51 protein-coding genes and 1 pseudogene (2 of these 52 running past the window's edge) are annotated in these 55,966 nt (G+C 66.9%); 32 read left to right on the top strand and 20 right to left on the bottom strand.

Annotated elements, in window-relative coordinates; all coding sequences use genetic code 11:
- Positions 1–632 carry the 5' portion of a response regulator transcription factor gene (locus tag WJ16_RS13615; RefSeq protein ID WP_069257501.1) on the bottom strand. 97 nt of this gene lie to the left of the window's left edge, so only the first 632 of its 729 coding nucleotides appear in the window; the start codon lies at positions 630–632; its stop codon lies beyond the left edge, outside the window.
- Between the two features lie 189 nt (positions 633–821).
- On the opposite strand from WJ16_RS13615, the gene recA reads away from it, so the two are divergent.
- The 9 genes from recA (at position 822) to WJ16_RS13570 (ending at position 10,010) form a co-directional block, all read left to right on the top strand.
- Positions 822–1,895: a recombinase RecA gene (gene recA, locus WJ16_RS13610; protein ID WP_069257500.1), complete on the top strand. Its 1,074-nt coding sequence runs from the start codon at positions 822–824 to the stop codon at positions 1,893–1,895.
- Complete coding sequence (recX, locus tag WJ16_RS13605; protein WP_069257499.1) at positions 1,895–2,764, top strand: recombination regulator RecX; 870 nt, start codon at positions 1,895–1,897, stop codon at positions 2,762–2,764. Before recA ends, recX begins: the two co-directional genes overlap by 1 nt.
- A gap of 146 nt (positions 2,765–2,910) precedes the next feature.
- Positions 2,911–3,519, top strand: coding sequence for a DUF2889 domain-containing protein (locus WJ16_RS13600; RefSeq protein ID WP_069257498.1), 609 nt, complete (start codon positions 2,911–2,913; stop codon positions 3,517–3,519).
- A gap of 68 nt (positions 3,520–3,587) precedes the next feature.
- A complete protein-coding gene (gene sucC / locus WJ16_RS13595) occupies positions 3,588–4,754 on the top strand; it encodes an ADP-forming succinate--CoA ligase subunit beta (protein ID WP_069257497.1) in 1,167 nt (388 codons plus the stop codon).
- Between the two features lie 64 nt (positions 4,755–4,818).
- Positions 4,819–5,700: a succinate--CoA ligase subunit alpha gene (sucD, locus tag WJ16_RS13590; RefSeq protein WP_006477916.1), complete on the top strand. Its 882-nt coding sequence runs from the start codon at positions 4,819–4,821 to the stop codon at positions 5,698–5,700.
- A 155-nt stretch (positions 5,701–5,855) separates the two neighbouring features.
- Positions 5,856–6,560, top strand: coding sequence for a TerC family protein (locus tag WJ16_RS13585; RefSeq protein ID WP_069257496.1), 705 nt, complete (start codon positions 5,856–5,858; stop codon positions 6,558–6,560).
- 97 nt (positions 6,561–6,657) lie between these two features.
- A complete protein-coding gene (locus WJ16_RS13580; RefSeq protein WP_069257495.1) occupies positions 6,658–7,254 on the top strand; it encodes a pilin in 597 nt (198 codons plus the stop codon).
- Positions 7,255–7,416: 162 nt separating this feature from the next.
- Positions 7,417–9,195, top strand: coding sequence for a PglL family O-oligosaccharyltransferase (locus tag WJ16_RS13575; RefSeq protein ID WP_069257494.1), 1,779 nt, complete (start codon positions 7,417–7,419; stop codon positions 9,193–9,195).
- 464 nt (positions 9,196–9,659) lie between these two features.
- Positions 9,660–10,010, top strand: coding sequence for a TonB family protein (locus WJ16_RS13570; RefSeq protein ID WP_069257493.1), 351 nt, complete (start codon positions 9,660–9,662; stop codon positions 10,008–10,010).
- A gap of 123 nt (positions 10,011–10,133) precedes the next feature.
- Here WJ16_RS13570 and WJ16_RS13565 read toward each other — a convergent pair whose 3' ends face one another.
- The 5 genes and pseudogenes from WJ16_RS13565 to WJ16_RS35930 all read right to left on the bottom strand — a co-directional run bounded on the left by WJ16_RS13565 (position 10,134) and on the right by WJ16_RS35930 (position 14,325).
- The gene (locus WJ16_RS13565) at positions 10,134–11,342 is read right to left on the bottom strand and encodes a hypothetical protein (RefSeq protein WP_069257492.1); all 1,209 of its coding nucleotides are present in this window, start codon (positions 11,340–11,342) and stop codon (positions 10,134–10,136) included.
- A gap of 491 nt (positions 11,343–11,833) precedes the next feature.
- Positions 11,834–12,556, bottom strand: coding sequence for a DUF8168 domain-containing protein (locus WJ16_RS34810; RefSeq protein WP_076605921.1), 723 nt, complete (start codon positions 12,554–12,556; stop codon positions 11,834–11,836).
- 18 nt (positions 12,557–12,574) lie between these two features.
- Positions 12,575–12,910, bottom strand: coding sequence for a hypothetical protein (locus WJ16_RS13555; protein ID WP_069257490.1), 336 nt, complete (start codon positions 12,908–12,910; stop codon positions 12,575–12,577).
- A 497-nt stretch (positions 12,911–13,407) separates the two neighbouring features.
- The gene (locus WJ16_RS13550) at positions 13,408–14,061 is read right to left on the bottom strand and encodes a hypothetical protein (protein ID WP_157126763.1); all 654 of its coding nucleotides are present in this window, start codon (positions 14,059–14,061) and stop codon (positions 13,408–13,410) included.
- Positions 14,003–14,325 (bottom strand): annotated as a pseudogene (locus WJ16_RS35930) (DUF6988 family protein). The gene WJ16_RS13550 and the pseudogene WJ16_RS35930 overlap by 59 nt, the downstream one beginning before the upstream one ends.
- A 487-nt stretch (positions 14,326–14,812) precedes the next feature.
- Here WJ16_RS35930 and WJ16_RS13545 point away from each other — a divergent pair.
- Positions 14,813–15,346 carry a hypothetical protein gene (locus WJ16_RS13545; protein WP_236858156.1) on the top strand — a complete coding sequence of 178 codons (534 nt, stop codon included), beginning with the start codon at positions 14,813–14,815 and terminating at the stop codon, positions 15,344–15,346.
- 361 nt (positions 15,347–15,707) lie between these two features.
- Here WJ16_RS13545 and moaC read toward each other — a convergent pair whose 3' ends face one another.
- On the bottom strand, positions 15,708–16,187 hold the full coding sequence (gene moaC, locus WJ16_RS13540) for a cyclic pyranopterin monophosphate synthase MoaC (protein ID WP_069257487.1): 480 nt from the start codon (positions 16,185–16,187) through the stop codon (positions 15,708–15,710).
- 271 nt (positions 16,188–16,458) lie between these two features.
- On the opposite strand from moaC, the gene WJ16_RS13535 reads away from it, so the two are divergent.
- A complete protein-coding gene (locus WJ16_RS13535; RefSeq protein WP_069257486.1) occupies positions 16,459–18,153 on the top strand; it encodes a M48 family metalloprotease in 1,695 nt (564 codons plus the stop codon).
- Between the two features lie 39 nt (positions 18,154–18,192).
- On the opposite strand, the gene WJ16_RS13530 is transcribed toward WJ16_RS13535, so the two are convergent.
- The 6 genes from WJ16_RS13530 to WJ16_RS13505 all read right to left on the bottom strand — a co-directional run bounded on the left by WJ16_RS13530 (position 18,193) and on the right by WJ16_RS13505 (position 22,761).
- Positions 18,193–18,780 (bottom strand): DUF2946 family protein, encoded by a 588-nt coding sequence (locus WJ16_RS13530; protein WP_069257485.1) that lies wholly within the window; start codon positions 18,778–18,780, stop codon positions 18,193–18,195.
- Positions 18,773–19,810 carry a hydrolase gene (locus tag WJ16_RS13525; RefSeq protein WP_069258061.1) on the bottom strand — a complete coding sequence of 346 codons (1,038 nt, stop codon included), beginning with the start codon at positions 19,808–19,810 and terminating at the stop codon, positions 18,773–18,775. The genes WJ16_RS13530 and WJ16_RS13525 overlap by 8 nt, the downstream gene beginning before the upstream one ends.
- 34 nt (positions 19,811–19,844) lie before the next feature.
- On the bottom strand, positions 19,845–20,291 hold the full coding sequence (locus tag WJ16_RS13520) for a nuclear transport factor 2 family protein (RefSeq protein ID WP_006749968.1): 447 nt from the start codon (positions 20,289–20,291) through the stop codon (positions 19,845–19,847).
- 115 nt (positions 20,292–20,406) lie between these two features.
- Positions 20,407–21,444: a lipopolysaccharide heptosyltransferase II gene (gene waaF / locus WJ16_RS13515; RefSeq protein ID WP_069257484.1), complete on the bottom strand. Its 1,038-nt coding sequence runs from the start codon at positions 21,442–21,444 to the stop codon at positions 20,407–20,409.
- Positions 21,445–21,592: 148 nt separating this feature from the next.
- On the bottom strand, positions 21,593–21,787 hold the full coding sequence (locus tag WJ16_RS13510; RefSeq protein ID WP_006749970.1) for a zinc-finger domain-containing protein: 195 nt from the start codon (positions 21,785–21,787) through the stop codon (positions 21,593–21,595).
- A gap of 50 nt (positions 21,788–21,837) precedes the next feature.
- On the bottom strand, positions 21,838–22,761 hold the full coding sequence (locus WJ16_RS13505) for a branched-chain amino acid transaminase (RefSeq protein WP_069257483.1): 924 nt from the start codon (positions 22,759–22,761) through the stop codon (positions 21,838–21,840).
- A gap of 206 nt (positions 22,762–22,967) precedes the next feature.
- Between WJ16_RS13505 and WJ16_RS13500 the strand changes: the two genes are divergently transcribed.
- The 3 genes from WJ16_RS13500 (at position 22,968) to WJ16_RS13490 (ending at position 25,519) form a co-directional block, all read left to right on the top strand.
- The gene (locus WJ16_RS13500; RefSeq protein ID WP_069257482.1) at positions 22,968–23,723 is read left to right on the top strand and encodes an AzlC family ABC transporter permease; all 756 of its coding nucleotides are present in this window, start codon (positions 22,968–22,970) and stop codon (positions 23,721–23,723) included.
- Positions 23,720–24,043: an AzlD domain-containing protein gene (locus WJ16_RS13495; protein ID WP_069257481.1), complete on the top strand. Its 324-nt coding sequence runs from the start codon at positions 23,720–23,722 to the stop codon at positions 24,041–24,043. The genes WJ16_RS13500 and WJ16_RS13495 overlap by 4 nt, the downstream gene beginning before the upstream one ends.
- Before the next feature lie 279 nt (positions 24,044–24,322).
- Entirely contained in the window at positions 24,323–25,519 is a 1,197-nt protein-coding gene (locus tag WJ16_RS13490; RefSeq protein WP_069257480.1) for a phosphoglycerate kinase, read from the top strand.
- A gap of 157 nt (positions 25,520–25,676) precedes the next feature.
- Here the strand turns inward: WJ16_RS13490 and WJ16_RS35765 are convergent, their stop codons facing one another.
- The gene (locus tag WJ16_RS35765) at positions 25,677–25,805 is read right to left on the bottom strand and encodes a hypothetical protein (RefSeq protein ID WP_256093618.1); all 129 of its coding nucleotides are present in this window, start codon (positions 25,803–25,805) and stop codon (positions 25,677–25,679) included.
- Between WJ16_RS35765 and pyk the strand changes: the two genes are divergently transcribed.
- From pyk to WJ16_RS13460, 6 genes are all read left to right on the top strand, one after another.
- The gene (gene pyk / locus WJ16_RS13485; RefSeq protein WP_069257479.1) at positions 25,804–27,240 is read left to right on the top strand and encodes a pyruvate kinase; all 1,437 of its coding nucleotides are present in this window, start codon (positions 25,804–25,806) and stop codon (positions 27,238–27,240) included. The genes WJ16_RS35765 and pyk overlap by 2 nt on opposite strands.
- Before the next feature lie 301 nt (positions 27,241–27,541).
- A complete protein-coding gene (gene fba / locus WJ16_RS13480; RefSeq protein ID WP_034189083.1) occupies positions 27,542–28,606 on the top strand; it encodes a class II fructose-bisphosphate aldolase in 1,065 nt (354 codons plus the stop codon).
- Positions 28,607–28,837: 231 nt separating this feature from the next.
- Positions 28,838–29,728, top strand: coding sequence for a phosphoribosylaminoimidazolesuccinocarboxamide synthase (locus WJ16_RS13475; protein ID WP_069257478.1), 891 nt, complete (start codon positions 28,838–28,840; stop codon positions 29,726–29,728).
- A gap of 16 nt (positions 29,729–29,744) precedes the next feature.
- The gene (purE, locus tag WJ16_RS13470; protein WP_069257477.1) at positions 29,745–30,266 is read left to right on the top strand and encodes a 5-(carboxyamino)imidazole ribonucleotide mutase; all 522 of its coding nucleotides are present in this window, start codon (positions 29,745–29,747) and stop codon (positions 30,264–30,266) included.
- Positions 30,267–30,347: 81 nt separating this feature from the next.
- Positions 30,348–31,544, top strand: coding sequence for a 5-(carboxyamino)imidazole ribonucleotide synthase (locus tag WJ16_RS13465; protein ID WP_069257476.1), 1,197 nt, complete (start codon positions 30,348–30,350; stop codon positions 31,542–31,544).
- Positions 31,545–31,555: 11 nt separating this feature from the next.
- The gene (locus WJ16_RS13460; protein ID WP_069257475.1) at positions 31,556–32,584 is read left to right on the top strand and encodes an L-threonylcarbamoyladenylate synthase; all 1,029 of its coding nucleotides are present in this window, start codon (positions 31,556–31,558) and stop codon (positions 32,582–32,584) included.
- Between the two features lie 81 nt (positions 32,585–32,665).
- Here WJ16_RS13460 and WJ16_RS13455 read toward each other — a convergent pair whose 3' ends face one another.
- The 3 genes from WJ16_RS13455 to dacB form a co-directional block, all read right to left on the bottom strand.
- Complete coding sequence (locus WJ16_RS13455) at positions 32,666–33,796, bottom strand: SGNH/GDSL hydrolase family protein (protein ID WP_069257474.1); 1,131 nt, start codon at positions 33,794–33,796, stop codon at positions 32,666–32,668.
- 95 nt (positions 33,797–33,891) lie between these two features.
- Positions 33,892–34,806, bottom strand: coding sequence for a sterol desaturase family protein (locus tag WJ16_RS13450; RefSeq protein ID WP_069257473.1), 915 nt, complete (start codon positions 34,804–34,806; stop codon positions 33,892–33,894).
- A gap of 396 nt (positions 34,807–35,202) precedes the next feature.
- Complete coding sequence (gene dacB / locus WJ16_RS13445) at positions 35,203–36,735, bottom strand: D-alanyl-D-alanine carboxypeptidase/D-alanyl-D-alanine endopeptidase (protein ID WP_069257472.1); 1,533 nt, start codon at positions 36,733–36,735, stop codon at positions 35,203–35,205.
- A gap of 185 nt (positions 36,736–36,920) precedes the next feature.
- On the opposite strand from dacB, the gene WJ16_RS13440 reads away from it, so the two are divergent.
- The 6 genes from WJ16_RS13440 to WJ16_RS13415 all read left to right on the top strand — a co-directional run bounded on the left by WJ16_RS13440 (position 36,921) and on the right by WJ16_RS13415 (position 42,292).
- On the top strand, positions 36,921–37,583 hold the full coding sequence (locus tag WJ16_RS13440; protein WP_021164091.1) for a response regulator: 663 nt from the start codon (positions 36,921–36,923) through the stop codon (positions 37,581–37,583).
- 3 nt (positions 37,584–37,586) lie between these two features.
- Positions 37,587–38,933 carry an ATP-binding protein gene (locus WJ16_RS13435; RefSeq protein ID WP_069257471.1) on the top strand — a complete coding sequence of 449 codons (1,347 nt, stop codon included), beginning with the start codon at positions 37,587–37,589 and terminating at the stop codon, positions 38,931–38,933.
- 108 nt (positions 38,934–39,041) lie between these two features.
- On the top strand, positions 39,042–40,526 hold the full coding sequence (locus WJ16_RS13430; protein WP_069257470.1) for a DegQ family serine endoprotease: 1,485 nt from the start codon (positions 39,042–39,044) through the stop codon (positions 40,524–40,526).
- 103 nt (positions 40,527–40,629) lie between these two features.
- Positions 40,630–41,067: a carboxypeptidase-like regulatory domain-containing protein gene (locus WJ16_RS13425; protein ID WP_069257469.1), complete on the top strand. Its 438-nt coding sequence runs from the start codon at positions 40,630–40,632 to the stop codon at positions 41,065–41,067.
- Positions 41,068–41,196: 129 nt separating this feature from the next.
- Positions 41,197–41,556: a DUF427 domain-containing protein gene (locus WJ16_RS13420; RefSeq protein ID WP_069257468.1), complete on the top strand. Its 360-nt coding sequence runs from the start codon at positions 41,197–41,199 to the stop codon at positions 41,554–41,556.
- Positions 41,557–41,584: 28 nt separating this feature from the next.
- The gene (locus tag WJ16_RS13415) at positions 41,585–42,292 is read left to right on the top strand and encodes a CoxG family protein (protein ID WP_069257467.1); all 708 of its coding nucleotides are present in this window, start codon (positions 41,585–41,587) and stop codon (positions 42,290–42,292) included.
- A gap of 38 nt (positions 42,293–42,330) precedes the next feature.
- Here WJ16_RS13415 and WJ16_RS13410 read toward each other — a convergent pair whose 3' ends face one another.
- Positions 42,331–43,350 (bottom strand): helix-turn-helix domain-containing protein, encoded by a 1,020-nt coding sequence (locus WJ16_RS13410; protein ID WP_069257466.1) that lies wholly within the window; start codon positions 43,348–43,350, stop codon positions 42,331–42,333.
- A gap of 152 nt (positions 43,351–43,502) precedes the next feature.
- Between WJ16_RS13410 and WJ16_RS13405 the strand changes: the two genes are divergently transcribed.
- Positions 43,503–44,180 carry a cysteine hydrolase family protein gene (locus WJ16_RS13405; RefSeq protein WP_069258060.1) on the top strand — a complete coding sequence of 226 codons (678 nt, stop codon included), beginning with the start codon at positions 43,503–43,505 and terminating at the stop codon, positions 44,178–44,180.
- A 94-nt stretch (positions 44,181–44,274) separates the two neighbouring features.
- Here the strand turns inward: WJ16_RS13405 and WJ16_RS13400 are convergent, their stop codons facing one another.
- Complete coding sequence (locus WJ16_RS13400) at positions 44,275–44,916, bottom strand: TetR family transcriptional regulator (protein WP_069257465.1); 642 nt, start codon at positions 44,914–44,916, stop codon at positions 44,275–44,277.
- A 402-nt stretch (positions 44,917–45,318) separates the two neighbouring features.
- Here WJ16_RS13400 and WJ16_RS13395 point away from each other — a divergent pair, with 402 nt between their 5' ends.
- The 3 genes from WJ16_RS13395 to WJ16_RS13385 are packed head-to-tail and all read left to right on the top strand — an operon-like array spanning position 45,319 to position 51,332.
- Positions 45,319–46,593, top strand: coding sequence for an efflux RND transporter periplasmic adaptor subunit (locus WJ16_RS13395; protein ID WP_069257464.1), 1,275 nt, complete (start codon positions 45,319–45,321; stop codon positions 46,591–46,593).
- 15 nt (positions 46,594–46,608) lie between these two features.
- Complete coding sequence (gene bpeB / locus WJ16_RS13390) at positions 46,609–49,809, top strand: efflux RND transporter permease BpeB (RefSeq protein ID WP_069257463.1); 3,201 nt, start codon at positions 46,609–46,611, stop codon at positions 49,807–49,809.
- Positions 49,809–51,332: an efflux transporter outer membrane subunit gene (locus tag WJ16_RS13385; protein ID WP_069257462.1), complete on the top strand. Its 1,524-nt coding sequence runs from the start codon at positions 49,809–49,811 to the stop codon at positions 51,330–51,332. Before bpeB ends, WJ16_RS13385 begins: the two co-directional genes overlap by 1 nt.
- A 377-nt stretch (positions 51,333–51,709) precedes the next feature.
- On the opposite strand, the gene WJ16_RS13380 is transcribed toward WJ16_RS13385, so the two are convergent.
- Complete coding sequence (locus WJ16_RS13380; protein ID WP_069257461.1) at positions 51,710–53,086, bottom strand: nucleobase:cation symporter-2 family protein; 1,377 nt, start codon at positions 53,084–53,086, stop codon at positions 51,710–51,712.
- 439 nt (positions 53,087–53,525) lie between these two features.
- Between WJ16_RS13380 and WJ16_RS13375 the strand changes: the two genes are divergently transcribed.
- Together WJ16_RS13375 and WJ16_RS13370 are read left to right on the top strand one after the other, a co-directional pair.
- Positions 53,526–54,977: a xylulokinase gene (locus tag WJ16_RS13375; RefSeq protein ID WP_069257460.1), complete on the top strand. Its 1,452-nt coding sequence runs from the start codon at positions 53,526–53,528 to the stop codon at positions 54,975–54,977.
- Positions 54,978–55,250: 273 nt separating this feature from the next.
- A protein-coding gene (locus WJ16_RS13370) for an S-(hydroxymethyl)glutathione dehydrogenase/class III alcohol dehydrogenase (RefSeq protein ID WP_006483756.1) crosses the window boundary here: on the top strand, positions 55,251–55,966 show its 5' portion. 391 nt of this gene lie beyond the right edge of the window; the window shows 716 of its 1,107 coding nt (coding positions 1–716); the start codon lies at positions 55,251–55,253; its stop codon lies off the right edge, out of view.

The raw sequence follows: 55,966 nt of genomic DNA, 5'->3' as shown, positions 1-55,966 counted from the left end.
ACGGTCGAGATCCGTACGCCGCTGGGTTCGATCTTCTTGCGCAGCCGGTGCACATAGACTTCGATCGCGTTGTTGCTCACTTCCTCGCCCCATTCGCACAGATGGTCGACGAGCTGCTCCTTCGACACGAGCCGGCCGATCCGCTGCAGCAGCACTTCGAGCAGGCCGAGTTCGCGCGCGGAAAGATCGAGCACGCGATCGTTCGCATACGCGATCCGGCCGACCTGGTCGAACGCGAGCGAGCCGTGGCGCACGACGGTCGGGCCGCCGCCCGCGCCGCGCCGGGTCAGCGCGCGCACGCGCGCCTCGAGCTCGTTGAGCGCGAACGGCTTGGCCATGTAGTCGTCGGCGCCGAGGTCGAGCCCCTTCACGCGCTCGTCGACGCTGTCGGCGGCCGTCAGGATCAGCACGGGAAGGTTTGAATTGCGGGCGCGCAGGCGCTTGAGCACGTCGAGCCCGGACATTTTCGGGAGCCCGAGATCGAGGATCAGCAGGTCGAAGGTCTGCATCGACAGCGCGGTATCGGCGTCGACGCCGGTCTTCACGTGGTCGACCGCATAGCCCGATTGGCGGAGTGACCGGGTGAGGCCGTCCGCGAGTATGCTGTCGTCTTCCGCGATGAGAATTCGCATGGTGCTGACCGATGGCCGGCAGGGCGTTCGCGCCGGCCGGCTGTCTCCGAAGTTATTCGTATACAACGCAGCCTGCATTGCGGGCTTGCACAAAACACTGTTTTTTTATACAGTGTCTGCATTCGTGGGCAGCGCTTGATAGCGGGCGCGCCTCTTACAGACGCTGCTCATCATAGCAAAGGACGATTCATGGAAGATAGCAAGAAGGGCTCCGGGATGACCGCCGAGAAGAGCAAGGCGCTGGCCGCCGCGCTTGCCCAGATCGAAAAGCAGTTCGGCAAGGGCTCGATCATGCGCATGGGCGACGCCGAGGCGGCCGAGAACATCCAGGTCGTGTCCACGGGCTCGCTCGGTCTCGATATCGCGCTTGGCGTCGGCGGCCTGCCGCGCGGCCGGGTGGTCGAGATCTACGGTCCGGAATCGTCCGGTAAAACCACGCTCACGCTGCAGGTCATTGCCGAACTGCAGAAGCTGGGCGGCACGGCCGCGTTCATCGACGCCGAGCACGCGCTCGACGTTCAATATGCAGCGAAGCTCGGCGTGAACGTGCCGGAGCTGCTGATCTCGCAGCCGGACACCGGCGAGCAGGCGCTGGAAATCACCGACGCGCTGGTGCGCTCGGGCTCGATCGACATGATCGTCATCGACTCGGTCGCGGCGCTCGTGCCGAAGGCTGAAATCGAAGGCGAGATGGGCGATTCGCTGCCGGGTTTGCAGGCCCGCCTGATGTCGCAGGCGCTGCGCAAGCTGACCGGCACGATCAAGCGCACGAACTGCCTGGTGATCTTCATCAACCAGATCCGGATGAAGATCGGCGTGATGTTCGGCAACCCGGAAACCACGACGGGCGGCAACGCGCTCAAGTTCTATTCGTCGGTGCGTCTCGACATCCGCCGGATCGGCTCGATCAAGAAGAACGACGAGGTGATCGGCAACGAAACCCGCGTGAAGGTCGTCAAGAACAAGGTGTCGCCGCCGTTCCGCGAAGCGATCTTCGACATCCTGTATGGCGAAGGCATTTCGCGTCAGGGCGAGATCATCGATCTCGGCGTGCAGGCGAAAATCGTCGACAAGGCGGGCGCCTGGTACAGCTACAACGGCGAGAAGATCGGCCAGGGCAAGGACAACGCGCGTGAATTCCTGCGCGAAAATCCGGAAATCGCACGCGAGATCGAGAACCGCATTCGCGAATCGCTTGGCGTGGTCACCATGCCCGATGGTGTGGTCGAGGACGAAGCCGAGGCGATGGACGAAGAAGAGTGATGATCGGGCGCCGAGGTCAGGCTGGCGAGCCGGAGGAGAGCGACGTGCCCGAAACGGCAGGCCGCTCCAGCCGGCGAGCCGGATCCTCGGGCGCCGATCGGCGGGGCGCGGGCAGCGATGCCGCGAACCGCACCGCGACGAGGGCATCCGACGATGCCCTCGTTTCGTTTGAGATTGCCGCACCGGCCGATCCGTTCGACGACGATGAATCGTTCGACGCGCACGACCGCCCCCGCCGTCGTGTTTCCGGTGTCAGCTTCCCGGGCGATCGCGCACCCGATGCGTCGGCGCCGGCCAGGGAAGACGTCTATACACGCAGCAGCCAGCATCCACGCCGCACGCGTCGAGCATCGGGCGCTGCCGCCGGCAGTGCTTCCGGTGAAGCCGCCGGCGCCGGCGAGCGCAAATCATCGAAGCCGCAGCGGTCGTTGAAGGGGCGCGCACTCGGCTATCTGTCCAGGCGCGAATACAGCCGCACCGAACTCGCGCGCAAGCTGGCGCCCTACGTCGGCGAAGACGAATCCGTCGAGCCCGTGCTCGATGCGCTGGAGCAGGAAGGGTGGCTGTCCGATGCACGCTTTGCCGAGAGTCTCGTGCATCGTCGCGCGTCGCGTGTCGGTGTCGCACGCATCGTCAGCGAGCTGAAGCGGCATGCGGTGGGCGACACGCTCGTCGAGGAGGTGAATGCGCAGCTGCGCGAGACCGAATGGGCGCGCGCGCAGGCCGTCTGGCGCAAGAAATTCGGTGCACTGCCGCAAACGCCGGCCGAGCGTGCGAAGCAGGCGCGCTTTCTTGCCGCGCGCGGCTTCTCGAGCGCGACCATCGTGAAGTTGCTGAAGGTCGGCGACGATTTCCCGATCGACGACTGAGCACGCCGATCGCGCGCGTGGCGCGCGATTTTGCTGCAACGCAACCCCTTCCGGACAGGCGGGAATACCCGCCGTCGCGTCCAACTGTCTCAAATACCCAATATGCTAAAATCCGTGGGTTTTCCTCTTCGGCCTCAACCTCCAGCATGCCGCTACCCGAGCCCGTGCCCCGTCAGTTGCGACATCGACGCGCAATCCGAGCGGAAGCTTACGAGCGCGGCGACGGCTTGTGGGATATCGAAGCCTGCCTGACCGACCACAAGCCGCGCGATGTCGCGCTTGCGTCGGGCATCCGGCCCCAGGGCCTGCCGATCCACGAACTCTGGCTGCGCGTGACTATCGATCGTGACCTCAATGTCGTCGACGCCGAAGCGTCTTCGGAATGGGTTCCCTATCCCGGTCACTGTCAATCCGCCTCTCCCGCCTATCGGGCCCTCATCGGGCTCAATCTCTTCCGCAACTTCCGCCGCAATGCGAACCGGCTGCTCGCCGGCGTCGCAGGCTGCTCCCATCTCACCGAACTGTGCGCGGTGCTGCCGACGGCAGCGATCCAGGCGTTCGCCGGGGAGGTGTGGAACGTGCGTGAAGAAGGCGGCGAAGGGCCGGATCACGACGGCGCGCACGACGACGCACCTTTCCAGCTCGGCCGCTGCCGGGCGTTGCGGTTCGACGGCGAGGTCGTGCGGCAGTATTACCCGCGCTGGTATGGCGCGAGCCGGCCGGACGTGCCCGGTGATGGCAGCACGAAGGAATGAACGGAAATCATTCGAAGAAGCGTCTTAAGCGACTTTTCATCCAACTCTCAGACTGAAGGGAATCACGCATGAAGATTCACGAGTACCAGGGTAAGGAAATCCTGCGGAAATTCGGAGTCGCGGTACCGCGCGGCAAGCCGGCGTTCTCGGTGGAGGACGCTGTCAAGGTGGCAGAAGAGCTCGGCGGCCCGGTCTGGGTCGTGAAGGCTCAGATTCACGCAGGCGGCCGCGGTAAAGGCGGCGGCGTGAAGGTGGCGAAGTCGATCGAGCAGGTCCGCGAATACGCGAGCCAGATCCTCGGCATGCAGCTCGTCACGCACCAGACCGGTCCGGAAGGCCAGAAGGTCAACCGCCTGATGATCGAAGAAGGCGCCGACATCAAGCAGGAACTGTATGTCAGCCTCGTCGTCGATCGCATCTCGCAAAAGATCGTTCTGATGGGTTCGAGCGAAGGCGGCATGGACATCGAAGAAGTCGCCGAAAAGCACCCGGAACTGATCCACAAGGTCATCGTGGAGCCGTCGACGGGCCTGCTCGACGCACAAGCCGACGACCTCGCCGCGAAGATCGGCGTGCCGGCCGCTTCGATTCCGCAAGCGCGCGCGATCCTGCAAGGTCTGTACAAGGCATTCTGGGAAACCGACGCATCGCTGGCCGAAATCAACCCGCTGAACGTCTCCGGCGACGGCAAGGTCATCGCACTCGACGCGAAGTTCAACTTCGACTCGAACGCGCTGTTCCGCCACCCGGAAATCGTCGCGTACCGCGATCTGGACGAAGAAGATCCGGCTGAAATCGAAGCGTCGAAGTTCGACCTCGCGTACATCTCGCTCGACGGCAACATCGGCTGTCTCGTGAACGGCGCGGGCCTCGCGATGGCGACGATGGACACCATCAAGCTGTTCGGCGGCGAGCCGGCGAACTTCCTGGACGTCGGCGGTGGCGCCACGACCGAGAAGGTTACGGAAGCGTTCAAGCTGATGCTGAAGAACCCGGATCTGAAGGCGATCCTCGTGAACATCTTCGGCGGCATCATGCGCTGCGACGTGATCGCGGAAGGCGTGATCGCCGGTTCGAAGGCCGTGAACCTGAACGTGCCGCTCGTCGTGCGCATGAAGGGCACGAACGAAGACCTCGGCAAGAAGATGCTGGCCGATTCGGGCCTGCCGATCATCTCGGCGGACAGCATGGAAGAGGCTGCGCAGAAGGTCGTCGCGGCTGCCGCAGGCAAGTAACGCTATCGAATACGCATGGCGGCGCGGCTGGCACGCGACGCCAATCGAACAGAGGTCAAAATACATGTCGATTCTGATCAACAAGGACACGAAGGTCATCACGCAGGGCATTACCGGCAAAACCGGTCAATTCCATACGCGCGCCTGCCGTGAATACGCAAACGGCCGCGAAGCATTCGTCGCGGGCGTGAACCCGAAGAAGGCCGGCGAAGATTTCGAAGGCATTCCGATCTACGCGAGCGTCAAGGAAGCGAAGGCCGAAACCGGCGCGACCGTGTCGGTCATCTACGTTCCGCCGGCAGGCGCAGCGGCTGCGATCTGGGAAGCGGTCGAAGCCGATCTGGATCTCGCGATCTGCATCACGGAAGGCATCCCCGTGCGCGACATGATCGAAGTGAAGGACCGCATGCGCCGCGAAGGCCGCAAGACGCTGCTGCTCGGGCCGAACTGCCCGGGCACGATCACGCCGGACGAGCTGAAGATCGGCATCATGCCGGGTCACATCCACCGCAAGGGCCGCATCGGCGTCGTGTCGCGTTCGGGCACGCTGACGTATGAAGCGGTTGCTCAGCTGACGGCACTCGGCCTCGGCCAGTCGTCGGCAGTCGGCATCGGCGGCGACCCGATCAACGGTCTGAAGCACATCGACGTGATGAAGATGTTCAACGACGATCCGGATACGGATGCGGTCGTGATGATCGGCGAAATCGGCGGTCCGGACGAAGCGAACGCCGCCGAGTGGATCAAGGACAACATGAAGAAGCCGGTGGTCGGCTTCATCGCGGGCGTCACGGCGCCCCCGGGCAAGCGCATGGGCCACGCCGGCGCGCTGATCTCGGGCGGTGCGGATACGGCCGAAGCGAAGCTGGAAATCATGGAAGCGTGCGGCATTACCGTCACGCGCAACCCGTCGGAAATGGGCCGTCTGCTGAAGAAGGCGCTGTAATATTTCCCCCGGGTTCGTCCTGCAGAAAACGCCGGCATTGCCGGCGTTTTTTGTTATGCTCGCGCAATGAATTCGTAAGCACCGGGCATGCGTCGCGCATGTGCCGGCGATGAACCGGGCCGCCTGCGAGCGGCCGCTGTCCTGTCCTCACGGCCATGCTCGAATTCCTGACGTCGCTGCATTGGGGCGCCGTATTCCAGATCGTCATCATCGATATCCTGCTCGGCGGCGACAACGCGGTCGTGATCGCGCTCGCATGCCGCAACCTGCCGGCGAACCAGCGGCTGCGCGGTGTCGTCTGGGGCACCGCGGGGGCGATCCTGCTGCGTGTTGCGCTGATCACGTTCGCGGTCGCGCTGCTCGACGTGCCGTTCCTGAAGTTGGGCGGCGGGCTGCTGCTGCTGTGGATCGGCATCAAGCTGATGGCGCCGGCCGACGACGCGCACGACGACATCAAGCCGGCCAGCCGGCTGTGGGACGCCGTGAAGACGATCGTGATCGCCGACGCGGTGATGAGCCTAGACAACGTGATCGCGATCGCCGGCGCGGCCGAACAGGCCGATCCGTCGCACCGGATCCCGCTCGTGATCTTCGGGCTCGTCGTCAGCGTCCCGATCATCGTGTGGGGCAGCACGCTGGTGCTGAAGCTGCTCGACCGATTCCCGATCGTCGTGGCGCTCGGCGCCGGGCTGCTCGGCTGGATCGCGGGCGGGCTGATCGTGAACGATCCGGTCGGCGATCGCTGGGCGGTGCTCGATACGCAGCCGGTGCTCTACGGCGCGAGCATTGCGGGCGCGCTGTTCGTCGTGGCGATCGGCTACGCGCTCAGGCGCCGCAGCGGTACCCCGCGCGCGCACTGACACTGGCCATCCGGCCGACTGCCGGATTCGGACCCCGCTGGCTACGATCGAGACGCCTGCCTCTACCGGCAGGCGTTTTTCGTTTCCGGAGCCTGCCATGTTCGAAGCCTTTTCCGTTTCCCTGTTCCGTCGCGTTGCCGCCGATCTGCGGCGCGCGAACCGGCCGTCGCCGCGCTGGCGGCCGGCCGGCTTCACGCTGATCGAACTGATGATCGTGCTGGCGATCGTCGGCGTGATCGCGGCCTATGCCATTCCCGCGTATCAGGATTACCTCGCGCGCTCGCGGGTCGGCGAGGGGCTCGCGCTCGCGTCGTCCGCGCGGCTTGCCGTCGCCGACAACGCCGCGAGCGGCGCGAGCCTCGACGGCGGCTACAGCCCGCCGGCCGCGACCCGCAACGTCCAATCCGTCGCGATCGACGGCGAGACCGGCCAGATCACGGTCACTTTCACCGCGCGCGTTACTGCGGCCAACGCCAATACGCTGGTGCTCGTGCCGTCCGCGCCCGACAAGGCCGACACACCCACCGCGCGCGTGGCGCTTAAAAAGGGTGCGATGCAGGCCGGTGCGATCGCGTGGGAGTGCTTCGCCGCCGGCAAGGATGCATCGTCGCTGCCGGCGCCGGGGGCCGGGCCGCTGCCGGCTGACGCCGCGACGCTGCCTGCGAAGTACGCACCGGCCGAGTGCCGTGCGTAATGTGCGTGATCGGAACGGTGGCGCAGCCGTGCGGTGCGGGCAGCCCGCCTGCCGCTTCAGCCGGCCGGGGCGGCTGCGCCGCGTCGGGTCGCGGCGCGACGGCCCCGCACAGAGCGAGGAAAGTTTTGTATAGTGCGCCGGTTGCTGACATCCGGTTCGCTCATGCCTTCTACTTTTTCCCGTTCGTTGCCGCTCGTTGCGCTGGCTGTCGCCCTGATCGTGCCGTATGCGATCACGAATCACACGTATCCGATTCCGACCTTCTATTCCGAGTTTTCCGCGCTGGTGCTGTATCTGCTGGTGGGGGTGTCCGTCGTGCTGCTCGCGCGCACGGGTCGCCCGACCGAGCCGTTCGCCGCGCCGGCCGCGTTCGTCGCGCCGCTCGGGTTCGCGGCGGTGCTCATCGCGCAGGTCGCGCTGATCCCGCTGAAAGTGCCGTCGATGAACTGGCTGGCGGTCGGCTATCTTGCCGCCGCACTGGTCGCGATGCAGGCCGGCTATGCGCTCGCGCGCGACGGGCTGACCGAGGCCGTGTCGCGGATGATGGCCGGCGCGCTGCTCGTCGGCGGCGTGTTCGCGGTCGGCACCCAGATCGTGCAGTTGTTCCACCTCGAATCGGCGCTGTCGCCGTTCGTCGTGATCTACAACGTCGCGGTCGATCGCCGCCCGTACGGCAACATGGCGCAGGCGAACCATCTGGCCAGCTACATCGCGTTCGCGCTCGCGGGTGCGCTGTATCTCGTGCAGACGCGCCGGCTCGCGGTATGGGCGTGGTTCGCGCTGTCGATCGTGCTGTCGGTCGGTCTCGCGCTGACGGTGTCGCGCGGCCCGTGGCTGCAGGTCGCGGTGATGGTCGTCGCGGGCTTCTGGATGGCGTGGCTCGAGTCGCGCCGCGCGCCGGGCAATAAGCGTGCGTGGCTGATTCCGGTCGTGCTGGCGGTGGCGTTCGTCGCGGTGAACGTCGCGGTGCGCTGGGCCAATGTGCACTACCACCTGAATCTCGCGGAATCCGCGGCCGACCGGATGCGCGACGCGGGGCAGATCGCACCGCGCCTCGCGCTGTGGAAGTACGGGCTCGCGATGTTCCGCGAGCATCCGCTGCTCGGCGTCGGCTGGGGCGAGTTCCCGTCGCACCAGTTCGCGCTCGTGCGCACGCTCGGCGGTGTCGAGATCGCGAACAACTCGCACGACATCTTCATCGACCTGCTCGCGAAGTCCGGCCTCGTCGGCCTGGGCGTGCTCGTCGTCGCGCTCGTGACCTGGTTCGTGCGTGCGGTGCGCGCGCCGCAGTCGAGCATGCGCGTGTTCGGTTTCGCGCTGATCGGCATCCTGCTGATGCATGCGCTGGTCGAGTATCCGCAGCAGTACATGTTCTTCCTGTTGCCGGCGATGTTCGTGATCGGGCTGCTCGAAGTGAAGCCGCTGCGCATCCTGCCGGGGCGGGCCGCCTTCGGGCTGTTCGCGGTACTGTCGGTCGGCGGCGTGCTGGCGGCGGTGCCCGTGCTGCGCGACTACCAGCGCGCGGAAGTGCTGTATTACGGCAGCGATCCGGCCGCGCAGTACCGCGATGCGCCGTCGCTGCTGTTCGGCGCGTGGGGCGATTACGGCGCGGCCACGCTGCTCGCGATTTCGGCGGACGACCTTCCGGTCAAGCTCGCCGCGCACGAGCGCGCGATCGCGCTGCTGCCGGGCGAGACGGTGCTGCGCCGCTATGCGGTGCTGCAGGCGCTGGCCGGACGTGAAGCCGATGCGTTCGACACCGTCGCGCGCCTGCACGTGTTTGCAAAGGAGTTGAAGGACTGGCCGCAACAACTGGCGGCGCTGTACAAGCTGTGCGACCAGCAGCCGGCGTTGAAGACGTTCAAGGCGGCGGTCGTCGCGAAATACGGCGAAGTGCCGGCCGATGCAGCCGACGACGAGGACGACGACGATTCGGATTGATGCGCGCAGCGCTTGCCGGAACGGGGAATTCCGGCAGGTGCCGCGACGTGGGGAAGCAGCGGCGCGAGCGGGGCGCAAGCGCGCCGCGCGACTCCGGTGAATCCCGCGAACCCGGCGACCTGTCGATTACCCCGCGGATTACACGCATTCCGCCCCAAGACGCGGCAATTCGCGTCAACCATTGTCAAATTGCCGCCGCCGGGCGGGTCGTGCGTGCACAATGCGCGAAAGCGCCTGCCTGCCGGCCCGCATGGCGACCGGGCGGACGCAAACACGGGCGGCACCCCGTTCATCCGGGAGGTCCGCCACGCAGGATCGCGGCCGAACATCGATCGGCCGTGCGGCCGTAACGGGGCGCCGGTCCGATGGCCGCGGCGCGGCGTGATGCATGCGATGCGGCCGGGCGACGTTGCCCGGTGCGCGGCGCGTGCGTCGGAAACAGTGCTGAAGAACGATATTCGACCATGGCCATTCGCTCGACCTACCTGATCCTGCCCGCTGTCGCGATGCTGTTTTCCGGCTGCGCGATGCTGTCGTCGTCGCAGGAAAGCAAGCTGACCTGCCACATTCCGCGCGCCGTCTATCCGGATACCGCGAAACCGCTCACGCGCCAGGCGACCGTGCTCGTGCGTGCGCTGATGACGACGTCCGGCGAAGCGCAGAACGTCACCGTGACGACGAGCAGCCGCAATGCGGCGGCCGACCGCGCGGCCGTCGACGCGATGACGCACGCGACCTGCGCGCAGACGGGCGCGACCGCGAACCCGTTCCTGCTGACGCAACCGTTCGTGTTCGAGCCGCAGCGCGGCCAGTGATACGCGAGCGGCGCGGCCTGCGCGCGGCCCGCCCGTGCGGGCTTCGTTTGCTGCCGGCCGCTTCGTCGTACATTGCCGGCGACAGTCGATGCGTGCGGCCGTCGGAGCGCACGCGCCCGGCGTTCAGCGCCGCGGCATCAGGTTCGCGCCGCGGCAGGCCGGCTCGGCCGTCGCGCTCAGCCCGAGCAGCGTGAACCCGTTGCGTTCCTGACGAATCAGCGCGTAGTGCCGCGCGACCGTTTCCCCGGTGTTGCCCGTCAGGTCGAGTTCGACCTGAAAGCGGTCCTTGCTGTCCGAGCAGCTCCGCACCGGGCCGTACTCAAACCCGATATCGGTCGCCTTGCTGGCCTTGTCGAACGCCTGCCGGCCTTTGAGCGCGGCCGCGGCGGCGGCGGGCTCGCTCCATTCGCGCGCCAGCGCATCGTCCACCTTCAGCCATTCGTCGACGAAATCGCGGCCGTTGAGCGCAACAGGCTGCACACGCTGCACGGTGGCGCCGTCGACGCGGTAGCGGAAGATGCCCGGCCGCGTCATCACTTCGCTGTCTTTCGAGCCGACCGTCGTGCGTATCTCGAAGCCGTCGGAGCGTACCTTGAACCGGATCGCGTCGTCGTCGAGCACGTAGCCGTGTTCGGTATGAAACAGCGTGCGTTGCGCGGTCGAGCCGTTTGCCGGTGCAAGAACGTCCGCGCCGAACCGGCTCCAGCGCGACGAGCACCACGGCGTGCCGTGGACGACCGCGACCTGCCCGCCGGGCAGCGCCGAGAACCAGAAGCCACCGCCGTAGGCGCCGCCGATGTCCTTGTAATCGTCGGCCTGCCAGCGCAGCACGCGTCGCCAGCCGCCGTTTTCCCATGCGTAAGCGGTCAGCACGTTGTCGTCGCCGCACGCGATGTCGAAACCGGCGCGCACGAAGAGCAACGGGCGCGACGTGCCGCCGCGTTCGACGTCGACGTCCGGATTGCGGCCGAACGCCGATTCGCCGTTTTTCGGCTGGGCAGGGTGGGCCGGCACGCCGAGCGCGGTCGCGAGCGTGCGTTTCAGTGCGGCCGGGTCGACCTGTTCGCCGCTGCACGCGAGCTGCGCATCGATCGCGCCGACGAGCGCCTGCTTGTACGCACGAAGCGCGTCGCGCAGCGGCGGCGAAACGTCGACGTTGCCGCCGCCGTCGCCTTGAGGATTGCGGACCTGCTGGACGTGATGCTGCGCGTCGATGGCCGCGTGCGCCGCGGTGTCGGCGGCGGGGCAGCGGCCGGCAGCGAAGGCGGCGGCCGGCAGCAGCAGGAGCGCGCACAGCAGCGGCGCGCCGTATTTCAGCGTGGGGTTCGTCATGGGTGATGTGCTTTCTGCTTTTTATCGTTCGAACGGGGAATCTTGCCTGCTGATCCGAAGAAATCAGTTCGACGTGACGATCCTCGCGTAGCGAGGGGCGGCAACGTTGTTCGGACGCGTAGCGGGCGAACAGATTTGTTCATCGATGAAGACCTGATGAAATCTGATTACTGCCGGATTTGCCGCTGATTGATCGAACATGTAGGTATCCAATTGCTCCCTATCTCGGCGAAATCCATGAGGTCTGGCCGAATTTCTCGTTCATGAACCAATTTCGCTTGCAATCATCGCGGCCTACGGCCTTGGCACGTGCGACAGTTGATATCGCACCAATCCATGACCTGTCCGCGATTGCGGATCAATGACCCGCACGATCGCCCCTTTCCGTCCATTCAGACATTTTTGTCGCCTGTATCCCCCATGCAGATGAAGTGCGGTGAAGCAGCGCGATACCGGAGAATCGACTAGGCAACGTCGGACAAGTGGGGGAGTCAGCAGTTGCGGATGTAGCCATCCGCAACTGCCCATGCCGTCGTCAGTAGTCCGACTGCATCTGCCTCAGGAACGACTTGGGGTTCTCCGTGGCGGGTCGCTTGTGCTGCTTTTTCCAGTAGCCTTGTTGCCGATTCATCACACCCGGCAATCTCGCGCAGCGTCTTCCACTGAGTTGCCTTGTCTTTCGGGTCCAGCGATCGAGTAGCGATGCAGTGGTGGCGAAGCGATTCGACGGCCCGGTAGCAGTGAAAGGCAACATCGTCCGGCTCCTTCATCGCGATGATAAGGTCGCGTAAGCACCGATGAAGGAAGACTCCCGGTTCGCCTCGCAGCTTAGGACGCATTGCTGCAATTCGGGCATGCAGATCGACTCCACGATGCAGTTCGCCGATGCAAGGAACGTCGATGCCGAAAACGACGTCGAGACCGACTTCCGGACAGATGGCCCGCCGTATTTCCACATCGTAGGTGTGGCCGAGAAGGAAACCCACAATGTCCATTTCCAGCTGGACCATGTATCTGACTGCGTTGCGCAGGTCCAAGGCGTTCCACTCGACATCCGTCTCGACCCATACAGCCACCTGATTCATGAGAATCCGAACGTCAGTTTTCGCATCAACTCCGAATACAACGTGCTTGAATTTAGCGGAGATGTGGTGATCGGGTATCTGCGCTCGTTCGGGATGGACCACGCCATCGAGGAAATATCTGTAGGTCATTTCGTTGCCGGCAAGTGATCAGTATTGGTCGTCCGCTGGCAACGGACATTCAACCTCGATCAGTCGTTTCCTCGCGACCGCAAGCTGTTCCTCCGTGAACAGATCGCGCCACGGCTTCTGAAGGACAAGATATTCGACGCTCAGACAGAGGTTTTCCCGTCCACGGAGAAAGAGTTCGGTGAATCCTTCCGATGGTCTGTTCGTCGCCAGCAGTCGGTTCGCAGTCTCCTTGCCGCCGTGTTCGCCCACCATACGCAGGAAGTAGGTGGCGTGGTATGGCGGCTTCAGTTTTCGTGCGGCGTCGTAGATGCCGCGCATTGCTTGGTCAAACTGTTCGAGTGTCTTGTCGGTCATGGTAACCCCGCTGGTTGTTGTCCGCACAATCTTATCGTGACCGCAGTGCTACGACATGACGAACCAGTTGCTACCAACTTGCCCGCGAAACACGGTAGCGGTGAAGTATTCAGCAGTTGAGGATGTAGCCGTCCGTGATAGTCCAGGCCGTCGTCAACAGCGCTTCTGTATCTGGCCCGTTCGCGGTCTTCAATTCGTCCAGGGCCTTCTTTGCAAATGCCAATTCCTTTCGTGCAGCTATCAGCTTTGTCCCGGTCACCAGAATCTCTCCGATCAGTCGTCGAAATTAAAGAGTACGACAGCGAATACTTCCATTTCGCGGGATCAATAGGGTGTACGTCAGGCGAATCGGCGTTCATGTGGTTCCAGATGCGACCGGAAAGACCTATGTAGAACCGAGGTATCTGAACGAATGTAAAGCGAACCGGACAACAATACCGGCGTCGGCTGCTGCACTGACCGTGACGGCGAGGGGCGATTGACGTAGTCAGTTACCTTTAGCGCCTTGCACCGGCTGGCATAGTCCAATCAGTAAATGCAGCAAGGAAGCGCGGAAGGTCATCGAATGTGTCGAGGCTCACTTGCCGGCCACACGCGGTTTCGGTCGCCCCACGGTTCAGCCGCTTCGGAAACCGCGACATGTTCGAATGGAAACGATGCTCGTGGCTGACCGATGCAACTCCCGGCAATGCCGTCACCGCGTCAGGCATCAGGCCGGGATGCACCATCAGATTGGCGCGATTCATCCTCGATGTGGTCTTGACCAAGTAGATGGTCTGACCGCTAGGGGTCGCGAATTCGGCCACTTTCGATGTTTGTTTCGTCAGCGTGTATCCGGCCTTCTGGACTTCAGCAAGGATGGCGGCGACCTCGTCGTTAGCCGTGCCGCACGTCGCGATGTCGTAGACCTTGGGCGTTGCCGGTTTCAACGGTGCAGACAATGGCACGTTGGGCGTCGGTATTGCTGTCTCTTGATCGCGCCGTGCTGATGGCTTCGGCGTAGTTCGACCAAGCAGTGAAGCCGTTGCGGCATGCATCTGCTCATAGGCACGGTCAAACCAGTCGGTCCGGCGCAAGACCGGATCCTTGGCGTCAAGTTCTCCCTTGGTGACTTCTCGAAGGTGGTAGCGCGTTGTGCTGAAGTCCTCCATGTGCGTAGCTATTCAGGGCTTTCCACGCGACATCATGATAATTCTTCACTTGTTCAAGCAGGGGGCGTGGTGCGTGGCTGGTGTTCAGTTCCTTTAGCATGTTGACCACCATCAACCCTTCATTCGCCCGCTGTGCATTCTCTTCAGTCAGGGGGCACTGAGTTTGGTCACACAATTCTCCGATGCAGCGGACGGCAACCAGATTCCTCGAATCAGAGATTCGTATTGTGGGCGAAGTAGAGAATCCCGACGCGTGAAGCCCACTGGTAATGAGCATCAACGCACCCATCGAATGTTCGATTGATAGGAGTCCGGCTCGGAAGGAGGCGGCGAATCGTTCGCCCTCTACCGGAACAAGGTTGCCAATATGTGCCGCGACCGTGCGGTGGAACTGAACCGTTTGATCGAGCGTGGCGGATAACCGATCTTCGTTCGTGGTAGGCATGGATGGAATGGCGGCGTGTGGCGCTGAGTGGCGACCTTTGTCTCTGCACTGCGTCCCACCACTGATATGTGATTGTCACGCGTTTTGCAAGAGTCAGTGTTCGGCGACAACACCTATAGATTGAGGCTACTGCTGCCGTTAACCTATTCGAGCTGTCTCCTTTAGCGGGATGGTTTATAAAATTAATGAGTTACGGGGAATGCTATGCAATGGATCAAATCGCTAACCGCTCTTTCGGTGGTTAGTCTGTTTTCGGGTTGTGCTTATAACGTGCAAGTGTCGTCCCAATCAGGGGCTGCTGAAGTAATGAGCACCAAGGTCAAGCAGGACAAGGCGTATGTGGTGTTCAGTGACAACCTTGCGACTGCCGGGAAGGAAGTGAAGCCGGGGTTTCAGTGCGGCGCTCACCGATACCCCATGTATATCGGGGAGACCCTCGAAAATTCCTTGTCGAAGACGGTTGAGGCGGCTTTTCCTCATGCGGTCAGGAACGGCGGTGCAATTCCCACATTGGGTGACGGACTGGTTTTCAAGTTCGATCTCGCCGAGTTCGATCCGCGCGTCCGTTTCTCCCCCGGCTTCTTCGTTCCGACAGCAGATGCGAACGTAGACATAGCCATTCGTGCCCGTGTGTCTGACAAGGCTGGCAAGGAACTGATTGCGACGACGTTCCGGGGGCAAGGGCATTCGAGCCAAGATGGGTCTTGCGGCGTAGGTGCCGACGCTTTGGCGGACGCCGGACAGAAGGCAATCGCGAACGCAATGGAGAATTTCGTCGACAAGGTCATCAACACTGGCATTCTCGATGCGTCGACGACGACCACAGCAGCAAGCAAATAGCCATTCGACAGGCTGTCCCTCTTGATCGGGAGGCCGTCGTTGCACCAAATGCAGCGTGGCGCATGAGACTCATGCACCACGCTGCATGCCACTGCCATTATCCGAGCTTATGTGCTAAATCAGTTGCTGACGGATGGTAGTACCGCTTCAACATCGCCAAACTGCGATGGCCCGAGCCCGCACGGCATATCCGTGCTTGCCACTTGTTACCCCTTTTGCGTATCGACGCCATATCCTGTCTCCAACTTGGACAGGATTGGATCGACTTTTCGTATGTCAGAAGTCAGATTTGTAGTGATTTCGTCAGGAAGTGATGATTCGGCAATATTGGGCAGAGCGTCGAATTTTGCGAAACAATGCCTTAACCTTCCGCCTTCCAATCCCCCGACTTCCCGCCGCGCTTCTCCCGCACGCTCACGTCGGTGATCACCATCCCGCGATCGACGGCCTTGCACATGTCGTAGACGGTCAGCAGCCCGACCTGCACGGCGGTCAGCGCTTCCATCTCGACGCCGGTCCGGCCGAACGTCTCGACCTGCACGACGCAGTGGACGCCCGGCAGCGCATCGTCGAGTTCGAAGTCGACGGCCACGCGCGTCAGCGCGAGCGGGTGGCACAGCGGAATGAGGTCGGCCGTGCGCTTGGCGCCCTGGATTGCCGCGATGCGCGCGACGCCGAGCACGTCGCCTTTCTTGGCCTTGCCGTCGCGAATCAGCGCGAACGTGGCCGGCAGCATCCGGATCGTGCCGCGTGCAATCGCGATGCGCTGGGTTTCCTGCTTGCCGCCGACGTCGACCATGTGCGCATGGCCGGCGGCGTCGAAATGGGTGAGTCCTGACATGTGATGCTCCAGTGGAACGGCGTGCTCGCGCGAGCACGTCCGTCGATCCTGCAGGGTGATCGGGCAGGGTGCTGAAATTACCGGTTCCCCGCGCCGATGCCACGCTTGAACGGGCGCTTATCATAGCAGCGGCGTTCACGGCGCCGGCGCGCAGATGGCGCCCATCCCGCACGGAACAGTCGCGATGTCGCCGGTACAATGACCCGAATATTCAGACCAAACGCCGCGATGCGCGCCCCGGCGCGCGGGACGGCGTCGTTTTCATCCTGCCATGCGTGTCAAACAGTTGCTTGCCGTGTCGCTTTCGGCGGCGCTCGCGTTGCCGCCGAGCGGCCATGCGCAGCGCGCATCCGCGCCGCCGCTCGAACCGGCAGCCGACGGCGCCCGGTCGATCTCCACCGTGCCGTCCGGTATCGCAACCGGCGTGTTCGGCACGTACGGCGGCGCGGAGAGCCGCTTCTCGGAAGCGGGCGGAGCGTCGGCGCCGGCCGCGAGCCTGCGCGCGCCGCTTCGCGCGTTCGAGCTGCCCGACCTCGGCGACGGTTCCGGCGGTGCGCTGACGCCGCAGGCCGAGCGCCGGCTCGGCGAGCGCGTGATGCGCGAGGTGCGGCGCGATCCCGACTATCTCGACGACTGGCTCGTGCGCGACTACCTGAACGCGATGGCGGCGCGGCTCGCGGCCGCGGCGGCCGCGCGCTTCATCGGCGGCTATACGCCGGACTTCGACCTGTTCCCGGTGCGCGATCCGCAGATCAACGCGTTCTCGATGCCGGGCGGCTTCATCGGGATCAACAGCGGGCTCGTCGTCACGACGCAGACCGAGTCGGAACTCGCGTCGGTGGTCGGCCACGAGATGGGGCACGTGCTGCAGCGGCACATCGCGCGGATGATCGGTGCGAACGAGAAGACCGGCTATACGGCGCTCGCGACGATGCTGCTCGGCGTGCTGGCCGGCGTCCTCGCGAGAAGCGGCGACCTCGGCAGCGCGATCGCGGTGGGCGGGCAGGCGTATGCGGTGGACAACCAGTTGCGCTTCTCGCGTTCGGCCGAGCGCGAGGCCGATCGCGTCGGCTTCCAGCTGCTCGCGGGCGCGGGCTACGACCCGTACGGGATGCCGGGCTTCTTCGAGCGGCTCGACCGCGCGTCGATGGGCGATGCGGGCGTGCCGGCCTATGCGCGCACGCACCCGCTGACCGGCGAGCGGATCGCCGACATGGAGGATCGCGCGCGCCGCGCGCCGTACCGGCAGCCGCGTCAGTCGCCCGAATACGGCTTCGTGCGCGCGCGGCTGCGTGTGCTGCAGAACCGCGCGCCCACCGACATCGCGGCCGAGGCGCGCCGAATGCAGGTCGAGATCGACGATCGCACGGCGCCGAACGTCGCGGCGAACTGGTACGGCATCGCGCTCGCGAACGCGCTGCTCGGCCAGTACGATGCGGCTAGCAAGGCACTCGCGTCGGCCCGCGCCGCGTTCGAGGCGCGCGAGCGGCGCGACGACGATCCGGCGACGAGTTCGCCGAGCCTCGACGTGCTGGCCGCCGACATCGCGCGCCGCGCGGGGCGTGCGGACGACGCGGTGCGCCTCGCGGCGCTCGCGCAGCGGCGCTGGCCGGCGTCGCACGCCGCGATCGTCGCGCATCTGCAGGCGCTGCTCGCGGCGCGCCGTTTCGCCGACGCGCAGGCGCAGGCACGCGCGCAGACGCAGGCCGACCCCGGGCAGCCGGACTGGTGGGACTATCTCGCGAAGGCGAGCGACGGCAAGGGCGACGTGCTGGCGCGGCGCCGCGCGCTCGCCGAGAAGCTCGCGCTCGACGGCGCGTGGCGGTCGGCGATTCGCCAGCTGAAGGAAGCGCGCGACGCGAAGGACGTGTCGTTCTACGAGCAGTCGATGATCGGCGCGCGGCTGCTGGAATTCGAGGCGCGCTACAAGGAAGAACGCGAAGACGAGAAGAACGGCCGCGGGTAGCGGCCGGCGCACGGCGCACGCCGGTGCGGCCGCTGCGGGTCAGTTGCCGCCGTCGGCCGTGTTGCGGGCCCGCTGCGCGGGGCTCGCGACGTAGCCGAACCGCGCGGGCACGTCCGCGCCGACGATGCTGCCGAGCGGCAGCACGCGGCCGTCGCGCCAGCGCAGCACGGGCGGCACCGCATCGAAATCCGCGTGATCGGCGAACAGCCCGAGGTCGTGATCGTGCAGCGCCGCGATGCGCGGCGGCGTGCCGGCCGCGTGAAACAGTACGCCGCCGGCATCGTCGAGCCATGCTTCATCCGGTTCGAACGGCGCGCCGGTCTGGTCGGTGAGCGCGAGCTGCCCGTCGCGCTCGGCGAGCCGGACGACCCACGGCGTATAGGCCAGCTCGACGTACACGCGCTGCGGCCCGTTCTGGAAGAACCACTGGCCCTGCGCGTCGCATTCGTAATTGCGGCCGATGAACGCGTTCAGCGCCGCATGCCGGATCGGCGAGCCGAGCTCGCCGGCCGCCTGCGCCGCGTCGTCGCGCAGTCGCCATTCGCCGCGCCGGTCGAGCAGCAGCCAGCCGGTACAGTGCGGCACGTTCGGCCATTTGGCGAGGGCCTGCCTGACGATGTCATCCATGGTCGACGAATTTCGAGCAATAGCCGAACACCCGCGCCGACAGCCAGTCGAGGCGGCCGGGGAACGGCCCGGTCATGAATCCCGCATGCCCGCCGGCCTCGGGTTGGTCGAGCTCGACGGCCGGCGACACGTCGGCCGGGCCCGGCAGCGCCGATTCGGGCAGGAACGGGTCGTTGCGGGCGTTGAGGATCAGCGTCGGCACGTCGATCGCGGGCAGCAGCGGCCGGGTCGTCGCCTGGGTCCAGTAGTCGTCCGCGTTGGCGAAACCGTGCAGCGGCGCGGTCACGACCTCGTCGAAGTCGCGCATCGTCACCGCCTGCAGCATCGCTTCGCGGTCGAACAGCCCCGGGTACTGGTCGAGCTTCGCGAGCGCCTTGCGCTTGAGCGTCTTCAGGAAGCTGCGCGTATAGACCATCGCAAAGCCTTGCGACAGCGCGCGCCCGCCGGCATGCACGTCGATCGGTGTCGAGATCGCGGCGGCCGCCTGCAGGATCGACGTGTCGCTGCGATGCTCGCCGAGCCAGCGCAGCAATACGTTGCCGCCGAGCGACACGCCGGCCGCGACGAGCGGCCCGCGATGCTGAGCGGCGAGCCGTTGCAGGATCCAGTCGACTTCGGCGCTGTCGGCGAGATGGTAGAAGCGCGGCTGGCGGTTGATCTCGCCGCTGCAACTGCGGAAGTGCGGCACGACCGCGTGCCAGCCCTTCGCGCGCGCCGCGGCCATCATCGCGAGCGCGTAGTGCGAGCCGGAGCTGCCTTCGAGTCCATGGAACAGCACGAACAGCGGCGCATCGGGCGCCGGCGCCGCGCTGTCGAGATGCGCAACCCAGTCGAGATCGATGAAGTCGTGGTCGGGCGTTTCCCATCGCTCTCGCCGGTAGGCGACGACGGGGCGCCGCGCGAACAGCGCGGGCACGATGGTTTGTGCGTGGCTGTTGGGCAGCCAGCGTGGTGCGCGATAGCGCAGTAGGTCGTCGTCGGGGGCCGGAGCCCCGGTGAGCGGCGAGGTGGGCGGAGAAGCCGTACTCATGATCGCCCCGCGTATGCGTTGCTTCGTCTTTTCGTCAGTGCAGCGGACCCTGCCCATGACGGATCTTCGCGGCGAATTGTCCGGCCGCCTGTTCGGGAATCGGGCTCGCGTGGATATGCGCGATGCGCCACTCGCCGCGCTCGTGAATCATCACGTACGTGGCGAAAACCATGTCGGGTTCGGCCGTCAGGTCGGCCTGCTGATGCGCTTCGGCGATCGTATAGACGACCGTGCCGAGGCTGTCGTACACGCGGATGTCGAGCGGCTCGATCGTCACCGGGCGCGTGGCGAGCCGGTTCGCGAGCCCGCTGCGGATCTGGTCGAGGCCGTGCAGATGCTCGCCGTCCGCCCATACGCAGCTGGCGAAATCCTCGTCGATCCACAATCCCAGCAGCGCGTCGAGATTGGCATCGGCGACGGCCTGGTAGTAGGCGTTCAGCGTATCGGCGGCGGCTTCGAAGAGGCGGGCAAAACGTGGCATCGGGGTTATCTCTCGCGCGCGTCGCGCGCCGTATTCAGCACGGCGGCCCGGATGGAGCCGCCGTACACCGGTGAATCGGATTGCCCGGCGCGCCGTGCGACGCTGCCGGCCAGGGTCAGCGCTGCCCGACGAGCATGCCGCGCAAATCGCCGAATACCTGCTCGGGACCGAGTTCGCGCAGGCAGTTCAGATGGCCGAGCGGACACTCGCGTTGGAAGCAGGGACTGCATTCGAGATGCAGCCATTGTACCTTCGCCAGCTCCGACAGCGGAGGGGTGTGGCGCGGATCGGTCGATCCGTACAGCGCGACGAGCGGCCGGCGCAGCGCGGCCGCCACGTGCATCAGCCCCGAATCGTTGGTGACGACCGCGTTCGCGCGCGCGATCAGCGCGCACGCCTCCGACAGCGACGTCTGCCCGCACAGGTTGCGCACGTTCGGCGCGTGGTCGGCGATCGCCTGCGCGGCCGCGGCATCCTTCTGCGAGCCGAGCGCGACGATCTGCGTGTACGGGAACGACTGGTGGACGATCGTCGCGAGCGACGCGAAGTGTTCGGGCGGCCAGCGCTTGGCCGGGCCGTATTCGGCGCCGGGGCAGAACACCACGAGCGGCTTGCGCGTGTCGAGATTGAAACGTGCGGACACGCGCGCGGTCTCGTTGAGGTCGGCGTCGAGGCGCGGCGCGGGCAGCGTCTTCATCGACTCGGGCAGCTTCGCGCCCGGCGCGTACGCGAGCGCCGCGTAGTGGGTCGTCATCGGCGGGCGTTCGCCCGATTTGTCCGGGTTCGCGTGCCGCACGTTCAGCAGCCCGTAGCGGTGTTCGCCCGTGTAGCCGATCCGCAGCGGGATGTTCGCGAGCCACGGGATCACCGCGGATTTCAGCGAATTCGGCAGCACGTACGCCGCGTCGTAGCCGACGTCGCGCAGGTCGCTCGCGAGCTGCCAGCGGCGCAGCAGCTGCAGCTTGCCGTGCGCGAGATCGGTCGCGTAGACATCGTGGATCTCGGGCATCCGCTCGAGCACGGGCGCGACCCACGAGGGTGCGACCGCATCGATCGCGATGCGGGGATGGAGTTTCTTCAGCAGCGCAAAAAGCGGCTGCGCCATCAATGCGTCACCGATCCAGTTCGGTGCGATAACCAGCGCTCGACGCATCAGGTCGACTTCCGATGTCGTAATGAAGCACGGCGCTCGGGCGCCGCGTTCGGGTTGCCAGAATGGAGAAGGGCGGCGCGCCGGCAATCCGGCGGCGCCGCCTTGCGGGTGGGCGGGCCTGCGAACCTGCGGGCCCGGCCGCCGGGGCTCAGTGGCCCTTGACGACCTCGCCGTCGCGCAGCTTGTAGCGCGTGCCGCAGTACGGGCAGCGTGCCTCGCCGTGCGACACGTCGATGAACACGCGCGGGTGGGCGCTCCAGCGCGCCATGGCCGGGTTCGGGCAGTACGCGGGAAGATCCTTGGCCGTCAGTTCGACCAGCGGCATTTCCTTGATTTCACTCATGAGACTTTCTCTTATCACTCTTTTGTGGGGCAGTCGGTGGCGCGGCGCACTCAGACCTTCGTCAGCCAGTGCGCGTACTTCGCGTTCTTGCCCGACACGATATCGAAAAACGCCGACTGGAGCTTTTCCGTGACGGGGCCGCGCGCGCCGCTGCCGATCGTACGGTTGTCGAGCTCGCGGATCGGCGTGACTTCGGCGGCCGTACCGGTGAAGAACGCTTCGTCGGCCGTATAGACCTCGTCGCGCGTGATGCGCTTCTCGATCACTTCGATGCCGGCGTCCTTCGCGAGCGTGATGACGGTGTCGCGCGTGATGCCGTCGAGGCACGACGACAGGTCGGGCGTGTACAGCTTGCCGTTGTTCACCAGGAAGAAGTTCTCGCCGGAGCCTTCCGACACGTAGCCGTCGACGTCGAGCAGCAGCGCTTCGTCGTAGCCGTCGGCGGTGGCTTCCTGGTTCGCGAGGATCGAGTTCACGTACCAGCCCGATGCCTTCGCGCGCACCATCGACACGTTCACGTGGTGGCGCGTGAACGACGACGTCTTCACGCGGATGCCCTTCGCGAGACCGTCCTCGCCGAGATACGCGCCCCACGGCCATGCGGCGATCGCGACGTGGATCGTGTTGCCCTTCGCGGCCACGCCGAGCTTTTCCGAGCCGACCCAGATGATCGGGCGCAGGTAGCACGACTCGAGCTTGTTCTCGCGCACGACTTCGAGCTGCGCGGCTTCGAGCGTTTCCCGGTCGAACGGCACGTCCATCTGGAAGATCTTCGCCGAATTCAGCAGACGTTTGGTGTGCTCGGGCAGGCGGAAGATCGCGGTGCTGCCGTCGGCCGACTTGTACGCGCGCACGCCCTCGAAGACGCCCATGCCGTAGTGCAGCGTGTGGGTCAGGACGTGGATCTTGGCGTCGCGCCAGTCGATCAGCTTGCCGTCCATCCAGATCTTGCCGTCGCGGTCGGCCATTGACATAGATTTCTCCTGGGAAGCGGTGAGGTGCTGCGGGTTGTATGCAGCGTTGAGCCGGAAAGACGCTTATTTTAGCGTCATTTGGAGGCGATCCGGTCGGTCGGCGCGGGGCCGGCGCTATAATCGCCCGGTACCGATTCCAATAACGACGGGTCGTACCGGCAGGAGGCGCCGGCGGCCCGCGAACCGCCCGCTGCGGCCCGCTTCCCATGTTCGCTCGACTATCCGCCACCGACCGCTTCGCGCTGATCCAGGGCGCGCGCGACTATTCCCCGACGCTGATGGCGATTTTCTCGTGGGGGCTCGTCACCGGCATCGCGATGAGCAAATCGGTGATGACGCTCTGGCAGGCGAGCGCGATGTCGCTGCTGGTCTACGCGGGCTCGTCGCAGCTCGCGGTGCTGCCGCTCCTCGCGGCGAAGCTGCCGATCTGGACCATCCTGCTCACGGCCGCGATGGTCAACACGCGCTTCGTGATCTTCAGCGCCGGGCTGGCGCCCCATTTTTCCTACCTGCCGCTGTGGCGGCGCCTCGCAATCGGCTATTTCAACGGCGACGTGATCTACCTGCTGTTCCAGAAACAGGGCTTCGCCTACGGCCACGTGCCCGGCAAGGAAGCGTATTTCTGGGGGATGGCGCTCGCGAGCTGGCTGTCGTGGCAGGTGTCGTCGCTCGCCGGCATCCTGCTCGCGAGCTTCTTTCCCGCGAGCTGGGGGCTGGAGCTGGCCGGCACGCTCGCGCTGATCCCGATCATGGTGTCGGCCGTCGCGAACCGCTCGACGCTCGCGGCCGTCGCGGTCGCCGGCGTCGTGTCGCTCGTCGCGTTCGACCTGCCGTACCGGCTCGCGTTGCCGCTCGCGGTGCTCGCCGCGCTGGCGGCCGGCTGCACGGCCGATTTCTTCGTCGAGCGGGCCGACTGGCGACGCATCCGCACCGAAACCGTGCACGAGAAGGAGGTCGAATGAGCGCGACGGAAATCTGGATCGTCATCATCGGGATGACGATCGTCACGGCCGTCACGCGCGCGCTGTTCCTGATCGGCGGCGAACGCACGGTGCTGCCCGAACGCGCGCAGCGCGCGCTGCGCTACGCGCCGGCCGCCGCGCTCGTCGCCGTCGTGCTGCCCGACGTGCTCGAAACGCCGGCCGGGCTGTCGTTCGCGTTGTCCAACCATCCGTTCTACGCGGCGCTCGCCGGCCTCGGCTGGTTTCTGTGGCGGCGCAGCATGCTTGGCACGATCGTCGTCGGGATGCTCGTGTTCACAGTGCTGCGCCTGGTGTTCTGATGAGCCGCCGTTCAGGTGCGCCGGGCGCCGGCCGTTCGCGCCGGCGCATTGTTGCGTTGCGGCAATGTGTTCGTCGCCGCGCGCGATCCCAAATAGGCGGAATTCGCCGCCCGCGGGTCAGTCTGCCGGATGGATCGGCTAGAATGCCCGTTCAGGATTTTTTACCCGTGCGCGTCATGCGAACCGCCAGCCACGGCCGCATCCGGCGCCCTTTCGCGGCAGCCCGCGCACGTCCAGCGTGAACCCCCTTTCCCCATCCACCACTTCAATCTGTTCAACATGAGCCAAGTCAAGCGTCTTACCGACCTGATCGCCGCCGGCCAGCTCGCCGGCAAGCGGGTATTCATCCGCGCCGACCTGAACGTCCCGCAGGACGACCAGGGCAACATCACCGAGGACACCCGCGTGCGCGCATCCGTGCCGGCCATCCAGGCCGCGCTCGACGCCGGCGCGGCCGTGATGGTCACGTCGCACCTCGGCCGCCCGACCGAAGGCGAATTCAAGCCGGAAGATTCGCTCGCGCCGGTCGCGAAGCGCCTCGCCGAGCTGCTCGGCCGTGACGTGCCGCTCGTGTCGAACTGGGTCGAGAACGGCGTGAACGTCGCGCCGGGCCAGGTCGTGCTGCTCGAGAACTGCCGCGTGAACAAGGGCGAGAAGAAGAATTCGGACGAGCTCGCCCAGAAGATGGCGAAGCTCTGCGACGTGTACGTGAACGACGCATTCGGCACCGCGCACCGCGCGGAAGCGACCACGCACGGGATCGCGAAGTACGCGCCGGTCGCGTGCGCGGGCCCGCTCCTGGCCGCCGAACTCGACGCGCTCGGCAAGGCGCTCGGCAACCCGGCGCGCCCGCTGGTGGCGATCGTCGCCGGCTCGAAGGTCTCGACCAAGCTCACGATCCTGAAGTCGCTGGCCGGCAAGGTCGACCAGCTGATCGTCGGCGGCGGCATCGCGAACACGTTCATGCTCGCGGCCGGCCTGTCGATCGGCAAGTCGCTCGCGGAAGCCGACCTCGTCAACGAGGCGAAGGCGATCATCGACGAAGCGCGCGAGCGCGGCGCGTCGGTGCCGATCCCGACCGACGTCGTCACCGCGAAGGAATTCTCGCCGACGGCCGCGGCCACGGTGAAGCAGGTCGCCGACATCGAAGCGGACGACATGATCCTCGACATCGGCCCCGATACGGCCAAGGCGCTCGCGAGTCAGCTCGAGAAAGCCGGCACGATTGTCTGGAACGGCCCGGTCGGCGTGTTCGAGTTCGACCAGTTCGGCAACGGCACGAAGACGCTCGCCGAAGCGATCGCCAAATCGTCCGCGTTCTCGATCGCGGGCGGCGGCGACACGCTCGCGGCCATCGCGAAGTACGGCATCCACGACCAGGTCAGCTACATCTCGACGGGCGGCGGCGCCTTCCTCGAGTTCCTCGAAGGGAAGAAGCTGCCGGCGGTGGAAGTGCTCGAAACGCGGGCGGCCTGAGCGTGGCGGCGCGCGCAGGGGTGACGAAGGCCGCGCGCTCCGCGAAAGCGGAGCAGCCGGCCGGCGCGGGCAAGCGCAAACGCGCGCCCGCGCGGGCGAACACCGCCCCGCGCGCACCGGCGGCTGCCGGCGACGCGGCCGCACGGCACCACGAAATTCAGAACAAAGCGATGCCGGGCGCAAGCACCGGCACGCCCCCCGGAGCGGCCGCCGCTGGGCCCGCCGCTTCCGGCTCTCGCAGCGTTTCACCCAGCGCATCCACCTTGATCCAGATGAGGAGTTTCATGCAGCGCGCCACCAAGATAGTCGCCACGATCGGCCCGGCTTCCAGTTCGCCGGAGATTCTGCTGCAGATGATGCAGGCGGGCCTCGACGTCGTGCGGCTCAATTTTTCGCACGGCACGGCCGACGATCACCGCCAGCGCGCCGAGATGGTGCGCGAGGCCGCCCGCAAGGTCGGGCGCGAGATCGCGATCATGGCCGACCTCCAGGGCCCGAAGATTCGCGTCGGCAAGTTCGAGAACGGCAAGACGACGCTCGAGCCGGGCCAGGCCTTCATCCTCGACGCGGGCTGCGAGCTGGGTAACGACGAGCGTGTCGGGCTCGACTACAAGGAATTGCCGCGCGACCTGCGCACGGGCGACCTGCTGCTGCTGAACGACGGCCTGATCGTGCTGACCGTCGAGCGCGTGCTCGGCGACGAGATCCACACGATCGTCAAGGTGGGCGGTGAGCTGTCGAACAACAAGGGCATCAACCGCCAGGGCGGCGGCCTGTCGGCGCCGGCGCTGACCGCGAAGGACATGGAAGACATCCGCACCGCGATGTCGCTCGGCGCGGACCTGGTGGCGGTGTCGTTCCCGAAGAACGCAACCGACATGGAAATGGCGCGCCAGCTCGCGAACATCGCGGGCGCGCCGTACGGCATCAAGCCGAAGATGATCGCGAAGATCGAGCGTGCGGAAGCGATTCCGGCGCTGCAGAGCATTCTCGACGCGTCCGACGGCATCATGGTCGCGCGCGGCGACCTCGCGGTGGAAGTGGGCAACGCGGCCGTGCCGGCGCTGCAGAAGCGGATGATCCGGATGGCGCGCGAGTCGAACAAGCTCGTGATCACCGCGACGCAGATGATGGAATCGATGATCCACGCACCGGTGCCCACGCGTGCGGAAGTGTCGGACGTCGCGAACGCGGTGCTCGACGGCACCGACGCGGTGATGCTGTCGGCCGAGACGGCCGCCGGCAAGTACCCGGTCGTCACGATCGAGACGATGTCGGCCGTGTGCGTCGAGGCGGAAAAGTCCGAAGAAGTCGAGCTGGACAAGGATTTCCTCGACCGCACGTTCACGCGGATCGACCAGTCGATCGCGATGGGCGCGCTGTTTACCGCATATCACCTCGGCGCGAAGGCGATCATCGCGCTGACCGAATCGGGCGCGACCGCGCTGTGGATGTCGCGTCACTACACGCACGTGCCGATCTTCGCGCTGACGCCGCGCGTCGGCAGCGAGCGCACGATGGCGCTGTACCGCAACGTGACGCCGCTGCACGTCGACTTCAACAGCGATCGCGACTCGGCGCTGCAGGCCGCGCTCGAAATCGTCGTCAAGCAGGGCTATGTGCAGCACGGCGACATGGTCGTGCTGACCGTCGGCGAGCCGATGGGGCAGGCGGGCGGCACCAACACGCTGAAGATCGTGCGCGTCGGCGAGCACTATTGAGCACCGGCCGGGCAGTTGCCCGGCCCGAAACGGTCGCCCGAGACGATCTGGCGCCGATTTTCGACGAAAGCCGCGCGGGGTCGCATGCCCCGCGCGGCTTTTTTTCTCTTTTTTGCCCGCATTGTGCCGTGCGAACGTAACAAATTGCGAGCAGGCGCTACCGGCCGGTCGGAATCGGAGGCGCTTCGCGATAAAATGCCGCTATTCGACGCTCAGCCGCGCCGCGCCATCCCGGTCTCGCCGGGAGCGAGCGCCGCGCCGGCGTCAGGGCGCACCGGTTTTCATTCCAAGGAGTTCCACAATGCCTCTCGTATCAATGCGTCAATTGCTGGACCACGCGGCAGAGCACGGTTACGGCCTGCCGGCCTTCAACGTGAACAACCTGGAGCAGGTCCAGGCGATCATGGCGGCGGCGGACCAGGTCGGCGCGCCCGTGATCATGCAGGCATCGGCCGGCGCGCGGAAGTATGCGGGCGAGCCATTCCTGCGCCACCTGATCGAAGCGGCGGTCGAATCGTATCCGCACATCCCGGTCGTGATGCACCAGGATCACGGCCAGTCGCCGGCCGTCTGCATGGCCGCGATCCGCAGCGGCTTCACCAGCGTGATGATGGACGGCTCGCTGGAGGCCGACGGCAAGACGGTCGCGTCGTACGAGTACAACGTCGACGTGTCGCGCAAGGTCGTCGAGATGGCGCACTCGATCGGCGTGACGGTCGAAGCCGAACTCGGCGTGCTCGGCTCGCTCGAGACGATGAAGGGCGACAAGGAAGACGGCCACGGCGCGGAAGGCACGATGACCCGCGAGCAGCTGCTGACCGATCCGGAGCAGGCCGCCGACTTCGTGAAGCTCACGCAGTGCGATGCGCTCGCGATCGCGATCGGCACGTCGCACGGCGCGTACAAATTCTCGAAGAAGCCGACGGGCGACATCCTGTCGATCCAGCGCATCAAGGAAATCCACGCACGCATCCCGAACACGCACCTCGTGATGCACGGTTCGTCGTCGGTGCCGCAGGAGCTGCTGGCCGAGATTCGCGAATTCGGCGGCGACATGAAGGAAACCTACGGCGTGCCGGTCGAGGAAATCCAGGAGGGCATCAAGCACGGCGTGCGCAAGATCAACATCGATACCGACCTGCGTCTCGCGATCACCGGCGCGATCCGCCGCTACCTGTTCGAGAACCCGGGCAAGTTCGATCCGCGCGACTACCTGAAGCCGGCACGTGAAGCGGCGAAGCAGGTCTGCGTCGACCGTTACCTCGCGTTCGGCTGCGAAGGCCAGGCCGGCAAGATCAAGCCGGTGGCGCTCGACAAGATCGCCGAGCAGTACAAGTCCGGCGCGCTCGCGCAGGTCGTGCGCTGAGACTGTAGTACGATTGCCGCGCCCGATGGTGGCATCGGGCGAACGCGCGGCTGCCCGGCCGGGATCTGATCCGGCCCCGCAACCGTTCCGTCCGGCCGAACGAGGGCCGGCCGGCAACCGCCCGGGCGCCGTCGCCCGGGCGGTTGCCGACGTATTGCAAGACCGCCGTTCCCGCCTGCCGCGGGGAACGGCGTTTCCCTTTTGGTTTGGCTCCTTATCTGCGAAAAGACGATGTCTACCCTCTACGAATCCACGCTCCGTTCGCTGCCGCTCCTCGGTCGCGGCAAGGTCCGCGACAACTACGCGGTCGGCAACGACAAGCTCCTGATCGTCACGACCGATCGCCTGTCGGCTTTCGACGTGGTGATGGGCGAGCCGATTCCGAACAAGGGCCGCGTGCTGAACCAGATGGCGAACTTCTGGTTCGGCAAGCTCTCGCACATCGTGCCGAACCACCTGACGGGCGATGCGCCGGAAGCGGTGGTCGCGGCCGACGAGGTCGAGCAGGTGAAGGGGCGTGCCGTGGTCGTCAAGCGCCTCGAGCCGATCATGATCGAAGCGGTCGTGCGCGGCTACCTGGCCGGCAGCGGCTGGAAGGAATACCAGGCGTCGGGCGCCGTGTGCGGCGTGCCGCTGCCGGAAGGCCTGCAGAACGCGCAGAAGCTGCCCGAGCCGATCTTCACGCCGGCCGCGAAGGCCGAGATGGGCGAGCACGACGAGAACATCACGTTCGAGGAAACGGAGCGCCGCATCGGCACCGAGCTGGCCGCGACGATCCGCGACATCTCGATCAAGCTGTACAAGGAAGCGGCCGACTACGCGGCGACGCGCGGCATCATCATCGCCGACACGAAGTTCGAATTCGGCCTCGACAACCACGGCCAGCTGTACCTGATGGATGAAGTGCTGACGGCCGATTCGTCGCGCTTCTGGCCGGCCGACCAGTACGAAGTCGGCACCAACCCGCCGTCGTTCGACAAGCAGTTCGTGCGCGACTGGCTCGAAGCGCAGCCGTGGGGCAAGACGGCGCCGGCACCGGCGCTGCCGGCCGACGTGGTCGAGAAGACGGCCGCGAAGTACCAGGAAGCGCTCGAGCGCATCACGGGCCAGACGCTGGCCTGATCGGGGAACGGAACACATGAGCGAAGTTCAGACTGCCCACACGCACAGCGCGCCGCTCGTCGGCGTACTGATGGGTTCGAGTTCCGACTGGGACGTGATGAAGCACGCGGTCGCCATCCTGCAGGAATTCGGCGTACCGTACGAAGCGAAGGTCGTGTCCGCGCACCGGATGCCCGACGAGATGTTCGACTATGCGGAGAAGGCGCGCGAGCGCGGGCTGCGCGCGATCATCGCGGGCGCCGGCGGCGCCGCGCACCTGCCCGGCATGCTGGCCGCGAAAACCACGGTGCCGGTGCTCGGCGTGCCGGTCGCGAGCAAGTACCTGAAGGGTGTCGATTCGCTGCACTCGATCGTACAGATGCCGAAGGGCGTGCCCGTCGCGACGTTCGCGATCGGCGAGGCCGGCGCCGCGAACGCCGCGCTGTTCGCGGTGTCGATCCTGTCCGGCCACTCGGTCGACTACGCGAACCGGCTCGCCGCGTTCCGCGTGCGCCAGAACGAAGCCGCGCACGCGATGGTGCTGCCGCCGCTGGAATGACGGCGCACCGGCGGCCGCGTGTCGCGGCTGCCTGACCCACCCCACTGCGGCGGGCAGCGCCCGCCGCGACCGACCACTGACATGACCGCAACTCCTGATTCCGTTTCCCCGATCCTGCCCGGCGCGTGGCTGGGCATGGTCGGCGGCGGCCAGCTCGGCCGCATGTTCTGCTTTGCCGCCCAGTCGATGGGCTATCGCGTCGCCGTGCTCGATCCCGATCCGGCGAGCCCCGCCGGCACGGTCGCCGACCGCCACCTGCGCGCGGCCTACGACGACGAAGCCGCGCTCGCCGAACTGGCCGCCCTGTGCGAAGCCGTTTCGACGGAGTTCGAGAACGTGCCGGCCGCGAGCCTCGATTTCCTCGCGCGCACGACGTTCGTCGCGCCGGCCGGCCGCTGCGTCGCGATCGCGCAGGATCGTATCGCGGAGAAGCGCTTCATCGAAGCGTCGGGCGTGCCCGTCGCGCCGCACGTCGTGATCGAATCGTCGGCGGCGCTCGCCGCGCTCGACGACGCAGCACTCGACGCGGTGCTGCCGGGCATCCTGAAAACGGCGCGCCTCGGTTACGACGGCAAGGGCCAGGTGCGCGTGAGCACCGCCCGGGACGTGCGCGACGCGCATGCGGCGCTCGGCGGCGTGGCGTGCGTGCTCGAGAAGCGCCTGCCGCTGAAATACGAAGTGTCGGCGCTGATCGCGCGCGGCGCGGACGGCCGCTCGGCCGCCTTCCCGCTCGCGCAGAACGTGCATCACAACGGCATCCTCGCGCTGACGGTCGTGCCCGCGCCGGCCGCCGATGCCGCGCGTGTCGAGGAGGCGCAGCAGGCGGCTGTGCGGATTGCCGATACGCTCGGCTACGTCGGCGTGCTGTGCGTCGAATTCTTCGTGCTGGAAGACGGGTCGTTCGTCGCGAACGAGATGGCGCCGCGCCCGCACAACTCCGGCCACTACACGGTCGATGCGTGCGCAACGAGCCAGTTCGAGCAGCAGGTGCGCGCGATGACGCGCATGCCGCTCGGCAATCCGCGCCAGCATTCGCCGGCCGCGATGCTGAACATTCTCGGCGACGTGTGGTTCCCGAACGGGGCGGGTGCGGATCCCGTCACGCCGCCGTGGAACACGGTCGCGGCGATGCCCACCGCGCACCTGCACCTGTACGGCAAGGAAGACGCGCGGGTCGGCCGCAAGATGGGCCATGTGAACTTCACGGCCGAAACGCGCGACGAAGCCGTTGCCGCGGCCAACGCGTGCGCGCAGTTGCTGCGCGTGCCGCTCGACTGAGGCGCGGGCCGATGTCCATCGATCTCCCGACCACCGTGACGCGCGCGCAGATCGACGCGGCCGCCGCGCTGCTCGACGCGGGCCAGCTCGTCGCGTTTCCGACCGAGACCGTCTACGGGCTCGGCGGCGACGCGGCGAATCCCGAGGCCGTCGCGCGCATCTACGCGGCGAAGGGGCGGCCCGCGAATCACCCGGTGATCGTGCACCTGCCGCCGGGCGGCGATCCCGGCTACTGGGCGCACGAGTTGCCGGCCGATGCGCAGGCATTGATCGATGCGTTCTGGCCGGGCCCGCTCACACTGATCCTGAAGCGCCATGCGCGCATTCCGGACGCCGTGAGCGGCGGGCAGGATTCGGTCGGGCTGCGCTGTCCGTCGCATCCGGTCGCGCAGGCGCTGCTGGCCGCGTTCAGCGCACGGCGCGGCGGGCATGGCGGCGTGGCCGCGCCGTCGGCGAACCGCTTCGGCCATGTGAGCCCGACCACCGCCCAGCACGTGCGCGACGAATTCGGCGATACGGTTCACGTGCTCGACGGCGGCGCATCGGAAGTCGGGATCGAATCGACGATTCTCGACCTGTCGCGCGGGTTCCCGGCGCTGCTGCGCCCGGGCCACGTGACGCCGCAGCAGATCGCCGACGTGCTCGGCCGCGCGCCGCGGCTGCCGGACGGCAGCGACGCGACCGCACCGCGCGCGTCGGGCACGCTGAAGGCGCACTATGCGCCGCGCACGCCGCTCGCGCTGCTGCCGTTCGACGCGCTCGAGCCGCTGCTTGTGGCTGCGCAAACCGATGGCGAGCGTGTCGCGCTCGTCGCACGCGCATCGCGCGCGGGGCGTTGGGCGCAGGCCGACGGCGTGCATTTCGTCGCGGCGCCGGAAGATCCGCAGGCGTATGCGCGCGATCTATACGGGATGCTGCGTGCGCTCGATCGCGCGCAGGTTGCGCGGATTCTCGTCGAGAAGCTGCCCGAGACCGTCGAATGGATCGCGGTCAACGATCGCCTCGGCCGCGCGGCTGCCGCGTTCGAAGCGCGCGACTGACGAAGCCGACTGCTTCCGGAATGAAAAACGCCCGACCGGCGAACCGGTCGGGCGTTTTCGTTTGAGCGCGTGGCCGGCTGCTTACTTGCCGACGCCGGACTTTGCGATCTGCTGTTCGACGTACTGCGCGAACAGCGCATGCAGGCGCGTCGTCGGATGGACCGTGTCGGCGAACATGTAGGTCTGGTCCGCGTTCGCGACCGTGTACGTCTGCGGCGAGCAGAACAGCGACGAGCCGAATGCGGTCGCGTTCGCGACGCCGTATTGCGTCGCGGCCTGGACCATCGCCTTCAGGTTGCACGCGGTGTCGGTGTTCGACACGCTGAAGCCGTTCGCCTGATAGTTCGCGAGGATGCCGTCCTGCCACGTGAACGTGTCGAGCAGCACGTATTTGGTCGTGTCGACCTTGAGTGCCTGCAGCGTCGCGGCGAGCGTGCCGTTGAACAGCATCGACAGTTGCGTGAGGGTCGTCTGCGTGCCGCCCTGGAGCGCGAGCGGCGTGCCGCCGATATCCGGCACGTTCGAGACGAACACGTGGGTCGCGCCGGCGGCGACGATCTGCTGGACGAGACCCGCGAGCTGTTGCGCTGCGGCGCCGATGTTCTGCTGCAGTTGCGTCGGCGTGATGGCGCCTGCCTGCAGGGCCGCGACCTGATAGAAGATGTCGTTCGCGCCGCCGTTCAGCAGCACGATCTGGTTCGCGTTGAAGCTGCCGTGCTGCTGCAGGTACTGCGCGAGCTGGCTTGCGATCGGCGTCGTGGTCGCCTGCGCGTAGTCGGCGTTCGGCACGCTCGCATCCGCATGGCCGATGCCCGGCTGTTGCGTCACGCGCGAACCGCCCTGTGCGTAGCCAAGACCGCCGGTGGCCTGCAGCGGAATGCCGAAACCGCCCTGGTTGGCGGGCTGCAGCGTGTCGCCGTAATACTGCGCGACGTTCTGCGTCCACACCTGGCCCGGGTTGGTCGTGAAGCGGCCGCCGCCGAAGCCGAGCTTGATCTGCGAGTAGGTGCCGGCGTCGGACAGCGAGTCGCCGAACGACACGACCTGCATTTTCACGCCCGACGGCGGCGTGTTCGATGCGTTGCTGCTGTTGTTGTCGTCGCCGCCGCCGCATGCGGCGAGCAGTGCGAGCGCGGCGCCGGCGATCGCGACCTGCGCGGTGCGCAGCATGCGCCGACGGGTGCGGGCGGGTGCGTGTTGTTGTGTCTGCATCGTTCGATCTCCTCGTAGATATGGCCTGATGTGTTTCTCATCTGCCGCGTGCCTGCTCGGTTCCGGGCTGCGCGGCGGCCGTTGGCTGAAACGGGTTATTGGTGTCGCGCAGCCGCAGGCGGCACGGTGCGCGGATCGGGGTTCGCGGCCTCGGCAATCAGCGCATGATAAGCGCTCGCCCACTCGGGCGGGCCGAAAATCGCGCGCAGCTTGTTGCGCCAGCCGTCGACGCGCAACGCGTCGCCGGCCATCGATACCCACTCGTGAAACGTCGCGACGAGCGGGTTGTTCGAGCCGAGCCGCTCGACGATCCCGTACTGCGGCGGATCGTCGGGCGTTTCCTCCACATAGCTGCCGAACAGGCGATCCCAGATCACCAGGACGCCTGCGTAATTGCGGTCGATGTAGCGCGGGTTGCGCGCGTGGTGCGCGCGATGGATCGACGGCGTGTTCAGCACGTATTCGAGCCAGCCGAGCTTGCCGATCGCCTGCGTGTGCACGAAGAACTGGAACGCGAGATTGATCAGCACGATGCCGACCACCTGTTGCGGCGGAAAGCCGGCGAACGCGAGCGGCAGCCAGAACACCCACATCCCCGCGACCGGATACATGAGGCTCTGGCGGAACGCGGTCGAGAAATTCATTCGCTCGGACGAGTGGTGCACGACGTGCGCGGCCCACAGCCAGCGCACGCGATGGCTCGCGCGATGGAACACGTAGTAGAGGAAATCCTGCGCGACGAACAGCACTGCGAACGACAGCCAGCCGTCTTGCCACGTGAACAGCCGATAGTGCCGGTAGCAGTATGCGTAGACGGGAATCACGAACAGCCACGCGATCTTGTCGGCGCCCTGGTGCATCAGCGCGAGCGCTGCGTTGCACAGCGTGTCGCGCCACGCATAAACGTGGTCCTGCGCACGAGTGCGGGCGAGGTGCCAGGCCTCCCACGCGATGCACAGCAGGAAGACGGGCGCCAGCGCGAGCAGAAGCAATTCGACGTCGAATCGCATGGGCGTGTCTCCTTCTTTCCCCTGCAAGCCGTGAGGCCGGGCGTATGGCCCGTTGTAGATATCAGTCAGGCCAACAGCCTACGCAATCGCCACGCGCTAGGCGAGGGGGCAGCGTAGAGGGTTCCCTCTGAGGACAGGGTTTCTACGGAAGCCGCGCGGCGCGGGGCCGGGCGGTGCGGCCCTGTTTTACGGGCACGGTTGGCGCGCGGTGCGTCGCGCGCCGGCGGCCGGGGGCGTTTCAAACCGGGAGGGCAGAATTCCGTGTGCGGACGCGCCGGCAGGCCGCGCCCGACCGAGCGCCGGTGCGGCACGCTGCGCCGGGCCGCCCGGGGCCGATGCAAAGTCGACGCGAACCTACGGCGCGGCACCACCGCCGTGTCGCGTCGCCCGGAAACGTCAGTGCTCGCCCGCGTAGATCCATTCGAGCAGCGAGTCGTGCGCGGCGCGCGCGCCTTCCGCGTGGTCGTTGTTGATGAAGCTGACGACGATGTAGCTCTGGCCGTCGGCGCCGGCGACGTAGCCGGCGATCGCGCGCACGTCGCGCAGCGTGCCGGTCTTGATGTGCGCGTTGCCGAGCACGCCGGCATTGGTGAGGCGGTTCTTCATCGTGCCGTCGATGCCGGCGATCGGCAGCGAATCGACGAAGGTCTGCGCGACCGGGCTCGCGTTCGCGGCCTGCAGCAGCGCGGCCAGCGACAGCGCGCTCACGTGCTCTTCGCGCGACAGGCCCGAGCCGTTCTCGAGCACGAGGTCGGGCATCGCGATGCCGTTCTTCTGCAGGAACGCCTGGATCACGCGGCTCGACTGCTCGGGCGTCGCGGGCGGCTTGCCGCCGACCGCGCCGATCGTCAGGAACAGGTTGCGCGCCATCACGTTGTTGCTGAACTTGTTGATGTCGTAGACGATGCTGCCGAGCACCGGGCTGTGATGCACGGCGAGCGGCCGCGCGTTGGCGGGCACCTTGCCTTCGCTCACCGGCCCCGCGATCGTGCCGCCGTCCTGCTGCCACAGTGCGAGGAAGCCGCGCGCGAAGAACGTCGTGTGATCGAGGATCGCGAGGTTGGTCGTGTGCGCGCCGCAGCGCAGCGGGTAGTCGCCGGCGAACGAGGCGGTCATGATCCCGCCGCCGGCCGTCAGCGTCGGGCGCGCGGCTGCGGCGGCCGCGCTGCACGAGCCCGAGCCTTCGACCAACTGGTTGTCGATCGACAGGTTCGCGAGCGGCGGCAGCACGTCGACGGCGACCTTGCCGTCGTCGCCCGGGGTGACCGTGAACGACACGGCCTTGAATGCGTACAGCAGCGGATCGGGGCCGACGTTGTACGGTGCGCTCGCGTCGTCGTCGAACGAAGGGAGATCGCGCGTCGACGCCGCGAAGTAGCTCTTGTCGAGTACGAGGCCGCCCGCCACGCGCTTGACGCCGGCCTTGCGCAGCTTGTCGACGAGGTCGATCAGCTCTTCGGGCACGAGCTTCGGATCGCCGGTGCCCTTGATGTACAGGTTGCCCTGCAGCGTGCCGTCGGGGTCGACCGTGCCGTCCGTGTAGGCGGTCGTGCGCCAGCGATAGTCGGGGCCGAGGATCGACAGGCCCGAGAAGGTCGTCACGAGCTTCATCGTCGACGCGGGCAGCATCGGCCGGCTCGCGTTCCACGCGATCAGCGGCTCCGGATCGCCGACGCGCTCGACGACGACGCTCATCGCCGACGCCGGCACCTTCGCGCGCTGCAGCGCGACGAGCACGGACGCCGGCAGGCCGGCCGCGCGCGCGGCCGGCGACACGACGGCCGTCTTGTGCGCTTCCTTGTGGGTTTTCTTGCGGGCCTGCGCGGCGGGCGCGAATGCGAGGGCCGTGCAGGTGGCGACGATGGCGGCGGCCCGCAGGCAGACGCGGGCGCGGGGGGCGAACCGGTTGGACAGATCGGAAATCGGCATGGGCAAATACGGGAGAAGCACGGCGTTCGGGCAGGGCGCGCGCGGCGCCAAAGCGCACATTGTAGAGACAAGTCCGGACAGCTCCCTTGCAATCCGCCTTTCTGTTGCATTGCACGGTGCCGCGTGCGGGGTTCGCGGCGCTACAATGGTCGGCGTGTCCGACTGCCCGATGGAAGCCTGTCCCGATGCGGATTCTGCTTGTCGAAGATGATCGAATGATTGCCGAAGGCGTGCGCAAGGCGCTGCGCTCGGACGGCTTTGCAGTCGACTGGGTGCAGGACGGCGACGCCGCACTGACGGCGCTCGGCGGCGAGACGTACGACCTGCTGCTGCTCGATCTCGGCCTGCCGAAGCGCGACGGCATCGACGTGCTGCGCACGCTGCGCGCACGCGGGCTCGCGCTGCCGGTGCTGATCGTCACCGCGCGCGACGCGGTGGCCGATCGCGTGAAGGGGCTCGACGCCGGCGCCGACGATTACCTCGTCAAGCCGTTCGACCTCGATGAACTGGGCGCGCGGATGCGCGCGCTGATCCGCCGCCAGGCCGGGCGCAGCGAATCGCTGATCCGGCACGGCGCGCTGACGCTTGATCCCGCTTCGCACCAGGTCACGCTCGACGGCGCGCCCGTCGCGCTGTCAGCGCGCGAGTTCGCGCTGCTCGAGGCGCTGCTCGCGCGGCCGGGCGCGGTGCTGTCGAAGAGCCAGCTCGAGGAGAAGATGTACGGCTGGGGCGAGGAGATCGGCAGCAACACGGTCGAGGTCTACATCCACGCACTGCGCAAGAAGCTCGGCTCGGACCTGATTCGCAACGTGCGCGGGCTCGGCTACATGGTCGTCAAGGAAAGCTGACGCGTGAGGTCGATTCGTCATCAATTGCTGATCTGGCTGCTCGCGATCGTCGTCGCGGGCGTGGGCATCGCGGGCTGGCTCATCTACCGGCAGGCGCTCGCGGAGGCGAACGAACTGTTCGACTACCAGCTGCAGGAAATCGCCGCGGCGCTGCCGTCGGAGCCGTTCTCGCAGGTGTTCGGCTCGCGCACCAACGGCGACGAAGGCATCGTGATCCAGATCTGGAATCGCAACGGCGTGCTGATGTACTTCTCGCATCCGCGTGCGCCGATCGCGCCGCGCGCGGAGCTCGGCTTCTCGACCGAGCGCACCGATCGCGGCGAATGGCGCGTGTACGGTGCGATCGTCGGCGACAACGTCGTGCAGCTCGCGCAGCCGGTGTCGGTGCGCAACCGGCTGGCGGCGAACGTCGCGCTGCGCACGCTGTGGCCGCTGATCGTGCTGCTGCCGTTCCTCGGCGCGGCCGTGTGGGTGATCGTCGGGCGCGGGCTCGCGCCGCTCGGCCGCGTGACGCGCGCGGTCGAGGCGCGCCGGCCGGAAGCGCTCGATCCGCTGCCCGATGCGCGCCTGCCGCTCGAAGTGCAGCCGCTCGTGCGCGCGCTGAACGGGCTGCTCGCGCGGCTGTCGGCCGCGCTCGACACGCAGAAGGCGTTCGTGGCCGACGCCGCGCACGAACTGCGCACGCCGCTCGCGGCCGTGCAGATCCAGGCGCAGCTCGTCGCCCGCGCGAAGGACGACGCGTCGCGCCGCGAGGCGGTGGCGGATCTACAGGACGGCGTGTCGCGCGCGACGCGTCTCACCGAGCAACTGCTTGCGCTCGCACGCGCCGAACCGGATGGCGCGACGATGCGCGAGCCGGTCGACCTGCAGTCGCTGCTCGCCGAATGCGTGACCGCGCTCGCCCCGCTTGCGCAGCGGCGCGGCATCGATCTCGGTTTCGAGGAAACGCGTGCGGCGAGCGTCGTCGCCGACGTCGGCGCGCTGCGCGTGATGTTCGGCAACCTGCTCGACAACGCGGTGAAGTACACGCCGGACGGCGGCCGCATCGACGTGTCGCTGACCCGCGACGCGGCCGGCCGCGCATGCGTGCAGATCGGCGACAGCGGGCCGGGCATTCCGGCCGACGAGCGCGAGCGCGTGTTCGACCGCTTCTACCGCGACAGCTCGGCGCGGGCGCGCACCGACGTGGCGGGCAGCGGGCTCGGGCTCGCGATCGTCAAGCGCGTGGCCGCGCAGCAGGGCGCGACGGTGTCGCTCGGCGACGCGGCCGCGGGCGGCCTGCTCGTCAGCGTCGTGTTCCGCGATGCCGAAATGCCGGCCGAGGCGCCGCAATCGTCGGCATCGGCCTGAAGCCGGCGCCGCGCGCGCCGGCGGTCGCTTAAGCCCCGCTTAAGGCGGATTAAGCCTCCTTTAAGTCAGGGTCGTTACGCTGCGTCCTAACAAAGAGGAGGTCCTACGATGAATACCCGATTCCTTGCGCGCGGCGCCGTCGCGGTCGCCGTGGCGGCCGCCCTGTCCGCCGGCTATGTGGCCGGCACCCGCCGCGCCGATCCGCAGATCATCACGCCCGCGCAGGCGGCCGCGCTGATGCCGGCCGAAGCAGCTGCGAAGACCGGCATCCCCGATTTCTCCGGGCTCGTCGAGACCTATGGTCCGGCGGTCGTGAACATCAGCGCGAAGCACGTCGTGAAGCAGGTGTCGCGGCGCGTGCCGCAGCCGCAACTGCCGATCGATCCGAGCGATCCGTTCTACCAGTTCTTCAAGCACTTCTACGGCCAGGTGCCGGGCATGGGCGGCGACGCGCAGCCGGACGACCAGCCGAGCGCGAGCCTCGGTTCCGGGTTCGTCATCAGCTCCGACGGGTACATCCTCACCAATGCGCACGTGATCGACGGCGCGAACGTCGTCACGGTGAAGCTGACCGACAAGCGCGAATACAAGGCGAAGGTCGTCGGCTCCGACAAGCAGTCCGACGTCGCGGTGCTGAAGATCGACGCGAGCGGCCTGCCGACCGTGAAGATCGGCGATCCGGCGCAGAGCAAGGTCGGCCAGTGGGTCGTCGCGATCGGTTCGCCGTACGGCTTCGACAACACGGTCACGTCGGGCATCATCAGCGCGAAGTCGCGTGCGCTGCCGGACGAGAACTACACGCCGTTCATCCAGACCGACGTGCCGGTGAACCCCGGCAACTCGGGCGGCCCGCTGTTCAACCTGCAGGGCGAGGTGATCGGCATCAACTCGATGATCTACTCGCAGACGGGCGGCTTCCAGGGCCTGTCGTTCGCGATCCCGATCAACGAGGCGATCAAGGTGAAGGACGAGCTCGTGAAGACGGGCCACGTGAGCCGCGGCCGCCTCGGCGTCGCCGTGCAGGGGCTGAACCAGACGCTCGCAAGCTCGTTCGGACTGCAGAAGCCCGACGGCGCGCTCGTCAGCTCGGTCGATCCGAACGGCCCGGCCGCGAAGGCCGGCCTGCAGCCGGGCGACGTGATCCTGTCGGTCAACGGCTCGCCGGTTGCCGATTCGACGTCGCTGCCCGCGCAGATCGCGAACCTGAAGCCGGGTTCGACGGCCGACCTGCAAATCTGGCGCGACAAGTCGAAGAAGTCGATCAGCGTGACGCTCGGCGCAATGGCCGACGCGAAGCTCGCGTCGAACGACGGCGGCCCGGTCGAGCAGGGGCGCCTGGGCGTGGCGGTGCGTCCGCTGTCGCCGCAGGAGCGCAGCGCCGACAGCCTGTCGCACGGGCTGATCGTGCAGCAGGCCAGCGGGCCGGCCGCCAACGCGGGCATCCAGCCCGGCGACGTGATCCTCGCGGTCAACGGTCGCCCGGTCACGAGCCCCGAGCAGCTGCGCGACGCGGTCAAGGGAGCGGGCAACAGTCTTGCTCTGCTGATCCAGCGCGATAATGCACAGATCTTCGTGCCGGTCGACCTGAGCTGACCGGTCGCGGCCGCGGCCGGCCATGCCGGCTGCGGCGGGCGCCGACGTCGTTCGAATGCGCGACGATGCGCGCTGTATGTGTTCCGACCCCAAGGAGAGAGCCATGCAATATCTACGCAACGTGTCCCGATTTGCCGTCGCCGCGGCGCTGGCCGCGGGCCTCGCAGCCGGCGCGACCGGCGCGTACGCGCAGTCGGACGGTCTGCCCGACGCGATCCAGCAGGGCGACGTGTCCTTCGTGTCAGGCGGTATCGGGAAAGACCAGTCGACGGCGTTCGAGCGCAACGAAGCCGCGTGGCCGCTGGCGCTGCGCTTCACCGGCAAGGGCGGCGAGTTCCTGGCCGACGTTCATGTGCGGATCGTCGACGGCAAGGGCGCCGAGGTGCTGAAGGCCGACGCGCGCGGGCCGTACATGCTCGTGAAACTGCCGCCGGGGCGCTACACGGTGCATGCGTCCTACCAGGGTAGCGACGAGTCCCGTGCCGTCACGGTCGGTGCCAAGGGCGGCGCGAAAGCCGCGTTCCAGTGGAGCGCGCAGTAACGCGCCGCGTGCGGCCCGGGCCCGGGCCGCGCAATCGGACGAAGTTTCGCCCATAATGAAAGCCACGGCCGCGTGCCGTGGCTTTTTCGTTTCCTGCCCCCGGCCCGCCGGCCGCCCGAAGGAGAAACGATGTCCGATCCAGCCGACCCTCGACTCGAAATCGTGCCGAACCGTCATCGCGTGCGCGTGATCCATCGCGGCATTACGTACGCCGATTCGCAGGGCGCGCTGACCGTGCGCGAAACGGGCCTGCCGGACATCCACTACCTGCCGCGCAAGGACGTCAACATGCGTCGGCTCGTGAAATCGGCCGTCACGTCGGCCTGCCCGGTCAGGGGAAAGGCCGTGCATTTCGACTTGCAGACGGAAGACGGCATGGTCGAGAACGCTGCATGGAGTTACGAGGAACCGAAGGAGGGGGCGTCCGCGCTCGCGAACTACGTCGCCTTCGATGCTGCACGGATCGACAGCCTCGTCGAGACGTCCTGATGCGGCGCGCGTTCGTCGGGGAGGCGTCATGGAACTGAACGACACATTACGCGTACCGCTCGCGCCGCCGGTCGTGCGGGAGGCGTTCGAGGATCTCGCGCTGCTGCGCGCGAGCTTCGACCATTGCGAATCCTTCGTGAAGCTGGCGCCCGGCGCGTTCGCGCTGACGATCACGGTCGCGCTCGGCCCGCTGCGCGCCCGCTACGACGTGCGTGCGCATGCGGCGGCCGAGCAGGGCGACGCGGAAGGGCAACCGCGCCGCGTGCTCAACTTCAAGGCGCGGGCCGACGGGCTCGGCGCGCTGCGCGGTCAGGTCGAACTCGTGCTGAGGCCGGACGACGACGCGAACGCCACGTGCATCGAGTACGTGGTCTGGGCGACGGCGAGCGGGCCGCTCACCGAGCTGCCCGGGCGGCAGATCGAAAATGCGCTGCGCGAATGGACCGACGATTTCTTCCGCGAATTCTGCGCGGTCGTCCAGGCGAAGCACGGGCTCGCGCCGAATCGCGCGCGCTCGGCCGCGCCGCGGCGCCAGCACGTGTTTCTGCGGCCGGCGGCGCTGGTGGCCGCGACCAAGCGCTCGCTGCCGCCGCATCTCGGCGGCGCGTTGACCGGGCGTGCCGCCAGTGCGCTCCCGCATCGCGGTTCCGGCACGGTGCCCGTCTGGGCGTGGGCCGCGATGATCGTCTTCGTCGCGCTGCTGCTTTACGCGGCGCGCTGGATCAACGGCGGCTGAGCGGCCGGCCGGTTTCCCGGCAACGTGCGCCCGCCGCGTTACCGCATCGCATCGGCGCCCGCCATTACACCCGCACCGCGAAATTCCCTTCGATACGCCGACGGCGACGTGCCGAGCGCGCCCGCGAAATGCTGGCGCAGCGACACGCTCGACCCGTAGCCGGCCGCCTGCGCGATCGCATCGATCGACTGCCCGGTGGTTTCCAGCAGATGCTGCGCGCGCGCCAGCCGCTCGGCCTGCAACCATGCGGTGACGGTCGTGCCGGTGGCCTGGCGGAAATGGCGCGTGAACGTGCGCCGGCTCATCAGCACGCGTTCGGCGAGTGAATCGACGCTGTGCGCGGCGTCGAGGTGTGCGCGCACCCAGTCGAGCAGGCCTGCGAGTCGCGCATCGCGCGGGTGCGCGGCGACCGGTTGCGCCACGTATTGCGCCTGCCCGCCCTGACGATGCGGCGGGATTACGAGGCGGCGCGCGATCCGGTTCGCGGCGTCCGAGCCGAAGCGCCGCCGCACGACGTGCAGGCAGCAGTCGAGCCCCGCGGCCGTGCCGGCCGACGTCATCAGGTTGCCGTCGTCCACGTACAGCACGTCCGGATCGAGCTTCACGCGCGGAAAGCGTTGCGCGAAGTCGTCGGCCCATGCCCAGTGCGTGGTGGCCGGACGGCCGTCGAGCAGGCCGGCCGCGGCGAGCACGTACGCGCCGAGGCACAGCCCGACGAGTTGCGCGCCGCGCGCGGCGACCGCGCGGACGGCGTCGAGCAGCACGTCCGGCGGTGCTTCGTCCGGATCGCGCCAGGCCGGCACGATGACGATGTCCGCGTCGTCTAGCCCGTCGAGTCCGTATGGCGCGGTGATCGTGAAGCCGCCGGTCGTCGACAGCGGGCCGCGCTCGGCCGAGCAGACGCGGAACTCGAATACGGGCGACGTGGCCGCATCGCGCTCGTTGCCGAACACGACGGACGGCACCGACAAGTGGAACGGGCTGATGCCGTCGTACGCGATCACGGCGACTATGGTCGGAACGGGTAGGGCGGGCCGGGCGGACGAGGCGGCGGTCATGGCGGGCTCGGAAATCGCGATGGCCCGATTTTATCGAAGAATGGCTATCGGGCCACTGTCGGCATGCGCGATGCGCACCGACAATGCATCGCATCGCGCCGCTGGCCGTCCCGTTCCGGGGCGGGGCCGCGCTCCCGGACCAGGAGCCCGCCATGTCGAATGCCGTCCCGTCTTCCGTTTCCCGTTCCGCCGCTCATCCGGCTTCCCGTCGCGCGCTGATCGTGATCGACGTCCAGAACGAATACGTGACGGGCAACCTGCCGATCGAATACCCGCCGCTCGACGTATCGCTCGCGAACATCGGCCGCGCGATCGATGCCGCGCACGCGGCCGGCGTGCCGGTGATCGTCGTCCAGCACGTCGCGCCGGCCGGCGCGCCGGTCTTCGCACCGGGCACCGGTGGCGTCGCGCTGCACGCGGTCGTCGCCGACCGGCCGTTCGCGCATCGAATCGAGAAGAAGCAAGCCAGCGCGTTTGCCGGGACCGACCTTGCCGCGTGGCTCGACGCGCACGCGATCGACACGCTCGCGGTGGCCGGCTACATGACGCACAACTGCAATGCGTCGACGGTCTATCACGCGGCGCATGCGGGGCTGAACGTCGAGTACCTGGACGACGCGACGGGCGCGCTGCCGTACGAGAACGAAGCCGGCGCGGCGAGCGCCGAGGAGATTCACCGTGCGTACACGGTGGTGTTCCAGTCGAATTTCGCGGCCGTGATGTCGACCGATGCGTGGATCGCGGGACTGGCCGGAGCACCCATGCGAAAGCGCGATTCGGTCGCCGCGTCGAACCGGCGGGCGCGTGCGCAACGCGCGAAGGCGGCCTGAAACGGGCAGAAAGACAAGGAGGCGGGCCGCGCGCGGACGAAACCGGCGCGCCGCCCGGTGAAACGAACACCGCGCGCGAACGCTCGCCGTGCGGTCAGTCGCCGTCCTTCAGCATCGCCGGGCTGTAGCGCAGCATGTCGAAACAGCCGTCGACGAGCTTTTCCGCATGCTGCTCGGCGTCGATCTCGTCGGGCAGCATCAGCATGTCGCGCACGAATCCGCTGACGAGCGTGTGCAGCATCAGCGTCGCGCGCCACGTATCGAGCCGCTCGGGCAGCAGCTTGAGCCGCACCGCCACCGCGAGATCCGCATCGATCGCGTGCAGCGCCTCGCTCATCCCCGCGCGGTTGCGCTGCAGCAGCGGCTCGAGGTCCGCGACGTATTCGCACTTCATGAACAGGATGCTGAACACGCGGCGCAACTGCGCGTCGCGCTGCACGCCGAGCAGGCACCAGATCAGGATCTGGCGGATCTTGTCGAGCGGATTGCCGCCCGGCGCGTCGAGCGGCATGCGCTTCAGTTCGTCGATCGGCAGAAACACGCGGTCGAACATCGCATCGAACAGTTCACTCTTGTTCGCGAAATGCCAGTAGATCGCGCCGCGCGTCACGCCGGCGTGCTGCGCGATGTCCGCGAGCGACGTGTGCGACACGCCCTTCTCGAAGAACACGTGCTCGGCGGCGTCGAGAATGCGATTGCGCGTCTCGAGCGCCTCCTCCTTGGTACGTCTGACCATGTGCAGGCCTGATTGGATCGATCGTAGGTGAATATAGGGTCTGCAACCCTCGGCGCCGTCATATAGACTGGCTATGCTTGCGGCTGGTAACAATCTGTAAGAATGGACAGCCGGCGGGGCATAAACGGGCTTTTTACATACATTCATGAATGTATATACAATACCACCCTACGATCGAATGACCCAAGTGGCAATCAGTTAATATCCCACTCTGCTGATTCCCGCCAAGTACCAAGTCCGCAGTTGCGGGGCAACCTGTCGGCACGGAGGTTTCGTGCCGCTTGCTGTATCTAGCAGTCCAGTAATTCAGGTGTTCGATCTGCGCCGTGAGGCGCATCCGTGTCGCGCTCGCTCCGGTCGGGTGCGGCACTTATTCCATTGGTTATACACAGAGGTCGCTCCATGCGCGTCGAACGGGTTCCATACCGCTTAATCACTGTCGCGACGGCCGCCGTTTTCCTGGCCGCGTGCGGGAAAAAAGAATCGGCACCGCCGCCGCAAACGCCGGAAGTCGGCGTCGTCACCGTCCAGCCGCAGGCCGTACCGGTCTACACCGACCTGCCGGGTCGCACCAGCGCCTTCCTCGTCGCGCAGGTCCGCGCGCGGGTCGATGGCATCGTGCTGCGTCGTGAATTCACCGAAGGCACCGACGTCAAGGCCGGTCAACGCCTGTACAAGATCGATCCGGCGCCGTACATCGCCGCGCTGAACAGCGCGAAGGCGACGCTCGCGAAGGCGCAGGCGAACCTCGTCACGCAGAACGCACTGGTCGCGCGCTACAAGGTGCTGGTGGCCGCGAACGCGGTCAGCAAGCAGGACTACGACAACGCGGTGGCCACGCAAGGCCAGGCCGCGGCGGACGTCGCGGCCGGCAAGGCAGCGGTCGATACCGCGCAGATCAACCTCGGCTACACGGATGTCGTGTCGCCGATCTCCGGCCGTGTCGGCATTTCGCAGGTGACGCCGGGCGCATACGTGCAGGCGAGCCAGGCGACGCTGATGTCGACCGTGCAGCAACTCGATCCGGTGTACGTCGACCTCACGCAGTCGAGCCTCGAAGGGCTGAAGCTGCGTCAGGACGTGCAGAGCGGGCGCCTGAAGACGAGCGGCCCGGGCGCGGCGAAGGTGTCGCTGATCCTGGAAGACGGCAAGACCTACTCGGAGCCGGGCAAGCTGCAGTTCTCGGACGTGACGGTCGACCAGACCACCGGCTCGGTCACCATCCGCGCGGTGTTCCCGAACCCGGGCCGCGTGCTGCTGCCGGGGATGTTCGTGCGTGCACGGATCGAGGAAGGCGTGAACGAGAACGCGTTCCTGGTGCCGCAGATCGGCGTCACGCATGACCAGAAGGGCCAGGCGATCGCGATGGTGGTGAACGCCAGCAACAAGGTCGAGCCGCGTCCGCTGAAGACGACCGGCATGCAGGGCCAGAACTGGGTCGTCGAAGGCGGTCTGCAAGCGGGCGATCACGTGATCGTGCAGGGCGGCGAAAAGGTGCGCCCGGGTGCGACCGTGAAGACCGTCCCCGCGCAGCTCGCACCGGCGGCGGACGCCGCATCGGGTGCCGCTGCGACCGCCGCGCCGGCTGCTGCCGGTTCCGGCGCCGCTGCCGCTTCCGGTGCTGCCGCATCGGGCGCCGCGCCGGCGAGTGCTGCCGCTGCTTCGAGCGCGCAATAACAGGGAGCCTGTTTCATGGCAAAGTTTTTTATCGATCGCCCGATCTTCGCGTGGGTGATCGCCATCATTCTGATGCTGGCCGGGGTTGCGGCGATCTTCACGCTGCCGATCTCGCAGTATCCGACGATCGCGCCGCCATCGATCCAGATCACCGCGAACTACCCGGGCGCTTCCGCGAAGACGGTGGAAGACACGGTAACGCAGGTGATCGAGCAGCAGATGAGCGGTCTCGACAACTTCCTGTACATGTCGTCCACCAGCGATGACTCGGGCAACGCGACGATCACGCTGACCTTCGCGCCGGGCACCAACGCCGACATCGCGCAGGTCCAGGTGCAGAACAAGCTGTCGCTCGCGACGCCGGTTCTGCCGCAGGTCGTGCAGCAGCTCGGTCTGTCGGTGACGAAGTCGAGCAGCAGCTTCCTGCTGGTGCTCGCCTTCAACTCCGAAGACGGCAGCATGAACAAGTACGACCTCGCGAACTTCGTGGCGTCGCACGTGAAGGATCCGATCAGCCGGTTGAACGGCGTCGGTACCGTCACGCTGTTCGGCTCGCAGTACGCGATGCGGATCTGGCTCGACCCGAACCGCCTGACGAACTACGGCCTCACGCCGGTCGACGTCAGCACCGCGATCAGCGCGCAGAACGTGCAGATCGCGGGCGGCCAGATCGGCGGCACGCCGGCGAAGCCGGGCACGATGCTGCAGGCGACGATCACCGAATCGACGCTGCTGCAGACGCCCGCGCAGTTCGGCAACATCCTGCTGAAGGTCAACCAGGACGGCTCGCAGGTGCGTCTGAAGGATGTCGCGAAGATCGAACTCGGCGGCGAAAACTACAACTTCGACACGAAGTACAACGGTCAGCCGACCGCGGCACTCGGTATCCAGCTCGCGACCAACGCGAACGCGCTGGCCACCGCGAAGGCCGTGCGCGCGAAGATCGACGAACTGGCGCCGTTCTTCCCGCACGGCCTCGTCGTGAAGTATCCGTACGACACGACGCCGTTCGTGAAGCTGTCGATCGAGGAAGTGGTCAAGACGCTGCTCGAAGGGATCGTGCTCGTGTTCCTCGTGATGTATCTGTTCCTGCAGAACCTGCGGGCGACGATCATCCCGACGATCGCGGTGCCGGTCGTGCTGCTCGGTACGTTCGCGATCATGTCGATGGTGGGCTTCTCGATCAACACGCTGTCGATGTTCGGCCTCGTGCTCGCAATCGGCCTGCTGGTCGACGATGCGATCGTGGTGGTGGAGAACGTCGAGCGCGTGATGGCCGAAGAGGGGCTGTCGCCGAAGGAGGCGACCCGCAAGGCGATGGGCCAGATCACCGGCGCACTCGTCGGCGTGGCGCTCGTGCTGTCGGCGGTGTTCGTGCCGGTGGCGTTCTCCGGCGGTTCGGTCGGCGCGATCTATCGTCAGTTCTCGCTGACGATCGTGTCGGCGATGGTGCTGTCGGTGCTCGTCGCGTTGATTCTGACGCCGGCACTGTGCGCGACGATCCTCAAGCCGATCCCGCAAGGGCATCACGAAGAGAAGAAGGGCTTCTTCGGCTGGTTCAACCGCACGTTCAACAACAGCCGCGACAAGTACCACGTCGGCGTGCACCACGTGATCAAGCGCTCGGGTCGCTGGCTCATCATCTATCTGGTCGTGATCGTCGCGGTCGGGCTGCTGTTCGTGCGCCTGCCGAAGTCGTTCCTGCCCGATGAAGACCAGGGCCTGATGTTCGTGATCGTGCAGACGCCGTCGGGTTCGACGCAGGAAACGACCGCGAAGACGCTCGCGAACATTTCCGACTATCTGCTGAAGGACGAGAAGGAAATCGTCGAATCGGCGTTCACGGTCAACGGCTTCAGCTTCGCGGGCCGCGGCCAGAACTCCGGTCTCGTGTTCGTGCGCCTGAAGGACTACGCGCAGCGTCAGCATGCGAACCAGAAGGTGCAGGCGCTGATCGGCCGGATGTTCGGGCGCTACGCGGGTTACAAGGACGCGATCGTGATCCCGTTCAACCCGCCGTCGATTCCCGAACTCGGTACGGCTGCCGGCTTCGACTTCGAGCTGACGGACAACGCCGGTCTCGGCCACGATGCGCTGATGGCCGCGCGTAACCAGTTGCTCGGGATGGCCTCGAAGGATCCGACGCTGCAAGGGGTGCGCCCGAACGGCCTGAACGACACGCCGCAGTACAAGGTCGACATCGATCGCGAGAAGGCGAACGCGCTCGGCGTGACCGCGGATGCGATCGACCAGACGTTCTCGATCGCATGGGCGTCGAAGTACGTGAACAACTTCCTGGATACCGACGGCCGGATCAAGAAGGTGTACGTGCAGTCGGATGCGCCGTTCCGGATGACGCCGGAAGACATGAACATCTGGTACGTGCGCAACGGGTCGGGCGGGATGGTGCCGTTCAGCTCGTTCGCGACCGGTCACTGGACGTACGGTTCGCCGAAGCTCGAGCGCTACAACGGTGTGTCGGCGATGGAAATCCAGGGTCAGGCCGCACCGGGCAAGTCGACCGGTCAGGCGATGGCCGCGATGGAAGGGCTCGCGAAGAAGCTGCCGGTCGGTATCGGCTACTCGTGGACCGGCCTGTCGTTCCAGGAAATCCAGTCCGGCTCGCAGGCGCCGATCCTGTACGCGATCTCGATCCTCGTCGTGTTCCTGTGTCTCGCGGCGCTGTATGAAAGCTGGTCGATCCCGTTCTCGGTGATCATGGTGGTGCCGCTCGGCGTGATCGGCGCACTGCTCGCGGCGACGATGCGCGGCCTCGAGAACGACGTGTTCTTCCAGGTCGGCCTGCTGACGACCGTGGGCTTGTCCGCGAAGAACGCGATCCTGATCGTGGAGTTCGCGCGCGAACTGCAGATGACGGAGAAGATGGGGCCGATCGAGGCCGCGCTGGAAGCGGCGCGCCTGCGGCTGCGTCCGATCCTGATGACGTCGCTCGCGTTCATTCTCGGCGTGATGCCGCTCGCGATCAGCAACGGCGCGGGTTCGGCCAGCCAGCACGCAATCGGCACGGGCGTGATCGGCGGGATGATCACGGCGACGTTCCTCGCGATCTTCATGATCCCGATGTTCTTCGTGAAGATCCGCGCGATCTTCAGCGGCGAGAAGGAAGACGTCGACGAGGCGCTGCGCCTGGCTCAGGAGCACTCGCACCACGAAGAGAAGCCGGGCAACGGCGACGAAGGCAACAAGGGACAGTGATGATGCAAAAACACGCTTTGACTGCAATCGCGGTCGCGCTCTTTGCCACGGGCTGCACGATGGCGCCGCATTACAAGCGGCCCGACGCGCCCGTCGCGCAGGCGTACCCGGCCGGCGGCGTCTACGCGACGCAGCCGGGTGCGGCCGGCGCGCGCAGCGCGAACGGGCAAGCTGCGACCGCCATCGGCTGGCGCGAGTTCTTCGTCGATCCGCGCCTGCAGCGGCTGATCGAGATCGCGCTGAAAAACAACCGCGACCTGCGCGTGTCGGTGCTGAATATCGAGGCGGCGCGCGCGCAGTACCAGATCACGCGCGCGGGGCTGTTCCCGACGCTCGACGGCACCGGTACGGGCACGATTCAGCGCTATCCGCAGGGTGTTTCGCCGACAAGGCAGGCAACCATCTCGCGCACCTACAACGTCGGGCTTTCGGCGTCGTGGGAGCTCGACCTGTTCGGCCGCGTGCAGAGCCTGAAGGATCAGGCACTCGCGCAGTACCTGTCGACCGCGTATGCGCGGCAGGCGTCGGAAATCTCGCTGGTGTCGCAGGTGGCCGACCAGTACCTGACGCTGCTGTCGACCGACGATCTGCTGAAGATCACCGAGAATACGCTGAAGACGGCGCAGGACTCGTACAACCTGACGAAGCTGCAGTTCGACAATGGCACGGGCTCTGAACTTGAGCTGCGCCAGGCGCAGACGGTCGTCGAGACGGCGCTCGCGAACCAGCAGGCACAGGCGCGAGCCCGCGCGCAGGCGTTGAACGCGCTGGTGCTGCTGATCGGCGAGCCGCTGCCGGACGATCTGCCGCCGGGCATGCCGCTCGACGCGCAGAATCTGCTGGCGGACGTGCCGGCCGGCCTTCCGTCGGATCTGCTCACGCGCCGTCCGGACGTGATGCAGGCCGAGCAGACGCTGCTGGCCGCGAACGCGAACATCGGTGCAGCGCGTGCGGCGTTCTTCCCGAAGATTTCGCTGACGGCTGCATTCGGCACCGCGAGCCCGACGCTCGGCGGTCTGTTCAAGGCAGGTACGGCGGCATGGTCGTTCGCGCCGAACATCGCGTTGCCGATCTTCGAGGGCGGCTCGAACATCGCGAACCTCGATCTTGCACACGTGCAGAAGCGCATCGAGATCGCGAACTACGAGAAGGCGATCCAGTCGGCATTCCGCGAAGTGTCGGACGGTCTGGCCGCACGCGGGACGTACGACCAGCAGATCGCGGCGCTCGAGCGCAACGAGCATGCGCAACAGCGACGTTTCGACCTGTCGGACCTGCGTTACAAGAACGGTGTCGACAGTTACCTGTCGGTGCTGACCGCGCAGACGGATCTGTACTCGGCGCAGCAGTCTCTGATCAGCGCGCGTCTCGCACGCTGGACGAACCTGGTCGACCTGTACCGCGCACTGGGCGGCGGGTGGATCCAGCGCGCAGGCGAAGCGCCGCGCGCGCCGGATGCGCCGGTCGACTACGACAAGGCGGCCGCACCGGCGCCTGCGTCGGCAGCCGCGACGAACGGGTAAGCGCAAGGAGGGCAGGCGCGGTTTATTGCGCCTGTTTTTCGAACCGGCTGTATGCGGAAGCGAAAACGCCACGGATGAAAGTCCGTGGCGTTTTCTTTTGTGCTGCCGAATCATGCGGGGCGAAGATTGTTGGCGTAGCGATGCGCGCGGTTCGCTGACATCGCTGAAGTCGCTCACGCCAGCCACGCCGACCACACCAGCCACACTGATTCGCCCCACCAATCGACGTCCCGCGCCACACACCCGAGGCCAGCCTTCACGCGCCCGGCACGCTCACCCGCGCATCCCTCCCTGTCCATCCCCGCAAAAAACAAAACGCCACGGCACCCCGTGGCGTTTCTCGTTACCGCTTCGCGCCGTCACCCGGCGCGTGGCGATCAGTGATGCACGTCGACGGGACGTCCGTCGAAGTCGTGTCCGGCGCGGCGGATGTCGCAGCGCGCATCCTTTTCGCCTTTCACGCCGTTGAACACGATGTTCAGGATCACGGCCGACGCGGACGCCAGCAGGATGCCGCTGTGCAGGATCGGTGCGAGCGCGGGCGGCAGCTTCGAGAAGAAGTGCGGCGACACGACCGGCACGAGCCCCATGCCGACGCTCACGGCGACGATGAACAGATTGTGCGTGTTGTTCACGAAGTCGACCTTCGACAGCACCTTGATGCCGTTCGCCGCGACCATCCCGAACATCACGATGCCCGCGCCGCCGAGCACGAACGGCGGCACCGATGCGACGACCTGCGCCATCTTCGGAAACAGCCCGAGCAGTACGAGGATCACGCCGCCCGTCGCGCACACGAAGCGGCTCTTCACGCCCGTCACGCCGATCAGCCCGACGTTCTGCGAGAACGACGTATGCGGGAACGAGTTGAAGATGCCGCCGATCAGCGTGCCGAGGCCGTCGACGCGCAGGCCGCGCACGAGGCGCTCCTGGTTGACCGGGCGATCGACCATGTCGCCGACCGCGAGGAACATGCCGGTCGATTCGATGAACGTGACGAACATCACCGTGACCATCGTCACGATCGACAGCGGGTCGAAATGCGGCAGGCCGAAGTGGAACGGCATCACGAAGCCGACCCACGGTGCGTGCGCGACGCCGTCGGTATTCACGCGGCCGATCGCGAACGCGATCGCGAAGCCGGCGACGATGCCGAGCAGCACCGAGATGTTCGCGATGAAGCCGCGGCCGAATTTGTTGATCAGCAGGATCAGCGTGAGCACCAGCAGGGACAGGCCGAGATAGACGGGGCTGCCGTACTCGGGGTTGCCGACGCCGCCGGCCGCCCAGTTGATGCCCACTTCCATCAGCGACAACCCGATCACCGCGATCACGGTGCCGACCACCACCGGCGGGAAGAACCGCAACAGCTTGCCGATCATCGGCGCCAGCACGATGCCGATGATGCCGGCCGCGATGGTCGAGCCGAAGATGTCGAGGATGCCGAGGCCGGGATTCGTGCCGATCGCGATCATCGGGCCGACGGCCGCGAACGTGCAGCCCATGATGACGGGCAGGCGGATCCCGAAGATCCACAGGCCGAGCGTCTGGATCAGCGTGGCGATGCCGCACGAAAACAGATCGGCGCTGATCAGGAACGCGATCTGGTCTTTCGGCAGCTTGAGCGCGGCGCCGACGATAAGCGGCACGGCGACAGCGCCGGCGTACATGACGAGGACGTGCTGCAGGCCAAGCGTTACCAGCTTGCCGGTCGGCAGCACCTCATCGCACGGATGGACCGTGTTCGATTGCATCTGTCTCACTCCATGATCTTGTTTTCGGGGTGATACGAAGTTATTCGGAATGAATCCATGCAACAAGAGCGCTGGGTACTATTCCGCTCTTTGCTGGTTCGATATGCCAATTCGGCATGGAACAGGGTGTCGATCATCGGGAAGCTGCCGCAGGAGTGAGGTTCCCCGGTTTTATAGCCCTTCAAAATAGCGCCGGCCCCCATGCCAAATATAGGTCGCCTTATGGTGTGTATCGGGTGGGCCGCATAGTGGCAAAAAGTGCCTGCTGAAAATCGTGCCGGGTTAACCCGCGAACGGCCGTCTTTGCCCGCAAGGTGCAGCCGGGTGACACCCGGCAGGCGACGGCCGTTCCAGCATGCCGCGACAGCTACAGAAAACGGGGCGCGCATCGCGGTCCCGTTATCATGGCTATCCGTTCATTCGAATTCGCCCACACGTCATGCGCCTGCTCGGAATCGACCTCGGCACCGGCTCCGTCAAACTCGTCACGCTCGATGCCGACGGCGTCGAGCGCGCGGTCGCGAGCGAACCTTATGCGCTGTCGTCGCCGCGGCCGGGCTGGGCCGAGATCGCCCCCGATACCTGGTGGCACGCGCTCGTGCGCGCGGCCGCGCGATTGCCGGCCGACGAGCGCGCGCAGGTCGCGGCGATCGGCTTCTCGGGGCAGATGCACGGGGTCGTGCTGATCGACGCGGCCGGGCAACCGGTACGGCCCGCGCTGCTGTGGCCCGACACGCGCGCGGTGCGCGAAGCGAACGCGCCCGCCTGGCACGCCGCCGGTCTGCCCGTCGCACCGAATCCCGTCGCGCCCGGCATGGCCGGCCCGCTGCTGCGCTGGCTGGCCGTGCACGAACCCGATGCGCTGCGCGCCGCGCGCTGGGCCGTGCAGCCGAAAGACTGGCTGCGCATCGCGCTGGGCGGCGACGTCGCAGCCGATCCGAGCGACGCCTGTGCGACCGCGCTGGCGTCGCCCGACGGCAGGTGGGATACCGCGTTGATCGACACGCTCGGGCTGCCGGCCGACCGTTTCGCGCCGGTTCGCGCGTCGACCGCGCGCTGCGGCGCGCTCGGCGCGCACGCGGCGGCCGCGCTCGGGCTGCCGGCCGGCGTGCCGCTCGCGACGGGCGCGGCCGACACCGCATGCGCGGCGCTCGGCAGCGGGCTCGCCGCCGCCGGCGATGCGCTGCTGACGACGGGCAGCGGCGGCCAGATCGTCGTGCTCGCCGACACGCTGCCGCCCGCGCGGCGCGGGCTGCATCGCTATCGCGCGGCGGCCGGCGTCGGCTATTACACGATGGCCGCGATGCAGAACGTCGGGCTGGCGCTCGAAGCGGTGCGCGGCTGGCTCGGCTACGCGCAGTGGACCGATGCGTACGACGATGCGTTTGCCCACGATGCGTCGGAGCGCCTGTGCTTCCTGCCGTACCTGACGGGCGAGCGTTCGCCGTGGATGAACCCCGATGCGCGCGGCGGTTGGCTCGGTCTCGGGCTCGGCGACACGCGCGGCGCGATGATGCGCGCCGCGTTCGAGGGCGTCGCGTTCGCGTTGCGCGCCGGGCTCGATGCGATCCGCGACGCCGATCGCCGCGACCCGGTCGCGACCTTGCGTCTCGCGGGCGGCGGCTCGGTCGATCCGCGCTGGCGCCAGCTGCTGGCCGATGCGCTGGGCGCATCGCTCCACGCGATCGACTGCCCGAACGCCGCGACGCGCGGTGCCGCGCTGCTCGCGGGCGTCGCGATCGGGCACTGGCGGGAGGACGCGCTGCACGCGCTGGCGCCGGCCGCGTCGCCGGTGGCCGAGCCGCGCGACGATCGCGCGCTGGCCGCGCGCCGTGCGCGCTTTGTCGATCTGTATGCGCGAACGGATGCATGGTTCACGACGGGCGTTTAAACTCGAGCACTTGTTCTTTTGCGTCAGCGATGACGCATCGTGGCAAGCCGGCGACCGTTTCCCGCACGCGATGCGTGGCCGGACCGGCGATCATGGCGAGCACGCGATTCTTTCGCCGTGCCGCGCGCGACGCCGCGCGGCACGGCTTCGACAGCTTTGCATGGAACCCGGTGCGAAGCATGCGCCCGGCGTCGGTTCTCGCGCCCACGCCGGTCGACACGAGCGCTGACGCGCCAACCCGGGCCGACCTCACACACAGACAGGAGTCACACGATGAAGACGAAAGCCGCGATTGCATGGAAGGCGGGTGCGCCGCTGACGATCGAGGAAGTCGATCTGGAAGGGCCGCGCGCCGGCGAAGTGCTGATCGAGGTGAAGGCGACGGGCATCTGTCACACCGACTACTACACGCTGTCGGGCGCCGATCCGGAAGGGATCTTCCCGGCGATCCTCGGCCATGAAGGCGCGGGCGTGGTGGTCGACGTCGGCCCCGGCGTCGGCACCGTGAGAAAGGGCGACCACGTGATTCCGCTCTACACGCCCGAATGCCGCGAGTGCAAGTTCTGCCTGTCGCGCAAGACCAACCTGTGCCAGAAGATCCGCGCGACGCAGGGCAAGGGCCTGATGCCCGACGCGACGTCGCGCTTCTCGCTCGACGGCAAGCCGCTGTTCCACTACATGGGCACGTCGACGTTCTCGAACTACATCGTCGTGCCGGAAATCGCGGTCGCGAAGGTGCGCGAGGACGCGCCGTTCGACAAGATCTGCTACATCGGCTGCGGCGTGACGACGGGCGTCGGCGCGGTCGTGTACTCGGCGAAGGTCGAGGCCGGTGCGAACGTGGTCGTGTTCGGCCTCGGCGGGATCGGCCTGAACGTGATCCAGGGCGCGAAGATGGTCGGCGCGGACAAGATCATCGGCGTCGACATCAACCCGAAGCGCGTCGAGCTCGCGAAGAAGTTCGGGATGACGCACTTCATCAACCCGAA

Origin of the sequence: Burkholderia metallica (assembly GCF_001718555.1) — a bacterium.
GTDB classification, from domain to species: domain Bacteria; phylum Pseudomonadota; class Gammaproteobacteria; order Burkholderiales; family Burkholderiaceae; genus Burkholderia; species Burkholderia metallica.
This window is presented reverse-complemented; position numbering and strand designations above follow the sequence as displayed.

What these genes read in the sequence shown, in the direction of transcription:
- recA (WP_069257500.1), top strand. Translation starts at nt 822, where the DNA reads ATGGAAGATAGCAAGAAGGGCTCCGGGATGACCGCCGAGAAGAGCAAG.
- recX (WP_069257499.1), top strand. Translation starts at nt 1,895, where the DNA reads ATGATCGGGCGCCGAGGTCAGGCTGGCGAGCCGGAGGAGAGCGACGTG.
- WJ16_RS13600 (WP_069257498.1), top strand. Translation starts at nt 2,911, where the DNA reads ATGCCGCTACCCGAGCCCGTGCCCCGTCAGTTGCGACATCGACGCGCA.
- sucC (WP_069257497.1), top strand. Translation starts at nt 3,588, where the DNA reads ATGAAGATTCACGAGTACCAGGGTAAGGAAATCCTGCGGAAATTCGGA.
- sucD (WP_006477916.1), top strand. Translation starts at nt 4,819, where the DNA reads ATGTCGATTCTGATCAACAAGGACACGAAGGTCATCACGCAGGGCATT.
- WJ16_RS13585 (WP_069257496.1), top strand. Translation starts at nt 5,856, where the DNA reads ATGCTCGAATTCCTGACGTCGCTGCATTGGGGCGCCGTATTCCAGATC.
- WJ16_RS13580 (WP_069257495.1), top strand. Translation starts at nt 6,658, where the DNA reads ATGTTCGAAGCCTTTTCCGTTTCCCTGTTCCGTCGCGTTGCCGCCGAT.
- WJ16_RS13575 (WP_069257494.1), top strand. Translation starts at nt 7,417, where the DNA reads ATGCCTTCTACTTTTTCCCGTTCGTTGCCGCTCGTTGCGCTGGCTGTC.
- WJ16_RS13570 (WP_069257493.1), top strand. Translation starts at nt 9,660, where the DNA reads ATGGCCATTCGCTCGACCTACCTGATCCTGCCCGCTGTCGCGATGCTG.
- WJ16_RS13565 (WP_069257492.1), bottom strand. Translation starts at nt 11,342, where the DNA reads ATGACGAACCCCACGCTGAAATACGGCGCGCCGCTGCTGTGCGCGCTC.
- WJ16_RS34810 (WP_076605921.1), bottom strand. Translation starts at nt 12,556, where the DNA reads ATGACCTACAGATATTTCCTCGATGGCGTGGTCCATCCCGAACGAGCG.
- WJ16_RS13555 (WP_069257490.1), bottom strand. Translation starts at nt 12,910, where the DNA reads ATGACCGACAAGACACTCGAACAGTTTGACCAAGCAATGCGCGGCATC.
- WJ16_RS13550 (WP_157126763.1), bottom strand. Translation starts at nt 14,061, where the DNA reads ATGGAGGACTTCAGCACAACGCGCTACCACCTTCGAGAAGTCACCAAG.
- WJ16_RS13545 (WP_236858156.1), top strand. Translation starts at nt 14,813, where the DNA reads ATGAGCACCAAGGTCAAGCAGGACAAGGCGTATGTGGTGTTCAGTGAC.
- moaC (WP_069257487.1), bottom strand. Translation starts at nt 16,187, where the DNA reads ATGTCAGGACTCACCCATTTCGACGCCGCCGGCCATGCGCACATGGTC.
- WJ16_RS13535 (WP_069257486.1), top strand. Translation starts at nt 16,459, where the DNA reads ATGCGTGTCAAACAGTTGCTTGCCGTGTCGCTTTCGGCGGCGCTCGCG.
- WJ16_RS13530 (WP_069257485.1), bottom strand. Translation starts at nt 18,780, where the DNA reads ATGGATGACATCGTCAGGCAGGCCCTCGCCAAATGGCCGAACGTGCCG.
- WJ16_RS13525 (WP_069258061.1), bottom strand. Translation starts at nt 19,810, where the DNA reads ATGAGTACGGCTTCTCCGCCCACCTCGCCGCTCACCGGGGCTCCGGCC.
- WJ16_RS13520 (WP_006749968.1), bottom strand. Translation starts at nt 20,291, where the DNA reads ATGCCACGTTTTGCCCGCCTCTTCGAAGCCGCCGCCGATACGCTGAAC.
- waaF (WP_069257484.1), bottom strand. Translation starts at nt 21,444, where the DNA reads ATGCGTCGAGCGCTGGTTATCGCACCGAACTGGATCGGTGACGCATTG.
- WJ16_RS13510 (WP_006749970.1), bottom strand. Translation starts at nt 21,787, where the DNA reads ATGAGTGAAATCAAGGAAATGCCGCTGGTCGAACTGACGGCCAAGGAT.
- WJ16_RS13505 (WP_069257483.1), bottom strand. Translation starts at nt 22,761, where the DNA reads ATGTCAATGGCCGACCGCGACGGCAAGATCTGGATGGACGGCAAGCTG.
- WJ16_RS13500 (WP_069257482.1), top strand. Translation starts at nt 22,968, where the DNA reads ATGTTCGCTCGACTATCCGCCACCGACCGCTTCGCGCTGATCCAGGGC.
- WJ16_RS13495 (WP_069257481.1), top strand. Translation starts at nt 23,720, where the DNA reads ATGAGCGCGACGGAAATCTGGATCGTCATCATCGGGATGACGATCGTC.
- WJ16_RS13490 (WP_069257480.1), top strand. Translation starts at nt 24,323, where the DNA reads ATGAGCCAAGTCAAGCGTCTTACCGACCTGATCGCCGCCGGCCAGCTC.
- pyk (WP_069257479.1), top strand. Translation starts at nt 25,804, where the DNA reads ATGCAGCGCGCCACCAAGATAGTCGCCACGATCGGCCCGGCTTCCAGT.
- WJ16_RS35765 (WP_256093618.1), bottom strand. Translation starts at nt 25,805, where the DNA reads ATGAAACTCCTCATCTGGATCAAGGTGGATGCGCTGGGTGAAACGCTG.
- fba (WP_034189083.1), top strand. Translation starts at nt 27,542, where the DNA reads ATGCCTCTCGTATCAATGCGTCAATTGCTGGACCACGCGGCAGAGCAC.
- WJ16_RS13475 (WP_069257478.1), top strand. Translation starts at nt 28,838, where the DNA reads ATGTCTACCCTCTACGAATCCACGCTCCGTTCGCTGCCGCTCCTCGGT.
- purE (WP_069257477.1), top strand. Translation starts at nt 29,745, where the DNA reads ATGAGCGAAGTTCAGACTGCCCACACGCACAGCGCGCCGCTCGTCGGC.
- WJ16_RS13465 (WP_069257476.1), top strand. Translation starts at nt 30,348, where the DNA reads ATGACCGCAACTCCTGATTCCGTTTCCCCGATCCTGCCCGGCGCGTGG.
- WJ16_RS13460 (WP_069257475.1), top strand. Translation starts at nt 31,556, where the DNA reads ATGTCCATCGATCTCCCGACCACCGTGACGCGCGCGCAGATCGACGCG.
- WJ16_RS13455 (WP_069257474.1), bottom strand. Translation starts at nt 33,796, where the DNA reads ATGCAGACACAACAACACGCACCCGCCCGCACCCGTCGGCGCATGCTG.
- WJ16_RS13450 (WP_069257473.1), bottom strand. Translation starts at nt 34,806, where the DNA reads ATGCGATTCGACGTCGAATTGCTTCTGCTCGCGCTGGCGCCCGTCTTC.
- dacB (WP_069257472.1), bottom strand. Translation starts at nt 36,735, where the DNA reads ATGCCGATTTCCGATCTGTCCAACCGGTTCGCCCCCCGCGCCCGCGTC.
- WJ16_RS13440 (WP_021164091.1), top strand. Translation starts at nt 36,921, where the DNA reads ATGCGGATTCTGCTTGTCGAAGATGATCGAATGATTGCCGAAGGCGTG.
- WJ16_RS13430 (WP_069257470.1), top strand. Translation starts at nt 39,042, where the DNA reads ATGAATACCCGATTCCTTGCGCGCGGCGCCGTCGCGGTCGCCGTGGCG.
- WJ16_RS13425 (WP_069257469.1), top strand. Translation starts at nt 40,630, where the DNA reads ATGCAATATCTACGCAACGTGTCCCGATTTGCCGTCGCCGCGGCGCTG.
- WJ16_RS13420 (WP_069257468.1), top strand. Translation starts at nt 41,197, where the DNA reads ATGTCCGATCCAGCCGACCCTCGACTCGAAATCGTGCCGAACCGTCAT.
- WJ16_RS13415 (WP_069257467.1), top strand. Translation starts at nt 41,585, where the DNA reads ATGGAACTGAACGACACATTACGCGTACCGCTCGCGCCGCCGGTCGTG.
- WJ16_RS13410 (WP_069257466.1), bottom strand. Translation starts at nt 43,350, where the DNA reads ATGACCGCCGCCTCGTCCGCCCGGCCCGCCCTACCCGTTCCGACCATA.
- WJ16_RS13405 (WP_069258060.1), top strand. Translation starts at nt 43,503, where the DNA reads ATGTCGAATGCCGTCCCGTCTTCCGTTTCCCGTTCCGCCGCTCATCCG.
- WJ16_RS13400 (WP_069257465.1), bottom strand. Translation starts at nt 44,916, where the DNA reads ATGGTCAGACGTACCAAGGAGGAGGCGCTCGAGACGCGCAATCGCATT.
- WJ16_RS13395 (WP_069257464.1), top strand. Translation starts at nt 45,319, where the DNA reads ATGCGCGTCGAACGGGTTCCATACCGCTTAATCACTGTCGCGACGGCC.
- bpeB (WP_069257463.1), top strand. Translation starts at nt 46,609, where the DNA reads ATGGCAAAGTTTTTTATCGATCGCCCGATCTTCGCGTGGGTGATCGCC.
- WJ16_RS13385 (WP_069257462.1), top strand. Translation starts at nt 49,809, where the DNA reads ATGATGCAAAAACACGCTTTGACTGCAATCGCGGTCGCGCTCTTTGCC.
- WJ16_RS13380 (WP_069257461.1), bottom strand. Translation starts at nt 53,086, where the DNA reads ATGCAATCGAACACGGTCCATCCGTGCGATGAGGTGCTGCCGACCGGC.
- WJ16_RS13375 (WP_069257460.1), top strand. Translation starts at nt 53,526, where the DNA reads ATGCGCCTGCTCGGAATCGACCTCGGCACCGGCTCCGTCAAACTCGTC.